This is a genomic window from Undibacterium sp. Tian12W (genome assembly GCF_049339405.1).
Taxonomy (GTDB): Bacteria; Pseudomonadota; Gammaproteobacteria; order Burkholderiales; family Burkholderiaceae_D; genus Undibacterium.
The window spans coordinates 173,014-230,375 of the sequence record NZ_JBMPPK010000009.1 but is presented as its reverse complement, the minus strand read 5'-3'; the positions used below and the strand labels follow the sequence as shown (position 1 = coordinate 230,375).

The window sequence follows — 57,362 nt, the reverse complement described above, 5'->3', positions numbered from 1 at the left end:
CAAAAATGACGATGCAACTCCTGCCAGGGCAATAACAAATACCAGCAGCACCAGTTTGACCGACACTATATTCTCATGCGTAATCCACCACTATTCTTTATTGAAAATCAGTTAAACGCCGATGCTGACGAGCGCGCAGTCAAGCGTGCCTATGCACGAAAACTGAAACAGATAGACCAGGAAAAAGACCTCCAGGGTTTTCAGGATTTGCGTGATTCATATGAAGCTGCACTGTCCTGGTTGCGCTACAGGGATCAGTTTCAAGGGCAATTCCAGTTGCACGCAATGTCGCAGGTACTGTCGCAGGCGGAAGACGATGGCATTGCAAGTGTGGCCGATAATAAGGAAACTACTCCTGCATTACAGGATACGCCAGTCGCTGATGAGATGTCGTCGCAAGAGAACGCTGATGTCGCTCAGGACGCTCAGGACGCTCAGGTCGCTGGCGGTCAAGATGAAAATCCTGCCCCTGATGCCGCCATAGCGGGTCAGGCAGAAGATGCAATTCTTGCTGCACAAATGCAGCAAGAAACCGTCGTCGTTGGAAAAACAGAAATTGTCAGCCCGGAAGCAGCCGCAAAGAAAATCTTCAATGAAATGCTGGAGGCAATGCGCCTCCATTGCGAGAGTGGAAATGATGGTGCTAATAGTGAGGCAAGTGAAACCAGTGATGACAGTGAAGATGATTTCGCCGGACAAAACCTGACAGCCTTGCTGGACGATATGCGCCTGTTTCACATGGAAACACGCTTGATCTTTGAAGGCTTGCTGGCAGATTATTTGTTACAGGGCTGGCAACCCGGCAATGGTGAATTGTTTGATGTAGCGGTAGAAAATTTTGGCTGGCAAAAAGACCGTCAGCGTTTGCTGCAACTCGGCAGGCCAGGCCGTGTCATTGACCGCGCGCTGACCGATGCCGCTGAGTTTTATCGCAAAGATAAAAGGACCCGTGCAAAACTATGGGCCCTGGTCACAAAAATCAGAAAAGAAAAATTCCCTCATCTGAATTACCTGAAAGCGAATCTAAGCCTGTTGCGCCATATGCAGGCTAGCTATCTTTCCTGGTTGCTGCTGGTGACAAGCAGAGAAAATCTTGCACAATGGTCCGCAGTAGCCGAAGAGATTGATTCCCAGGAACCCATCGGTGACCAACGGGTATATGTTCCAAAAGAGGACAACACCGGGCATCCAGCTTATTGGATATTCATTGCTGTTTTTGTGTTTTTTGGCATGTTTTCTGGCAGGGACAGACCAACACCAAAGTATGACCCTGGTCAATTTACTTCAGCAGGCCGGATGCCGTTCGATCTCGATAAGCCTGATTCCAGGTTGACGCTGGAGCAGCGAATTGAGAAAGCAGAAGTCTTGCTGGCGCTGAGCAAGGAAGACAAGAGCAATCTCAAGACGGCTGTACGGTCTCTGGAAACTCTGGCGGGAGAAGATAGCAGCAAAGCTGCTTATCGCCTGGGCTGGCTATACCGTGACGGCAAATTTGCGCCTGCCGACAAGCAGCGGCAATATGCGTGGTTTTTGAGAGCAGCTGAACTCGGCAATACGCAAGCCAGCATCATCGTCGGCGATCTTTTGATGGATGGCATGGGTGACAAACCCAATCACCAGGAAGCCTTTTCACATTACAAAAAAGCCGCAGACCAGGGCGATGCACTCGGCCAGTTCAAGCTGGCTTATATGATAGATCATGGATATGGAATAAAGCCAGACAGGGCAGTAGCTGCGCGCCTTATCAAGTCGTCCGCCGAGAAGGGCTTTGCCTATTCCGAATCCCTGATGGGGCAGTTTCATTTGCGTGGGGAGTATGGGTTTCCCAGGGATGAAGTCAAGTCCGCCAACTGGTTTTCATTAAGCGCCACACATGGTGACGCCAGCGGTGAACGCTACTTTGGTCTGGTACATGAGCAGGGACTGGGGGCCTACAAGATCAATCTTGCTGAAGCTGCCAAGTGGTATGGCAAGGCCAGGGATCATGGTGATAAGGAAGCTGAAAAAAGTTTGCAGCGCTTATGCAAAAAACAGGAGTTTTCAGAGTGCAAACCTGCGTCAGTAAGCGTCAGTACCGTATCTGTTGTGACCAAGGCACAATAAGTATCCATGAATAAGCTGCCTGATTTCTTTGTTCAATATGATTTGCCTGCAGATGCGGATGAACGTGCCATTAAACGCGTCTACGCACGCCAATTGAAACTCATCAATCTGGAAACTGATCTTGAAGGATTTCAGGCTCTGCGTCTTGCGTTTGAAGCGGCACTGACATGGATGCAGAACCAGGCGCAACAAACTGAGCCTGTTCCTGTTGATATGCAGGTCAATTGTGATAGCACTCTGGCAGTGGCAGTGCCAGTAGGAACGCTTGATTTCAGCAACCAGCAACCGGTAATCCAGGATGCCGGAGCCGCACTTGCTGACGCTAGCGATCCTACTATGATTGCTGGCCAGCTTATCGCCGACATGTTGGAAGACATGCGCAAACATAGTCACGAGCACGCATATGTCGACAGGCGTTTTTTACAGGCACTTGATGATCCACGCCTTATCCATATGGAAACAAGCCTCGCATTTGAACTAGCACTGGCGCAATATCTTGTACAAGGCTGGCAACCTGGAAATGGTGAACTGTTTGAAATTGTGAGCGAGCATTTTGGATGGGATAGTGACAAGAAGCGTTTACTGAATTTTGGTGAGCTTGGTCATATATTGAGTGTCGCACTGCTTGAGCAGTCTGAATTCAATAAAAATGACCATGGCGTCCGTTCCCGCTATTGGTCCTTGTTATTGAAGGCAAGGTATGAGCGTGAGCCAGGTCATGAATACTTGACAGATTATCTTCCGACGATATCGCGCATACATGAGATGTATCCGGTGTGGACTATGATGGTCAGCAGCAGGGAAAATATAAAAGCTTGGTATGCCAGCCATGAAGCTGCACAAAGGGAAGCAGTTTCTGCGCAAGAAACTGTTTCGGCAAACGCAGCGATCAATAAGAAGGAATCTCCTTATTTGAGGTTTATGTTCTTCCTGTATGTTTTATTCTGTCTATTCATCGTATTCTCAATTGCGATGATGATCAAGCGTGAGCCCTTACATACTGCTCATCATAATCAGGAGGATACGCGCCTTAGCGTCATTGAATTGATGAAGGCTGGAGATGGGTATTTCAGCGGGAAAGGAAGTTATACCAGGGACGTGAATGAAGCTATCTACTACTGGGGCCTGGCATCAAATAAAGGTAGTGGAGAGGCATCTTATCAACTGGCATGGATTTTTGATCCTGCTAATGGCGTTAATGCCAACCTGATGCGTGCGTTGGAGATGTATGCCAAAGCAGCCGATCAAGGACATCTTAAATCACAATTAATGATGGGGAATTACTATGCCAGCGGTGATGCTGCGAATATCAGTAAAGCCCTATATTTTTATGAATTAGCAGCCCGGCAAGGGAATCATGAAGCACAGCTCAAGCTTGCGCGACTATATGAAAAAGCGCAAGGCATCCTTGATAGCGAAAAAAAGTCAGTCGATTGGTTGCAGGCAGCTGCTGACGGTAAAGAGCCTGGTGCAGAAAGCAGTCTGGCTGACCTGTATTTGCACGGCGGGCGGGACATTCGTAAAGATGAAGAAAAGGCTTATTATTGGGCCGCCAGAAGCGCTGCTCAAAATGATCCTGCCGGACTGAGTTTGTTGGCGCAAATCTATGAGCAAGGTTTGGCACAACAAGCAGTGGATCTGGATCGGGCCAGCAAGCTATATGCTGCAGCCAGTGATACCGTCAAGTTTGCACGTGAACGGCTTGCTGTCATTTGCAAGACGACAAAGTATGCTGGATGCCGGGCATGAGCTCAGGGGGGCTGCGAAAGTCAACCAGACCAGTCAACGCTCAGCCCTGATACCCTGTTGTTCACGCCATTCTTTCAACAAAGCCTGGCGTGAACGTGGGTAAGTTTGATTTGCCACCTGCAAGGCCTGTATGCGGTCAGTGCGAAAGTGTCGGAAGTCATTGCGTAATTCGCACCAGGCGACGATGATGCGCAGATTATCAAAGAAGGACAGGGCGCAGGGCCAGATGATGCGTTCACTGGCCTTGCCTGTTTCATCCTGATATTCAAGTACCAGTTTGTGTTGCTTGCGTATGGCCAGGCGTATCTCGCGCAACTGCTCATCATTGCCCGCGTTCTTGCTGCTGGGGCCTATCAACAGGCCGCTGGTCTCCAGTTCCAGCCTGGCTTCTGCTGGCAAGACTGAGGCAATTTTTGCCAGCGCATCGCGTGCTGCCAGTGCCAGTTTATGGTCTGCCTGCTGCGCCACCCAGCGCGAACCCAAGGCGATCGCGGCAATCTCTTCTTCAGTGAACATCAAGGGTGGCAGGGTAAAGCCGGGCTGCAAGACATAGCCTACGCCAGCTTCACCGGCAATTTTTGCGCCCTGATTTTGCAGGGTAGCGATATCGCGGTACAGGCTACGTAAACTAATCCCCAACTCTTGAGACAGCGCCGCTCCGCTGACAGGGTAGCGATGCCGGCGCAGTATTTGCATCAGTTGTAGCAGGCGTTCAGTGCGCGACATGTGTATATCCGTGAGAGTGGTCAGACACGATGGTCAGTGTCTATAAATCATGCAATTTTAACCTGATCGACAGCAGCAGGCAGCATGGAAAATTATTCACACTGCATTACAGCAACTTCGTCAGCATAGTCTTACGCAACTATCGTCTTAGTCCGATTTTGTTCTTGACAGCGGGGGACTATTATTTAACTCATTAATGCAGGGCGAATAAAGCGGCTTAATTAAGGAAATAAAGTAAAAAAATAAAGGAGCGATCATGCCAAGAACTACATGGAGCGCAAAAAGAGAGCGTCAGTTCAAGCATATCAAAGACAACTTAATTAACAGTGGCCGCAAGCCCGGCCTGGCTACAGAAATTGCTGCACGCACCGTTAACAAAGAGAGAGCACAGCATGGCGAGAGTCAGCAAGCGAGCAAGACCTCCCTGCAGGATATGCCCGCAGGGAGGCGCGGCGGGCTTCATTCACATAGTGGTGTAGCTGGTCGTACCTTCGCGCAGTTATATCAGGAAGCGCGCAGGAAAAATATCCGGGGCCGCTCGGGCATGAACAAGGCTGAACTGGAGCAGGCAGTCGATAGGCCAAGGGGACACAGGCAGGCGAATACAAGTGCAGGATAAATCGCAAAAAGAAGTACAGAAATAAGTGCGGAATAGATAATGAATCAGAAATCAGAAATAAGAAATAAGAAATAATAGATAAGAAAATAATTAAAACTAGATAAATCATTCTTTGCATGGGTGAAATCATGATTGTCATCGGCATCAATAAGGCACCGGCACAACAATGGCTGCTCGTTGCATTACGGACCGCGAAGGCTGCGGCAGAAGCGAATGAAGTTGAATGGGAATATGCCCACATCAGAATAGAATTACCGCAAGGTCGTTCTTACTCCAAGTTGCCAGGTCATTTGAACCTGGTGGAAAATTAACCACAGCAGTCACGCAGGCATAGGGGAAGATCATGAATACGCCGCAACTCGTTTTGTATGGAGTCCTGGCCATGGTCTTGCTGACTTCATTGTTTGTGAAGAGATAATCATGAGCGCTCATTATTTAAGCCTGACCTTATGCAGCCTCTTGATGTACGCACAATATGCCTGCGCTCAAGAGACAAGGATGTCGGTCAGCAGAGAAAGCGCAGGGCAACAAATGAGCCGCGCCACAGGAGCGGTTAAAGGACAGGCTAAAGAACAGGCTGTTACCAAAGAGCAGGCAATTGCTGAGCGCGATGCTGGTGCAGTGCAAGAGCTTGCAGCATCACGGACAGCAGTGCCCGAATCTGGACAATCCGGACAGCCCGACTTGAATGGCCCACCTGTTCCTCCCGTCGCGGACGCACAGCTTGCTGGCAGAAGTGGCAATGCGGGCAACGCGCAACCGGCGAATGGATCTGACTTATATACCCGTGTGACAAGAGAGTATTACAGCCAGTCTGCAACTCCTGCCAGACAAGAAAAGCCAGGCACTTTGTCCAAGTTTGGTTTGCGCTATTCTCAGGCTGGCAGTGATCATCTATGGCTGGAATACCGGTTCAGTGATAAAGGCGCATTGCGCTTGCGCGGTGCAGCCCACAGAGGCGTCAGAGTGCTGGCAGTGTTTGAATATTGGTAGATCAGTGGGCATATCACTAACTGTATGCACTAATTTGTCAGGCAATTTCTGCATTATTCTTGCACCACAAATCCACCGCTAATTCATCATTAATGCACCACTGCAAGCGAATAAACATCCTTGCCCGCATGCAGTGTCCGACCCAGTTGCCTGGTTCAATCAAACGCGGTTTCCCTTTTTTCAGGCACAGGGCACACTATCAGGAGCAATCTCATGAACAGCAGACTTCATACCACCCTAGAGCGAACGCCAAGCATGCATTACAAAAATTATGATATTTTTGTGATCGCTTTCCCCCGGCCTGACGGCCACTGGTCCGCCAGCGGCGAAGTACAAAAGTATGGTGCGCAAGGGCTCGAAATCGCCCAGCAGTTCAGCGGGCCCTTCAAGGCAAACAGTGAAACCGAAGCCAGGCTTGCCGTTATCCGCGATGCCAAAATGAAGATAGATGCAATACTGGCTGAGCTGGATTAAGGCCGAATTCATTTTTTTATTATCCGTGCTACCAGCACAAAGTATGGCTGCTGGCCTGCAGAGTACTACAAGCTGCATGCCCCAATCCTGAGCCAGTCACAACTGCTCAGGCACAAATGCACGCTGTGAGACAATCTACGAAGATGGCCAGCACATCACCGCCCCCGGTTAGCTGAACTTTGTTATGATCTTTAACCAATATTGATCATCCATCAAATCCATGTCAAACATACTGCTGGAAGGCTACACCACCGACGAAATCCTGAACCTTCCTGCTGAACTGATGCAATCCATCATACTCAGTGACGAAGCTCTGGTCTTCAAGGCTGGGTCTGCCAATATGCTGGGCCGCTTTTGCGTGTCTGGCGACACCCTCATTTTAGAATTGGCGCATGTCGATGGCGGCGGCGAAGGTGCCTTACCCGCGCTGGCATCATTGGCCAGCCGCTATGCGCAACGCGAAGGTTTACAGTTTCTGGAATGGCGTGTGCACGCCGTACACTGTGCCAGACCCAACCTGAAATTACGCCGCGTACTGGAAAGACGCGGCTTTGTTGTTCGTGAAGTACCAGACGTGGGGGAATGTTTTTGGTTGAGGAGTGCAGTCGATACCTAGCCCGCGTAGTGGTCATTAAGGGCGCGTAATCGCTTGCTGGATTGGAAATGTATGGATGTCAGACCTTATCCTACTTTCTGGAAACTACTACATCAAAATTCTTTCTCTAATCTCTTCATAAGTAAGTATATCTTCGCCAACGTCTTGAAATACCGATGGCCAATTTTTGCAAAAATCAGAAGCTATTCGATAGTATTCTGACGGTTCAGCGTCTCCAGATACATCAATTTCAAGAAGCATTTTAGCCACTGCACCCAGCTTTTTTGTAATCAGATCCCATTCATTTTGATCAAATTCGTCAAATATTTTGGGGACATAATTAGGTTCTGCATATATGATTAAATATCCCTCTTTAAGTGGTACAAAGAATTCATAAACATCTTTAGCTATTGCTCGAACCTCCTCTCCTCCACGCTCAAGCATAAACGCTCTTAGCTCTTCATATGGAACAGACTCAGCTACTATTAAGTATGCAGTTGAACTCATAGAAATTCCTTAATCGCCAGCTAATCGTAATTGCGCACAGGAAAGGATGAGCAGAACATAATCGCTCGCCAAGTTGGCAATGCATCAATATCAGACCTGTGAAGCAGCAATTGCTGTAATTCAAGCAATTTTTCCAATCCTTCCTTTTTGCTTTTACACCCTTTTGCCTTATGCATTTCCAGCGCTCGAATATGACGGGCATTAAAGCCGATATCCGCTTTTTTCAACATCTCCTTTCTCAACAGCGAAACAAATCCAGTCATCGGATACCGGGCAAGTATGGCTGCATACCAAAGCCGTAATTCAGAAAATCTTTCAACAGAAAAACAAAGAGCAATTACTTTTTGTAGCAACTCTTTGTCTTTTACGCCTCTTCGAACTACTCGCAAGCCTAATGCCCACGTTGTTGCTCGCGGGCTAATAAGTAATGCATTGATGAGTTCCCATGCATCCCCCATTTCCAATTTGGACAAAAAACTGACCACCGAATTTTCGAAAGAAGAGTCCATCCTACCAGAAGGTATCTGTGCCAATATATCGGGCAAGAACGTAAAAGAATTAATGGATGTAGCCATGATCTGCTAGCTTAAATTTTGGTACGATTAGAAGAGCGTATTTTCCCGTGGGATTGATAATGTATGAATGCCAGATTTAACCTCACCCTTTCAGAAATAATTCATCTCTCTTGCTTTTTAAATGAGGTTATTGTAGTCATAAAAGTATTCCTCCATCTCCTCAGCAGTCCAAATGTGACCATCAAGGCGATCGACTGTTATGCTGCCACCAGTTGAATCACTCTGGTTCGACTCGTTGTTTAGATAGTAACTAAGAAACATTGGATAATGAATATCCCCAATACGCTGCCTGGAGGTTACATTCATACCCAAAGGAGTTGCGTACTGCTGTGCGAGCGCATTCACTTCCTCAAAGCTCAGTAAATCCTGGTCCCGATATTTAACAGGTATATTCCAAGAACGAACTCTATTGTTTCTTAAATGAGTAACAATTGCCACTCCGGTTAATCGTCGAATATTCATATGTAAATACCCAACGTATGTTGAATTTACATCGAAGACTAAGTCGCTTTGGAAAATTTTTAACTGGTTTAAATAGAATGAATCTCCAGCAATTTTATCCAGCAAATAAATATCACAATTTTTCATATGACTAGCTTCTTAAGTCGTTCAAATCAACATACTTTGACTCATGGAGAATCAATGCCCTCTTAATCCCGTGGCATCAAGTTTAAGGTAAATTCGAGTTGTTGTACTGCCTGTGACCCAACCAGCGTCTTCTTTGAAAATGTATGAGTGAAGACTGAAAAGATTTACTGAATTTCCCTCTGAATTGACACTGTCGCAGAGGGATAAGCCGGGCGCTGTCGTTACCCGCGCAGCTCTTCTATCAACTCAATAATCTCTTTGCCATAACTCTCTAGCTTCTTGTCACCGACACCGGAGATGGCCCGCAAAGCGGGCAGGGTGGCGGGTTGCTGGCGGGCGATTTCGCGCAGGGTGGCGTCGGGGAAGATGACATAGGCGGGCACATTGTGGGTGCGAGCAGTTTCTACGCGCCACCAGCGCAGTTTGTCAAAGACGGTCTGTGCTGTGCTGTCTAGGTCAGACTCAGCAAAGTCCTTGGCGGACTGGCGTTTGTGTTTGACGGCTTTTTCAGCTTTTTTGTACTGGCGTAGCTGGACCTTGATCTCGCCGCGTAATACGGCGCGGGATGCTTCGGTCAGTTTTAGCGAGCTATAGTTTTCATAATCGACGGCAACCAGGCCGAGGGCGATCAACTGGCGCAACAAGGCACGCCATTCAGCTTCGCTCTTGTCCGAGCCTATGCCGTAGGTAGAGAGTTTTTCATGCCGCCATTGCTGCACACGCTCGGTATCAATGCCGCGCAGGATGTCGATGACATGGCCAGCGGCGAAACGCTGATCTACACGATAGACTGTGGACAGGATTTTTTGCGCAGCCACACTGCCATCAAATGAACTGGGCGGGCTGATGCAGGTATCGCAATTGCCGCAAGGCTGTGCGGCCTGGCCGAAATATTCCAGTATATGGGTGCGGCGGCAGTTCAGGGTTTCGCACAGGGCCAGCATGGCTTCGAGCTTGACGCTTTGCACACGCTTGAAGGTTTCATTGGCTTCTGACTCGTCGATCATGCGGCGCTGCTGTACCACATCCTGCAAGCCATACGCCATCCAGGCATTGGCGCTGGCACCATCGCGGCCAGCACGGCCAGTTTCCTGGTAATAGCCTTCTATGCTTTTTGGTAAATCCAGATGGGCGACAAAGCGCACGTCGGGTTTGTCTATGCCCATGCCAAAGGCAATGGTGGCGCACATGACGATGCCATCTTCGCGCAGGAAGCGCGCCTGGTTGCGGCTGCGGTCAGTCAACTCCATACCGGCATGATAGGGCAGGGAAGTGATGCCGTTTTCGTTCAGGAATTCAGCCGTTTCTTCGACCTTTTTGCGCGACAGGCAATACACGATGCCAGCATCACCACTGTGCTGGGCCGTGATGAAGTCCAGCAATTGCTTGCGGCCATTGGCTTTTTCAACGATCTGGTAGCGGATATTCGGGCGGTCAAAAGACGACACGAACTGCATCGCGTTTTCGAGTTGCAACCTGTGGATGATTTCATCGCGGGTTTGCTGGTCAGCCGTGGCTGTCAGGGCAATGCGAGGGACGTTAGGGAAGCGCTCATGCAGTGCTGACAGCTTGATGTATTCAGGGCGGAAATCATGGCCCCATTGTGAGACGCAATGCGCCTCATCAATCGCAAACAGGGCGATGTTGACAACTTGCAGTAGTTCCAGGCAGCGCTGGGTCAGCAGACGTTCCGGCGCGATATACACGAGGTCGATATCGCCTTCGCGCATTTTCTTTTCTACTGCGAGGATTTCATCAAAGCTCTGAGTGGAATTCAAAAAGGCAGCACGTACACCTACCTCGGCCAGAGCATCAACCTGGTCTTGCATGAGAGCGATCAGGGGCGACACGACGATGCCCACGCCACTGCGCAACAGGGCCGGTATCTGGTAGCACAGAGATTTACCGCCACCCGTGGGCATCAGTACCAGGGCATCGCCGCCATTGACGACATGCTCAACGATTTGCCCTTGCTGGGAGCGGAAAGCCGGGTAGCCAAATACGGTCTGCAATACGTGCAGGGCCTGATCTACCGTATTACTGCCGGTATTTGTATGCGTATAGCCCGCGGTCACTGCTGTAGTTACTGCTGTCGTCACTGCTGTACTTACCTCTGTCGTCACTTCAGTTGTCACCAATCAGTCTGCCCAGGTAATCACGCCAGTGTAGGCGGTAATCAGGATCATGATACCAAAGGCGATACGGTACCAGGCAAACACATTGAAATTATGCGAGCTGATATAACGCAGCAACCAGCGCACGCAAAAGAATGCCGAGATAAAGGCGGCAACCGTACCCAGGCTGAACATGGGCAAGTCTGCCATCGACAAATCTTCACGCGCCTTGTACAGCGAATACACGGTGGCACCCAGCAGCGTAGGTATCGCCAGGAAGAACGAAAATTCAGTGGCCGCCTTGCGCGACAGGCCAAACAGCATGCCGCCTATGATGGTCGCACCAGAACGGCTGGTCCCGGGGATCAGGGCCAGCGATTGCGCCAGGCCTATCTTCAAAGCATCGAGCAGGCTCATGTCATCAACAGTTTGTATGCGCGCATGGCTGCTGTCGTGAGCGTCAGCACCTGCCTGCTTGCGTTCCACCAGCAGGATGATGACGCCGCCTATGATAAACGCAAGAGCAACCGGCACCGGTGCAAACAGGACAGCCTTGATTTTTTTGGAGAACAGCAAGCCCAGTACGGCTGCTGGCAAGAAGGCGACGATGAGGTTTAGCGCAAACTTGCGGGCTTTGGGATCATTGCCCAGGCCGCCTACGACACTGGCTATCTTGGCACGGTATTCCCAGCACACTGCAAAAATTGCACCGGCCTGTATGACGATCTCAAATACTTTTTGTTTCTCGCCGGTGAAATTCAGCAAACTGCCTGTCAGTATCAGGTGGCCGGTGGAGGAGATGGGCAAGAATTCCGTCAAGCCTTCGACGATACCCATGATGATGACTTTGACGGCGAGTAGTAGATCCATAAAAACACAAAAATAAGGAAGTTTTAGTCGGGACGAAGCTTAGCATGTCGCCTGTCACACCTGCTTGAAAATTTACTCCTGAGTGTCAATGCTCAAGTGCAATTGTTTGCAGTATGACTATGCCTGAACATTTGCCAGATGGCAGCAGTCTGCACCAAAAGTACCGTATTTTAGTACTTTACCTAATTTCATTGTCACTAAAATGAAGCATCGCGATACTTCAGCATGTTTAATGATGATGGCTTGATATCGCATGTCCCTGCAACCCAAACGATATACCGCATTTTGCCAGCATGGCCGCGCTGCCAGCCTGCACGCGCTTGTGGTGTTGAGTTTGATTCTTGGCCTGAGTGCCTGCAGCACAACTACCATGCCAGCACCACCCGCACAGGCTGGGACCAGTATGGACGGCGGCGTGGATACCATCCTGACCGAATACCGCAGCAACCAGGTTGAAGTCACGCTGGTGCGGCAACAGTATGTCTGGCGCTTGCCAGACGCCAACCAGCATCTGGCGCAGTTTGCTCACCACATTCAGGTAGATGGCACTGTGCCCGCCCGCTTGCAGGAATTTGTCGTCACCTATAGCAAAGCCCAGCAACTGCCGCGCAATACGCCTGCGGACAGTGCCCTGATGAGCGCGAGCCTGCGTGACCAGGTGCAGATCAGCAGGAATGGCAGCTTCATGGTGAGCGAAAGCATATCGCCGGTGTTTACTGGTGAGCAAAGTTACCGCCGCCTGGAAGCGGCCAGTCTCAAGGTTGGTAATGAAACCTATGTGCTGACCGTGGCCAATGGCTTTTTACACAAGCCCATGTGGCTGGCGATATTCGCGGCAGATGGCAACCCCGTCTATCGCATAGGTCTGCCTCACGGGCACTGGCAATTGACGGAGCATGCCGACGGTATTTCCATTGTCGATACCTCGGGTTCTGGCAGGCGTTTGCTGATCAGGCCTGAGCATTAATGAAGAGCAAGCCAGGTGCGGCACGCATGCGTTTTGCCCTGTTTGTTTGCTTATGTATGAATTTGAGTGGCTGTTTTATTGCGCTACCTGTCGTTGGCGGAGGAATTGCCGGGGCTGGACAGGACAGGGCAGGACAGCGATGCAGTCAAGGCAGAAGCCTGGAATTACCCTGAATTTAAGGAGAAAGATGTGCAAACCGAAATCACCCAGCAAGTAAATAACAAGACACGCACTGACCGCAATAATTATTTTGCCGACTTTGCCGACTATGTGCATGTGCGCCGCAATACACCTACCAGAATGGGTTCGTTTGAATTCAATTTTGTACGCTCTGGCACTGACAATGGCGTACTGATACAGGTTTATCATGATGGCCTGCGCATTATGCTGGAACGCATACCCTCTGCCTTTTACATGGGCGAGTTGCAAGCCAGCGAAGTACAGATAGGCGGGCGCGACTACCTTTTGCTGGCGGCTAATTCCCGCACCAGTACCCAACGCATGTGGTTTGGCATCTACCGCCCGGATGGCAGCAAGTTGTATGCGGCCAGCCTGGAACAGTCAGTCGTGCGCGTCAATCAAAACGATGACGGCATCTCACTGTTCTTTTTGAGTGGGGACTCCATGCGCATCAAGATTTGATCGCAAGGATAGAGGGGTTTGCAAAAAAACCGGTAGCAGGAAATTCAATTTCCCAGACCAGTTCAGCAAATTTGCTGAAGTCGCAATTTGCTGGACTGGATATTCTGTAATTAAAACTCTTCCCAATCCTGCTCAGCGGCTTTTGTTTTTCTTTGCGGTATCTGACGTATTTGTGCTCTGGCAGTATTGGCTGCGTTGCCTGGTCTGCCAGCAGCTCTGGCAATGACTGGCTGGCGTCCGGCATTCACGGGGCGGCCAGTTTGCACGGCAGGATTTTGCGCCTGCTCCATGATGTGGAACTGTGACACCAGCTCAGACAATTTGCCTGACTGCTCGCGCATGCTTTCTGCTGCGGCGGCGGCTTCTTCCACCAGGGCGGCATTTTGCTGGGTCATCTCGTCCATCTGCGTGACGGCCAGGTTCACTTGTTCGATACCGGCACTTTGTTCCTGGCTGGCTGCGGTGATTTCACTCATGATGTCGGCCACATGCTGGACACTGGAGACGATGTCTGTCATGGTCTGGCCCGCGGTATCAACCAGCCTGCTGCCATGCTCGACTTTGCCCACCGAGTCATCAATAAGGTGCTTGATTTCTTTAGCGGCAGATGCGCTGCGTTGCGCCAGGTTACGCACCTCGGTCGCCACCACCGCAAAACCACGGCCTTGTTCACCGGCGCGGGCTGCTTCAACGGCGGCGTTCAGGGCCAGGATATTGGTCTGGAAGGCGATGCCGTCAATGACAGAAATAATATCGACAATCTTGCGTGAGCTTTCTTTGATCGAGCCCATGGTCTCTACCACCTGACCAACCACTTCGCCACCCTTGACGGCCACGCCAGACGCCGAAATCACCAGTTGATTGGCCTGGCGCGCATTGTCGGCATTTTGCCTGACGGTGGAGGTCAGCTCTTCCATCGATGACGCGGTTTCTTCGAGTGAGCTGGCTTGTGATTCTGTGCGGGATGACAGGTCAGCATTGCCAGAGGCAATTTCTGCCGCTGCCACATTGATGGTCTCGGTGCCATGGCGCACATTACCAATAACACTGCTGAGGCCAGTGTTGATGCCATTGATGGCATGCATCATCTTGCCGATTTCATCATTCAGTTTGATCTCCAGGGTTTCACTCAAATCACCCTGAGCCATTTTCTCGGCAACTGCCGTGGCCCTGGACAGTGGCCTGGTAATCGAGATCGTCATCAGCCAGGCGCAGGCGACTGACAGCATCGCGGCAACCACAGAAAGCACGATCAGCAGTATGCTGCTGGTTTGATAGGTTTGCTGGATTTCAGCCGACATTTCATCTATCTGCTTGCGTTGCAGGCTCAGCATTTCTTCTATTTTTTTGACATACAGTGCGGCCGCAGGAATGAAACCTTTTTCCAGCGCCTCATTGGCTTCATCGACCTTGCCGTCTTTTTTGAGGGTCACCACGGTATTGCGGGTACTCAGGTAAGCCTGGCGTTGTTCGCCGATTTCTTTGAAGAGGGCGACTTCGTCAGCGCTTTTCATATGCTCGGCAATACCTTTTTGCAGCAGGCCAGAGACACGGGTAGATTCTTCCTGTTCTGCTGCAAAGAAGGTCGCCAGTGAGGGGTCGCTGCTCCTTGCAATGGCAGTCGTGCGGCGCACGCCCGTGTGGATATTACGGTACCAGTCACTGACCAGACGCTCGGTTGCCAGCGGGTCTTTCAATAAATCGTCTGCCGCCGCGGCCACGGTATTTAGCTTGATGATGGCAACCAGGGTCGTTACAAAGAACAGGGCGAGTATGAGGGTAAAGCCGATACCTAAGCGCTTGCCCACCGAGAGGTGTTTAAAAAGAGAGATCATAGATTTTCAATTTGTTGTCGTAAGACAAATGGAAAATGCAGACCTCTATGCGAACGCATATTGCGATGCCTGGCCTGCATCAGGAAGACAGGAAATTGACTTTCCATATGGCAATTATACTTGGAAGTAATAAGCTAATTGTATAAAGCTTGTACAATTTTAATGCAAATTTCTATAACAATTGTTGCATCTGCCATAGCCAAATCTTATGTCCGGGCATTGGCAAGTATGTAGATGGCAGCGCATTTGTTAAGTGCAGTCTAGATCAAAATTTACAAATAAGCATCCCGGATTTTGCTTACTGTGGCTTTTTATGACTTAGCAAATAAACCAGTATGGCCTTTTGTACTGGCAGGAGCAGGTTCTTTTGCCGGTAGCCAGTAAAGCCTGCATAACTGACGGGGTCAAAGGCAATTTCCCTGCCTATGGAAAATGGTGGCGTTGGCAACAAATGCGGCATGCCCATCTGTTCAAGATGCCCGGTAGTTAATGACCAGTCTGCATTTGCATAGCTCTCAGGCCAGCCATCGGTGATGACGATATCAAAGCTGGATTCAATTGATGAGGCATAGCGGACGTTTGGTTTAGCTTCATGAAAGGCAGCCTCACACAGCTGTGTGACTTGAAAGCCCATGACCATCGCCAACTCATGCCAGGACCGCATGACATTGGTAGGCGGGCCCCACAGGCATATTCTCGCTTGCCGTATCGGCGCGATTGCCTGATTCACATAATAAGCATCTGTCAATACCTCGCATGGGTGACCCTGGCTGGACAGCGCATTGATAACAGGGCGGCAGCTATTACCGGCAAATTCCGCCAGGCGCTCATGATTGCGTTCGCGTATGACATAGATGTCGTAAAAGTCATCGAGATAGGCGGCCAGATCGGTGGTTCTCTCTGCTGTCTTCAGCACATTGGGCAATTCAACAAAGCGCAGGCCCAGTTCCTGGAAAGCCTGTATGAAGCTGGTGCGGGTGCGTATGCCATTGCCCTCAAACGACCATGCAACCCGCCCCTGGATATGCATGTCCTGGCGTTCTGCCAGCTCCCAGATGCTGGCAATCTCTTTAGCAGTTAAGTCAGATATGTGAATGATGCTCATACTTCTTTGTTTTATGAAATGGACGGAGCAGTTGCAAGTTCAAGCTGTGTCAGAAAAAACATGGCTTGTTCACGTCTGTCCCCACACATTTCCACCGAAGCCCGCAAGCCTGAGCAAACTGCAGGGCGGCTGGCCAGACCAAAAATTTTGCATCCCCAATTTTCATCCAGTTGTATGCAGGGCACGCCCGCGGGTTTGCCGTCCGGCATGCCAGGTATAGGGCTGGTGATGGATGGCGCGATACAGCAGGCGGCGCAATGGGGGCGGCAGGAAAAAGAAGTACTCATGCGCGCATTGTAAAGTATGCGGGCAGTTACTCGCGATAAGTATGTAATTTCAGTATTTCTGCCACACGCGGTCTGGTGTGTTTTTCTATTGGACTTTCATGAGGAAGGTCATGCGGATGATGGTATTCACCTGAATCGAAAGCAAGAAAAATAGAAAATGCAGGCTCTGGGGTATTGATTTCAGTATCGAAAAAAGGCGCAGTTGTCATGATGTTGAACAGATGATTCATCACGGCATCGCAGTCTTCATAAGTATAGCGCTGCTCATGAAATCCCCGGGCTACCTCGAGAGAAAACTGATTAAAAAACAATTCATGACTGATTTGAGCTGTAGCGCAATATAAAAGTATTTCATCCGCTGTTGGCTTATCTTCTTGTGTGGTCGAAGATTCGACCAAAGCTTTGATACTCATATCGATTTGGTGTTAAAAAATTGCCTGATTTGGAATTGACAGGTGCTGCCAATGGTCGGTAATTGAGGTGCTGATTATGTTCCACTATATGTTGTTATCTGAATCACAGTCAAAATATGTTCCTGTAGTTTTCCTTGAACCGTGTTGAGTTCTAGACTGGGGTGCGTTCCCTGCACCCCCCAGTCAATTTACTACATCAGTGTTTTAAATCAGTATTTTAAACATCACCCACTGATATTCACGCGCTGCGTATGCGTCCATTGATGATCATAGTCGGACACGGCAGAGCCATAAGTCCGGTAGGTTTTGCCTTCGCCTGGCCATGGGTTCATGATGTAGATATAGTTGGTGCCGTTATACACCTCATAGCCAGTACCGACCATGATATGGCCGCCGCCATTGGTCCAGCCATAGCGGATCACGAAAGGGCGGTTGGCATTGATGTCGTTGACTACCGTGTTCCATGACGATGCATAGTTATAGGCAGTATTTGGTACACCCCAATGTGCCAGAATGTTTTGCACGCTGCCGCCGCTGCCATACATGGAGTTGGGCTGGTTGGCGTTGCTGTTCCAGTTAAAGTTGGTATTGCCGCAGGCATAGTTCAGGCCATAAGCCCAGTTCACGATCTGACACTGGCTGGGGTTTTGATTATAGAAACTCAGCAAGGCCTTGCTGCTGCTTGCCCAGCACCACTGGCTATGCTCTTGCGTGACCAGCGGCACATTCAATGCGCGGTATTGCGCGTAAGCGCTGGGTATGCCCAGCATTGCTCCCAAGACGAATATGAGCTTTAACATATTTTTTTTCATGATATCTCCGTATTTATTGTAGGTATATTCAGTTGGATTCTGGCTTAGCGAAAGCTGTCAATATTGCGCTTGACGCTGATGCGCAAAGGCTCAAGGATGTCGCTTTGCTCCAGCAAACCATTGTTGGCAGATTGTGTGCCGAGTTTTTCGCTGCGCTGTTGCAGCAGCAAATTCTGGCGGGCGGCTTGCAAGGGTGCAAAGCGGGCACGGGCATCGGTAGGCGAGACTACTTCCAGGAAGTCTGACATGGCCTGATACACGCGGATAAAGCGCAGGTTGGAACGTGTGCTGTTGCCATGCACTGCAATCGCTGCATCGACATCCTTGGCCAGCACTGCACCGCCATACGAAATCACGCCCCAGCGCCCGTTGTTTTGCCGCAGGGTTGCCAGGCCTATCGGTGTGTCATTGAGGGTGATCACAAAGCGCCATTCACCGGTTGCTTTTGCCATGCTGCGCAAATCACCGCGACCGGTCATGACGTCTTGCGGCGGCAGGCTGTAGACTGGAAATCCATAGCCTATCTTCGCGTCCTTGAGGTCTTGCACATCATTGACTTCGAGCGGGAATTCAGACGGCAGGGTACCGCCGCGACGCTGCACATTGAATTGCACAAACTCGGCAAAGTCGCGTTGTGCAGCAGCGCTGACCAGGCGCGCCTGATCGCTTGTTCCGCCAATATCGCTGGCCAGATTTTGTGCCAATAATGCAGGGCTGGCGACAGCGCAACTGATGCTGACAATCAAAGCAGCCAGGGTGGATTTTTTGAATCTTGAAACAGGGTGAAAATGCATGATGATTTACTCCTCGGTTGGTTTTAGACTTGCTTGAGACAATAGCTCGCCCATTCAAGCGGATTGGGCAGCTTGAAACATGGCATGGCTGGGCATGCCGGACAACATTCCCGCGCAAACGGGAATAGGGAATCCGCTTATAGAGCGGTTCAGAACTCTATAATCAGAATTTTTATGAAAAAGAAATTGCGCTGGTCAGCGTCAACAATGGATGTGACTACACTGCGGTCGTAGATCGTGAGAGTGCAAAAGGCCTGTGGTGATTGAGGTGATTGTGATGATACTGAGATCATCTTTGTAGCTAGGGACATCAATGCTGGCGGCTTGCTGAGTGTCGTTCATATTGTTAAACTCAGCTTTGCAATCAGTGTAAAACCCGGTTTTATAGATGGACAGCGAGCAGGCGGCCGCCATCGCGGTGACAGTGTCACCGTTTAAATGGATGAATTTCATGGTAAGCAGACTCCAGACGTCAAAGGGATGTCCGTGCGCAGTTACGCAACGGATACCCCCTCTGTCCTGGACCTGAGAGATTTCGCCTGCGGCCATTGGTAAGGCTGCAATGCTTGCTCCTTCGGTGTGCTGGGTGACGCAATCCAGCCGCTCTTCAGAGTTTGACAACAATAACGGTCCTTTTGCCTGAGAGTTTCCGGGGTGGTTGCTCCTTCGGCGCTGTCACTATCTTTCTTTGACAGTCTCTCCCGATATTGTTTTGAGTGTTGTGCTCAACCTGTTGTACAAGTTGTAGAAATGAGCATAGTGCACACCTTACTCTTTTGCAAATTGTTTTGATGAAATTCAAGTATTTATTTTCTGATGTTGCGCAATTCAAAAAAGGCGGTGTTTAGCACGCAAAAAAATCTCTGTTCATGACAGCACCACGCTGGCGGCAGTGATCAGTTAAAATCTGTATTGCTCCTTCAAGAAAAATTTCCACAGTGCAATTGCCCCGGTATCTGATTCAAATTATTGTTCCTTACTCACTCATGGTCAGTCTGTGCATGATGGGAGCCTGCGCCCGTAATGAGTCAGTGCAAACGCTGGAGCAGCGCGACCTCATGCGCCTGGTTTTTAAAGGATGGGACATCAATGACGACAAAGACATCATCAGGACACCGCAGTTAAAGGCCGAGTTGCCAGCATCTGTTCCCACGACGAATCAACTGGCATTGCGCATGCATGCCCTGCATGTACAAAAACTCGATGCAGATACGGCTGTCCTGCTGGTCAAGGGTGAGCCTCTGGCATCGGGTTTGCCCAACCTGATTTCCGCCTACTGGTTCAAACGCCGTGGCGAAGCCTGGTCACTGACCAACCGTCAGGACGTGGTTGAATGGCTGGCTGCCAACGGTCGCATCAGCAAGACCAGTGTGGTGGAATTATTCCCCGGTGACTTTGCCATGGCAATAGAACATAGTCATGTAGAGAAAAACGAAGTGCATGTGTGGCTGCGTTTGTTGCGCATAGAAGCAGACAAGATCACCCCATTGTTTGATAAAGACCAGGATGTCGATCTGGTCAAGCATGTAGAGAGTGGCCCTGAATGTGAAAGCATGATGCGCCCCGGCAAGGGCAAGCACCCACGCCTGCACCTGCATGAAAATGAACAAGACCCTCCACATTGCTATGACTATCTTGCGAAGTGGGAACTAGCCCCCGGCATCGCCGCACCCGGCCCGCTCATCGTCGAATTTGCAGGTAAAACTTACGGTTACCGCCAGATCAGCCGCATGACCGACAGTGCGGGCGAACGCACCAACACCTATGACTTCGTCATCACCGCACAAAAGGGTAAGAAGAAGCTGGTGTTTGAGACTGATACGCAGAAGTATGTCGTGGCAAATGACAAGCCGGCTAAAGCCAAATAGTGATGGTTAATTTTAAGGACGGCCTGCCGCTACCCATGTGATTAACTCATCAAGCGCAGCCTTCGCCTTGACGGCTTCATCATGATTGATCATCGCCGCTACTATCCATTGCTGGTCATTGATATCTCTCACATAACCGGCAATCGCCACCACATCTTTCAAGGTACCGGTCTTGATGCGCGCGCGCAATTCTGCTGGCCCACCTTTGAGGCGACGGCGCATGGTGCCATCCATGGAGGCAACCGGCAGGCTGCTGGCAAATTCGGCATACCAGTTGCTGCGAGCAGCCGCCTGCAATAAACCAGCCATTTGTTGTGGGCTGATACGTTCAATTCGTGAAAGGCCGGAACCATTTTCCAGCACCAGCCCGGCATCATTGATACCCTGCCTGAACAACCATTGCCTGATACGTGCGTCTGCTGCCTGCAGGTTAGTCATGCCCTGCTTGTTGGCGGATTCTGCGCCCAGAGTCAGGTACAGCATACGCGCCATGACATTGTCAGACTGCTTGTTGATAATGCGCAGGATGTCTGCCAGTGGTTCGGACTGGCGCTCTGCCAGCACCGTGGCCGAGGCGGGTGTCTTGCCATCGCGCACTTCACCCTGCCAGGTACCACCCATTTCCTGCCACAGCGCACGTATCAGGTGCGCAAGATACTGGTTACGGTCAAGGATGTTGATATTGTTCGTGATCTTGCAGCGCTTGGGGAAGCCGCCACTGAGCGTGATCTCCAGGCCCGCTTTGGTGGTTTGACGGAGTGGTTTTTTACTGGCTGGCGCGTTTGGATTATCTACCTCTGGATCATCCGCCATATTATTGACAGTCTCTATCACAGGCGGCTGCCATTCAGTCTCCCAGGCAGAGCAGGGCAGCTCATTGAAGTGCAGGTGATTGACAAGTTTGACCTTGTCCAGCGGCGTGTTCAGGCGTGCCTCTATTTTGTCCGTTGTTGATTCCAGGGAGATGCTGCTGAGGTTGCTGTTGACCAGCAGTGCATCAGGTATGACATTGTAATAAGCATCGGGAAATTCATCGAATTGCGCTGCGCCTATGTCTGGCCGCTCAGGCTGGAAATAACTGCGGTCAAGAATGATGTCACCACGCAGGCGGCGCAAGCCCTGATTGCGCAGGCTACGCAACATGCTGCCCAGTTTTTCTATCGTCAAGTTGGGCTCGCCGCCACCACGCAGGTAGAGGTTGCCAGTGTAGATATCTTTCTTGTTACTCTTGTCGGCCAGTATCTGCGTCTTCCAGCGAAAGGTCGGCCCCAGTTCTTCCAGCCCTACGATAGTCGTCACCAGCTTCATCGCCGATGCCGGGTTCATGGGCCGGTCTGCCGCTTGCATCAACACTGGTTGGCCGCCACTGGCAGGCATGACAATTGCGCTGAATGCCTGGATTGGCACATTGGTCCTGTTGATTGCAGCCTCTACCGAGGGAGGCAGTATGGCCTGTGCGAAAGCAAAAGCAGGTAGCAGGGGCAAAACTAAGAACAGACTGGCAGGAGATAGGCGCATAAATACGGTAGTGGTGACATTAAGCCATATTGTAGAGCAGGCAAGAAAGGGAAACAGGAAAGCGTTCTTTTTGCGCAATGAAATTTTGTCTGCGCCGCATATCTTCTGGTTATTTGCCGACCTTGATCTACACTGCTAAAGACAAAAACCAGGCATTAATGTTGATTGAAACCCAAGAAAGCAGCTTTGCCAGCGTAAATATTGCTTAATCAACATTCAATTAATACTGGGTTACAGCAGCAAATACGACATAAGCCCTTGATTTCCTTTATAATTTCGCCCTTCCCCTGTCACCGGCCATCACCATGAGCTTGCTTGTCAACCAGACCGAACTGTTATCGCCCGCCAAAACTGTAGAGATAGGCCGCGAAGCGATCTTGCATGGTGCTGATGCTGTGTATATCGGTGGTCCTTCGTTCGGTGCGCGCCACAATGCCAGTAATGAGATCAGCGAGATCGCCAGCCTGGTCGAATTTGCCCACCGCTATCATGCGCGCATCTTCGTGACCATGAATACCATCCTGCATGACTCAGAACTGGAACCTGCACGCAAGCAAATACGCCAACTGTACGATGCAGGTGTCGATGCCCTCATCGTGCAAGACATGGGCATACTCGAACTTGATATCCCGCCTATCCAGCTGCATGCCAGCACACAGTGCGATATCCGTGGTGTGGAAAAAGCTAAATTCCTGGGTGATGTCGGTTTCTCGCAATTGGTGCTGGCGCGTGAACTGACGATCAAACAGATACAGGCCATCAAGGCACAGGTTGCCACGCCGCTTGAATACTTTGTCCATGGCGCATTGTGCGTGGCTTTCTCTGGCCAGTGCTATATCTCGCATGCCGACAATGGCCGCAGCGCCAACCGTGGCGATTGCTCGCAAGCCTGCCGCCTGCCTTATACCCTCAGCGATGGCGAGGGCAGGGTAGTCGCTTATGAAAAACATTTGCTGTCAATGAAAGACAATGACCAGAGCCGCAATCTTGAAGCCTTGCTTGATGCAGGCGTACAGTCATTGAAGATAGAAGGCCGCTATAAGGACATGGGCTATGTCAAAAACATCACAGCCCATTACCGCTTGCTGCTGGATGAAATTCTGGAGCGCAGGCCAGAATTCACGCGTGCTTCCAGCGGCCATAGTCAGGTTGCCTTCACACCCAATGTCGATAAAAACTTCCACCGTGGCCATACCGATTATTTCGCCAATGGCCGTCTTGAAGACATAGGCGCATTCGACTCACCCAAATATGTAGGCCTGCATCTCGGTTATGTGACCCGCCTGGCCGCCAACTTCTTTGAGATAGAAGCCAATGAACCCATGTCGAATGGCGACGGCCTCAACTACATGGTCAAGCGCGAAGTCGCAGGCATACAGGCCAATACGGTAGAGCGCGTAGGTGCATCAGAAAACGGTGAAATCTGGCGCGTCTTCCCGAATGAAAAAATGGCCGAGCTGGTCAGCCTCAAAGTCGGCACCCTGATTAACCGCAACCGTGACCATCGCTGGGAACACGCGTTGACCAAAAAATCTGCTGAGCGTCGTATTCCTGTCTATATGACTCTGACAGAACAGGCTGGTGGTTTGAGCCTGAAGATCACCGACGAAGACGGCGTGACTTCTGAAGTCAGCACCCAACTCGCACTGGAGCCCGCACAAAACCGTGAAAAGGCAGAAGCAGGCCTGCGCGACAATCTCGCCAAGCTCGGCAACACCATGTTTGAAGCTGCCCAGGTCAATCTCGATTTGCAACAGCCCTGGTTCGTACCATCCTCCGTCATCAACGCCCTGCGTCGTGATGCCGTCACTGCGCACGAAGCGGCACGCCTGTCTGCATGGCAGCGCCCTGAGCGCACACCGGCAGTTGAGCCGCCAGTCGCGTATCCAGAAACAACTCTGAGCTATTTAGCCAATGTGTACAACCACAAGGCCCGCAGCTTCTATGAAAAACACGCCGTACAACTGATCGCCGCCGCCTACGAGTCGCATGAAGAGCCGGGCGAAGTTTCGCTGATGATCACCAAGCACTGCCTGCGCTTCTCCTTCAACCTCTGCCCCAAACAGGCCAAGGGCGTGCAAGGCGTACAAGGCCAGGTCAAGGCCGAACCCATGACCCTGGTTACAGGTGAAGAAAAATACACCCTCAAATTTGATTGCAAGCCGTGTGAGATGCACATCATAGGCGCAATGAAAAAGCACATCCTGCAGGCACCACCGCCATCATCGGTGCAATACAATACGGTGACGTTTCATAAGAACAGACCGCAGACTGTGTGATGGTTTAATGAATGGAAATTGCAGGCCCAAAAAGTGAAAATGCTTTTTGGGCCTTTCTTGTATTGTAAGTCAGGGTTTGTGAAAATTCTGGCGAGTGGCACGTCGCATCGATGTGATAAGCTGGAGCAAGCTTTTTGCCACTTTTTTGTTACTTAAGATGGAGATACTGTGCGTATTAATTTCAAGTTGAAAAGCCTCGTTTGCGCATGTCTGACACTCAGCATGCTACAGCCAGCATTTTCTGCAGAGATTTGCCCACGTCGGGACGCGTCAATTCCGGTCTCGGTTACCGTCTTCGACGGTACACCAGAAGAGCTTGCCAGTCTGGTACCAGAAGAGAGCGGCAAGAATTCAGGTTATTGGTTATTGGATTCTGTCTATGATCAAAAACGTTCTGTTACGGTGGTATGCAAATACGCTGACGGACATGTTGAGCGGGTTGATCTCAAACAAAGGGTCAGCAAATGCAACTATCAAATCAATAAAAAAAATCAGTTTAGTATTCAATGTAAGTAAATGCTGTCATCACTGGTGATTTTTCGCAAGATCAGGCAACAGGCTGTGTGATGATTTAGTGTACGTAAATTGAAGGCCCAAAAAAGTGGAAATACTTTTTTAGGTTTTTAATTGAACTGAGAAATATATTCTTTATATGCAAAAACTGCATATCTATCCAATGACAAAAAAGATTTTCAACGCATGCTGCATTTTGTTAATTTCACTTAACTTTGTAAGCGCGCCAAGTTACGCCGATATTAACAAAGGTGCTAGTGCGTATGCCCGCGGGAATTATGCTGGAGCATATGCAGAGTGGCTGAGTTCGGCAAATAAAGGCGAAATGATTGCCCAATATAATATGGGGACATTGTATTTGAGCGGCAAAGGGGTTGCGAAAGATATGAGCAAAGCGCGTGAATGGTTTACTAAAGCAGCAAAGCAAGGTCACGCAAAATCTCAATACAATCTTGCAGAGGCGCTCAGGATAGGCGTAGGCGGTCCCGCACTTCCAGGAGAAGCATTCTCATGGTACCTGAAAGCTGCGCAGCAGGGACTGGGCATCGCACAGTGTTATGTCGGTATTGGCTATGAAGCTGGTGAGTTAATAAAAGCCGATATGGCTGAGGCTGTGGCGTGGTACCAGAAGTCAGCAGCGCAAAATGATGCTTGTGGTGAATATCACTTGAGCAGTTTACATTTTTCCGGCAAGGGAATAGAAAAATCAGAAGAAAAAGCCATCGTATTATTAACGGATGCCGCTAGTAAAGAATGGCCCGCGGCGCAGTCTGATCTGGGATATTTGTACATGTCTGGGAAAACTGTGAAACAGGATTTCTCCCAAGCTTTAAGCTGGCTTGAAAAAGCAGCCCTGCGAGGCGATGCCGTCGCTTTCGCAAATTTATCGACCATGTATGCAAATGGCACTGGGGTTGAGAGAAATTTTGTTACCGCATACGTCAATATTTTGATTGCATACAGACTGGCCGCGCAAGACAAAGAACGCAAGGCCTATGCTGCGGGACGTGACGATCTTGCCAGTAGTATGTCAACAAAAATGATAGCGCAAGCAGATAGTCTGGCAAATAACTGGCATGAAGGCGACCAGTTGCCAAAGGCTGCAGCCGTGATTCCGTTGGATAAATAGTTGTCTGGTAAATATAAAAAATCAATACTGAAACAGGAAAAGACCGTACTGCCACATAGTCAAAAAAGATGACCATGTCCGCTTACTTGCCATTCGTCCTTTCATCATAAAACGGCTGGCTGGCTTTGAGTTAGTCGATGTAAATTGTGTGTTATCGTACAACATAGATTTTTGTAAATAAGGCAAATAATTATCCCCTCAAGTTCAAGGCGGCGATTTTTTACTATGAATCGTGCAAGTAATTCCAGCTGCAAGTGTTGAATTTTTGAGAACAATATTCGTTACAATCCATAGTTGTAGGACGTCCTATAACAATGTATAGTTTTAGATATATTTAATCCGGCATTGGCATGGCTCCATTTCTATGGCAGCAAACGATATCGAAAAACTATATAAATGGGGACAGGATGGACGCGCAAGCATTAGCAGCAGGCAGGCAGAACAGCCAGACACGCACAGGAACCCGCTGGGGTATCTTGTTGATTTTATTTATCGTAACGACCATCAACTATGCTGACCGCGCATCCATCTCCATCGCCGGGCCGGAATTAAGCAAGAGCCTGGGTCTGTCATCTGTGCAGATGGGCTTTATTTTTTCAGCGTTTGCCTGGTCTTATGTGCTGGCGCAAATCCCTGGTGGGTGGCTGCTCGACAGATATGGTTCCAAGGGGACTTATTTTTGCAGTATCTTCCTGTGGTCATTGTTTACGATGCTCATGGGTCTGGTGGGCTTTTTGTCTGGCGCGGCGGCGATTGCCGTGCTGTTTGCGCTGCGCCTGCTGGTTGGTGCGGCAGAGGCGCCATCGTTTCCTGGTAACAGCCGTATTGCTTCTGCCTGGTTCCCTGTCAGTGAGCGCGGGCTGGCGGCAGCGATATTTAATTCTGCCCAATATTTTGCGACAGTGATTTTTGCGCCCTTCATGGGCTGGATCGTTCATCAATGGGGATGGCCCAGTGTGTTTTATGTCATGGGTTCGCTGGGCATCATGATGTCTGTGGTCTGGAAGTTCAAACTGCACGACCCGCAAACGCACCCGCGCATCAATGCCGCAGAACTCCAGTACTTAAAAGATGGCGGGGCCTTGATTGATCTTGAGACTGCGCACCAGACTAAAAAAACAGAGCAGCTTGATACTGCTTCTATCATCAAACAATTGCTGTCCAACCGCATGCTGCTGGGGGTGTATATCGGCCAGTATTGCATCAATACGCTGACGTATTTTTTCCTGACCTGGTTCCCTGTCTATCTGGTAACAGAGCGGCACATGACTATTCTCAAAGCAGGTTTTGTCGCAGCCATACCCGCCATCGCAGGTTTTATTGGCGGGGTACTTGGCGGTATTATTTCTGACCGCATGATCAAGGCCGGTGTGTCTTTGTCGAAGGCCAGAAAAACACCTATCGTCATCGGCCTGCTATTGGCGATGAGCATGATCTTCTGCAATTACATCAGCACAGATGCAATCGTCATTGCGACCATGTCGCTGGCATTCTTTGGTAAAGGAATAGGCGCTCTCGGTTGGGCGGTAGTTTCTGATACCGCGCCAAAAGAAGCGGGTGGCCTCAGTGGTGCATTGTTCAATACTTTTGGTAACGTTGCCGGTATTACTACGCCCATCGTGATTGGTTATATCCTGCAAGCGACGGGTTCATTTGCCGGTGCCCTGGTTTTTGTCGCTGCCAATGCTGCCATTGCCATTTTTTGCTATGTGTTTATTGTCGGTGATATCAAGCGCATGGAATTCAAGCCAGCCTAAGGATAAAAAAGAGGGTAGCGAATTCGCCAGAAGCTGCCCTCAAAATTCCTTGTAAGGCTCGCGCTTTTTGAGCGGCATATAGTTGTGCTTGTGTTCAAAGGCGAAGAGCTTGTCCTCGGACATCTTCTTCATTTTCCTTGCCAGATATTCCTGTACGGACTTTGGCAAGGAAAAGAAATTCTCGCTCGCCGTGGTGAATGCATCACCATGATATGGCCCGGTGCTTGCCCTTATCACGACTTTTTCTCCCTTGTACAGCATGATGATTTTCAGGTGACCAAAGTAGGGGTCGTAATTTATCTTGGCATCGTCATCAAGATAGAAGCGATAAACCAGGATGGGCTCTATGCGGCCATCGCCATCTATGTCGGCAAATTCGATCAGCTTTTGCCTGAATGCGACCCCGGTATCATTCCTGGCGGCCTTGTCGCGGATGATGATGGGATTTGTAAGAGACTGGTCATCTTCTATCCTGAACTGATATGCGGCAATGTTGTTTGACAGGTTTTCACTTTGGTATTCGACATCCTGTTCTTCCGCCAGGTACAGCACATAATTACCAGTTTGATCGCTGTAGCAATAGTGCTGGCTCACCGGTAATTGTATGTTCAGTTTTTTGAGGGTGGCCGGGTGCATGAGCATGGCGTCGTTTTTGCAAATGGTATTGGCACCTTTGCTCTGTGCCCAGGCGAAAGGGCTGGAACATGCCAGCAAGAGCAGGAATAAACCTGGTTTCATAAAAATTTTATGGATGGCCATTATTTTATTTTTGCTTTTATGGATTTGCTCACAGGCTTGAATTGATAGCTGTTATCAAAGCCGTACTGATCATCCCTGTACATCGCCGCCATCTTTTGCACCAGGTGTTTTTGCAATGTAGCAGGCAAGGCAAAGAAATTATCTGTCGACGTGGTTTCACGTTCGCCATCAAGGTCGCCAGTGACTGCGCGTATGACGACCTTGCTGCCCTTGTATAGCATCACGATCTTGATGCGGCCAGAGTAGGCGCTACGATCTGCCAGTCCGTCATCGCCCTTGTTATAAAAGCGATAGACGATGATGGATTCGATGTTGCCATCTTTGTCTATGTCGCCGATTTCTGTCAGCTTGCTCCAGAATTCCATGCCCGCTTCATCAGCATTCGCCTTGTCGCGTATGCTTGCAATACTGCTCAGGGATTTGCCGGCTTCTATCTTCAGCAGGTGCGCTTCTACGGCGCGGGACAGTTTTTCTTCGCCTTGCTTTATATTCTGCTTTATATCCTGCCTTACATCCTGCTTTTCAGTCAGATAAAGCACGTAGTTGCCAGACTGGTCGCTATAGCAGTAATGCTTGAACACCGGCAGGACGATGCCGGATTTTTTCAATGTCTCAGCCTGTAGCAGGCGCTCATCAGTGCAGGTGATTTTGCTGTCCTTGCCCTGGCCAAAAGCGAGCACAGGTAACAGGAAAAACAGAGGGAGCAGATATTTCATGGCAGCAGTTGACGCTATTCGCGCCTTATTGATTCTTTGATCAGGGCGATTAGCTTAGCAAGAAAACTCTGTAACACCTGTATTACTTTGTTGCAGCGACAGTTTTTGCGGGTGCTTTGCTTCCCGGCATTGCTGTTCACCAGAGCAGGGTGTGGGCATGACAAATGTCATGCAATACTGCTTACAGCCGCTACTTATGCACCTGACTTTACTTCCCTATACTGGAGTCTCCATCAACCAAGCAAGGAAAAACATCATGTCCGATATACTGTCTTATTCCCAAATCGTTCCCCTCGGTGCATTTGCTGTTGCCATCGCTTACTCGGTCTGCCATGCCTGGATCAAGACCAGCCAGCACGAAACTGACTTGCAACAGCGTACTATGGAACATCAGGAAAAGATGAAAGCCATGGAACTCGAAATCGCCCGCAACCAGGCCGTAGCGGCAGACAGAAAAAATCAGTTGGCCTGAACCAGTTTTTCATGGAAGCGATCAAGCGCGTGCGATATGGACGTAAACACAAGCATCAGCGTCGCACGCTATTTGAAATTCAAATTCACCTTTGCAGCCTTATCTTGTTCATTATTCACTATTCTGTATGCAGTTTACTGTTTGGATAACCACGCCAAAACCCGGTTCAATTTGAGGAACTGAATTCTGGTCATTCCCCAGCCAGACCAAGCTGCATGCCAGCCTCCATTTCCCCCTAGCCAAGCAATGATGTAGTTTCTGCATCTCCATTTCCGGTGGTCATCTTTTCAATTTTGAAAAATGATTAAAAGTGACTATTAGCCGCGAATGCCGGAACAGTTCACCAACTCTCAGAGCCCTTTATTGCTCAAGCGTGAAATCTTGTGTCGTGAGATTGCATGATGGCAATTGTCCGCTACTATAGTTTCAACTTTGCCTGATGACTCCATTTTTCACGTCAGCATGAGTCTGTTGTGCAGGCCAGATTCAACTCGAAATCAATGTTGTACTGAGGTATTCAATGAAAAATTTCTCGATCTCTTCCCGCCTGATTGCCACTTTTGGTTTGGTGCTGGCTTTGCTCCTGCTTATCTCTGGGGTATCTTATTTCAAGATGTCTTCAATGAGCGAGGCGACAAATGAAATCACCACCGACTGGTTACCCAGTGTTGAAGTAGCCAATCGCATTGACACTCAAATCGCTAATTTCCGCATGCTTGAATTCAGGCACGTCCTCAATACGGACGATGCTGCTCTTGATGCTCTGGACAAGCGCATGGCTGCGATGTTGGCAGTACTGGACAAAGAGAATCAGTCTTACGTAAAACTGATCAGCAGTGAAGCAGAAAAAAAGTTATACACCGGTTTTGCAGAAAATTGGGCTAGATACGCGAAAGTTCACGAGCAAGTAGTTGCCCATTCAAGAAAAAAAGAAAATGATGAAGCTAAGGTATTGCTGGAAGGTGAGGGCAAGAAATTTTTTGATGCCGCCAGCGAATCACTCGATAAATTAGTTGAGCTTAATCACGTTGGCGCAATGGAGTCTGGCAAATTAGCAGAGGCATCATTTTCTGCCGCAAAATTGACACTGTCAGTCGTCACTTTGTTCGCTATTTTACTCACTGTAATTAGTGGCTACATGATCATCCGTGCTATTACTCAACCCTTGTTGGTTGCAAGACGGGCGGCAGAAAGACTCGCTATTGGGGATTTGAGCGAGAAGATCATTGTCGATTCCAATAATGAAATTGGCCGGGTTTTGCAAGCCATGCAAAGCATGCAGGACAGCCTGGCCACCATCGTCAGTCAGGTGCGTACTGGTGCCGACACCATTGCCGGTGCCTCGACAGAAATCGCCACCGGTAATCTTGATTTGTCTTCGCGTACCGAGCAACAGGCAGGTTCGCTGGAAGAAACCGCATCGTCCATGGAAGAACTCACTTCCACCGTCAAGCACAATGGCGACAATGCCCGCCAGGCTAATCAACTCGCTGTGTCAGCAGCAGATGTTGCCACCAAAGGTGGGCAGGTGGTGTCGCAAGTGGTGGACACCATGGGTAAGATCAATGAGTCATCCAAAAAGATCGTGGACATCATCAGCGTCATTGATGGCATCGCCTTTCAAACCAATATCCTGGCGCTGAACGCAGCTGTTGAAGCAGCCCGTGCAGGCGAACAGGGGCGTGGGTTTGCGGTGGTCGCATCAGAGGTGCGCAACCTTGCACAACGTTCTGCCAGCGCCGCCAAAGAAATTAAGGATCTGATCAATGACTCGGTAGAAAAAGTCGGTATCGGCAGCCGCCTGGTTGATGAGGCTGGAGCGACCATGGCCCAGGTCGTTTCCAGCATCAACAGCGTGACCGACATTATGGGTGAGTTGACTGCAGCAGGGCGCGAACAGGAAGCCGGCATTGAGCAAATCAACCGGGCCGTAACCGAGATGGACGCCGTCACCCAACAAAATGCAGCGCTGGTTGAAGAGGCGGCAGCAGCAGCAGAATCACTACGCGATCAGGCAGGTGGCCTGGTGCAACTCGTCAGCACCTTCAAGCTCGATAGTGCACATACAGGCGCCGTGACCACAGTGCGTAAAGCGGTTGGCAATGCAATGTCCGCCAGCACCAACAAAAGCGCACGTGCCTTGCCTAACGCTAAAAACCAGATGGCTGTAAAAAGGGCTGACCCAGCACCAGTGAAACAGAAAGCATCTTCAGCGAGCAAAGATGATTGGGAAGAATTCTGATTCACTGATCTTCTGAATTGCACTTTTCTTTTATTGCAGCAAATCTTGCAATGTGCGTGCAATCACCTTGGTTGCACGTCTCAAATCTTCGAGATTCAAACGCTCATCTGCCCGTTTCGCATGGGACTCGAGCACGGTACGCGGACCTGCACCATAGATAACGCCAGGTATGCCTGCTTCCGAGAACAAACGCACATCGGTATACAAAGGCGTACCCAGCGCAGGAATCGCTTCACCAAACACAGTTTCGCCGTGTTTTTGTATCGCCTCTACCAGCGGCGTATTACCCGGCAATGGCCGCATGGAATTTGCCAGCAAGATGCGTTTGACATCCACGCTGATACCTGGCAGTTCAGATGCTGTGTCGCTGATGACTTTGCGTAATGTCGCTTCGACTTCTGCCGGATTTTCTTCCGGTATCATACGGCGGTCCAGCTTGAATGTGACGCGGCCAGGGATGACATTGGTATTGGTGCCGCCTTCTATCGTGCCCACATTCAAATAAGGGTGGGTAATGCCTTCGACTTTCGATGTGACTTGTTTGTACAAGGTGTTTTGCGCATACAGCGCATTCAGTATCTTTACAGCGGCCTGCAAGGCATCAACGCCAGAATCAGGGATCGCTGCATGGGCCATCTTGCCATGTACCGTCACCTCCATCTGCAGGCAACCATTATGCGCAGTGATAACCTGGTAAGAGAAACCGGCGGCTATCATCAGGTCAGGTTTGATCAGTTTATGCTTGAGCATCCAGCCCGGGCCGACTTCGCCGCCGAATTCTTCGTCATAAGTGAACAGCAACTCCAGTGTGCCCGCCTTTGGTTTTGCAACCGCTTCGAGGGCACGCAGGGCAAAGGTGTAAGTCGAGAAATCACATTTGCTGACAGCCGTAGCGCGGCCATAGATATTGCCGTTTTCTATTTCACCGCCGTAAGGGTTCTTGGTCCAGCCTTCGCCTGGTGGCACCACATCACCATGGGCATTCAGCAATACCGTCTTGCCGGGACCGTATTGGCGGCGTACCAGTAGGTTGGTGATGCTTTGCAGGCCAGCGTCTTTGACTTCACTATCCGGTACTGCATGTTTTTCTGCGCTGATACCCATGTCTTGCAGCAGATCAGCAGTGCGTTCTGCATGCGGTGCATTATTGCCGGGTGGGGTGTCGGTAGGAACACGTACCAGTTCTTGCAGGAATTTGACCTGTTCGTCAAAGTGAGTGTCTATCCAGGCATCAAGTTGTTCGTAGTTATTCATGGTGGAGAGCTTTCATGGTGAGTGTGACTGGGCGTCTTATGTTTGACGCCTCGATTGAAAATGTTCAACAAAATGAGCAAAGGCTTGGGCAGCGAGTGCGGCATCTTCTGCCGTCATGATTTCATCGGGATGATGGCTGATGCCGCCGTTGCCGCAGCGTACAAACAGCATGGCAACATCGCAGATGGCTGCCATTGCCATCGCATCATGTCCTGCGCCTGAGGGCAGGTGGCGTAAAGCTACATCGCATTCAGTAATAGACTTGGCCAGTTGCTGTTGCAGCCATGGCGCACAAGGCACGCTGGCAGCTTCATGGGTTTTGCGCAGATTGAATTGCACCTTGCGGCGTGCGGCGATGCGCTCGATCTGTGCCAGCACATCGGCCACGGCTTGCTCGCGTACTGCATCCTGCTCTGCTCGCATGTCTATCGAAAATACCGCCTTGCCAGGCACGACATTGGCCGCACCATTTGGCACATTGAATTGCCCGACCGTGCCAACCAGGCCAGGTATGCCCTGGCAGCGCTGTTCTATATACAGACCGGTTTCTGCTGCGGCCATGGCGGCATCACGGCGCATGCCCATGGGGGCAGTGCCTGCATGCCCTGCAAGGCCTTCCACCTCGACCATATAGCGGGTGGCCCCGGATATGGCTGTGACCACGCCCAGCGCCAGACCTTCATTGAGCAAGACCGGTCCTTGTTCTATATGTACTTCGACAAAGCCCAGTACGCTGTCCGGGTCGTAAGCGGCCTTGGCCAGCCCGGCTGGATGAAAGCCTGAAGCCGTCATCACTTCGCGCATGCTCGCGCCACTGTCATCCAGATTATCCAGCACGGCCATATCAAACGTGCCTGCTGCAGCGCGGCTGCCCAAGAGCGTGGCTTTGAAGCGCACACCTTCTTCTTCTGCGAAACCGATGACCTCTATCGCGAACGGGAAACGCTTGCCCGCCGCATGCCATTGCTCTACACAGGCCAGCGGCAGCAAGATACCCAGGTTGCCGTCATATTTACCGGCATTGCGCACCGTATCAAAATGCGAGCCGGTCAGCAGGGCGGGGGCGTTGGGTTCGGCGCCTTCATAGCGGCCTATGACATTGCCTGCCATATCGCGCCGCACGTTCATGCCGGCAGCGCACATCCATTCAGCCAGTTGGGCGGCGGCATTGTGGTGCTCGGGGGTCAGGTAAGTGCGCGTCAACATGCCCGGTGTTTCGGTATGTTGCGCCAATACGTCAGCCCTGCTCATGATTTGCGAGCCACAACTCGCGTAGGAATGCATCTTGCTCGACATGCTGGTCTCCTCCTTTGTTAGGTATCTTGTACAGGCTTCATAGTGAGCTGTGGCTGTCCCGGCTTGTCTTGTTATGTATGCCGCATTTACCTGGTCGTGAGAGCTGCCGTTTTACCTGTTTTTTTTGGATTCTACTATTGAATTCATTTATTGCATACAAAAATTGGATGCAGTATATTTGATTTCAGCTCGCTTCCTGAAAAGCTGGCTTGATGGTGAGGTCTGCAAGAATTTTCGTATATATATCAATGAGTTGGAGTTGAATTTCAGTAAGTAATAATAACCAGTCAATCAGGAGGTAATCGTGCAGCGTATCTACAAATCACTTTTTGGTCAGGTGCTTATCGCCCTGGCAGCCGGGATACTGATAGGGGTCTTGTACCCCAGCTTTGGCGTCAGCCTCAAACCCATAGGCGATGGCTTCATCAAACTGATCAAGATGATCATCCCCATGATCGTTTTTTGTGTTGTTGTCCATGGCATTTATGGTGCAGGTGAACTCAAGAAAGTAGGGCGCGTCGGCCTCAAGGCCCTGATTTACTTTGAAGTGGTGACCACGATTGCACTGGTATTGGGCCTGGCACTGGCTTTCATCTTCCACCCCGGTGAGGGCATGAACATAGTCCCCGCCTCGCTTGATGCCAGCACCCTAGGCACTTATGTCGATAATGCCAACAAGGTCAAAAGCGCTGGCTTTGCCGAATTTGTCATGAAGATTATCCCGACTACGGTTGTCAGCGCCTTTACCTCGGGTGACGTTCTGCAGGTCTTGCTGTTTTCGTTGATCTTTGGCTGCGCCCTGTCACTGGTCGGTGAAAAAGCCCGCCCCATCGCCAATATGATCAGCAGCCTGTCTGAAGTATTTTTCAAGTGCATGTCCTTCATCATCAAGCTCGCGCCCCTGGGCGTGTTTGGTGCAATTGCCTTTACCGTGGGCAAATATGGGGTGGGCTCATTGAAGCAACTGGGTTTGCTGGTGATCTTGTTTTACGCTGCCGTCATCATTTTTGTGTTTGGCATACTCGGTGCGATATTGAAAGTTGCAGGCTTCAATATCTTCAAATTCATCAAATACCTGCGTGAAGAATTGCTGGTCGTGCTGGCAACAGCATCGTCTGACTCTGTCCTGCCACAGGTAATGAAAAAACTGGAATACATGGGCATCAAGGACACCACGGTGGGTTTGGTGATACCAACCGGTTATTCCTTCAACCTAGACGCGTTTTCCATCTACCTGACATTGGCCGCCGTATTTATCGCCCAGGCCACCAATACCTCGCTGGCGTTCTCAGATTTGCTGGCGATACTGGCGATTGCCCTGGTCACTTCCAAAGGCGCGCATGGTGTGCCTGGCTCCGCCATAGTCATCCTGGCCGCCACCTTGTCTGCCATACCAGCTATACCGGTAGTGGGCCTGGTGCTGGTGTTGTCCGTCGATTGGTTCATCGGCATCGCCCGTGCTCTCGGTAACCTGATCGGCAACTGCGTTGCTACCGTTGTCGTCGCCGCATGGGAGAAAGACATAGACAGAAGCCGCGCCCATGCAGTGTTGAATGGCGATACTGCCGCGATTGCCAGTTATGATCTGGCGAATAGCAAGGCAGAACTGGCGGCGGGATGATGCTGGTTTTCATACACTGACTGCGCCAGGTCAATATAAGTTGAATAAAAATAACGCCCAAGGATGGAAATCTTTGGGCGTTATCCTTATCAGGTTACAATTTCGCCTTAGCTCATCATGCAGCACGCTAGCTCCACAGGTAAATAAGAATATGACCGCCACCACCAATCCAGCCCAGGCAGATCAGGCAGACAGCTCAGAAGCCATCGCCCTAGACATCACCACGGCCATCGCCGAGCAAAGGCTGCCGCCCGGCACCAAGCTCAGGGAAGAGGCACTGGCGCGCATGTATTCCGTCAGCCGTACCAAGATCCGCGCTGCCCTGGTCATGCTGGCCAAGGACAAGCTCATTGACCTCGTGCCAGAAAAAGGTGCCTTCGTCAGCAAGCCCAGTGAGCAGGAAGCGCACGAGATATTCTTTGTCCGCCGCATACTCGAAGCTGCGCTGGTACGCGAATTCATCGCCAAGGCAACAGCAGAAGATTACGCCCGCATAGAACAACACCTGATCCAGGAACGCCAGGCCATCAGCGACAACAACGTACAAGAACGCTCAACCCTGCTCAGCGACTTTCACATCCTGCTCGCCAAAACCGCTGGCAATCAGGTATTGACCGACATCCTCATGAAGCTCGCAGGCCGCAGCTCCCTCATCACCATGCTCTACCAGTCCAGCCGCGACGCCAGTTGCTCTTCGGACGAACACGTAGAATTCATCAAGGCCGCAAAAGCCGGGGACGTAGAAAAAGCCGTAGAACTGATGTCCCATCACTTGCACCATGTTGAATCGGCGCTGCAATTCAAGGAAGTGGCGAAGAGTGACAAGAAGGATTTTATTTCGGCACTGCTGGCTTGAGTGAATTGGGTGGCTTGGGTTTTAGTGTGAAAAAGCGATTCTGGAAAACCAGGGTAACAAGCAATGTTCACGCGTTCTTAAGCGTATTTGCGATTATTTAGAGCTCATCGTTGGCTGGAGTCATTGAATGACGATTGACTGGGAATCATTTGGAATAGAGAAGAAATCATCTGTCGATTCACGGATTGTGTCTGCAGTACAGAAAAAACTAAATGTTATTTTCCCTGACTCGTATGTAGATTTAGTGATGCATTCTGACAGTGCGTGTCCGGAGATTTCTACATTTGAATACCAGAAAGAAGAGACATGCATTAGTGAATTTTTTGAGTTCACTGATGAAGTCAGGCAGTTTACTATTTCATGGTATGCACGACCCCACGGAGTTTTTAATCTACCGGAAAGATTTGTTCCCATAGCGAGAGATGCCGGAGATTATTTGATTTGTTTGAATTTTAATAAAAGTTCGCCTACGGTTGAGGTATTCGATCCAGCTTCGGGACAATCATTTTTCGTAGCCAATAGTTTCAGTGAATTTGTGAGCTTGTGGCATGAATAACGGTATCTACACGACCCGAGCAACTCTGATCATTGAACAACATGCGCAAAACAAAAATATTATCCAAACTCAACACCGAAAAAGAAAACCGCATCAAACAGCAATTCCCATTTTTGCAGAATATAGAAGATAGCATCGATCACGGCAATATGGGGCGCGTTGGCATGCTACAGAAAGAAATCAAGATGAATAGGCATAAGGTGGTGAGGCTTTTGAGCCCTGTTTTACTAATGACGGTATTCGCTACTGCTCAGGCTCAGTCCGGCGGATGCGCAATGACATATTCTCCACGAATGGGGGTTGAGGCTTTAGATGAATGTGCAGCGACGGTTCTGGCAACTGATACGCAACAATTGACCGCGTTAGGGGATATATTTTTAAATCGCAGGTCTTCAAGCTCAGATCGACAAAGAGCCATTTCTTATTACACATTAGCTGCTCAAGCAGGAGATGCAATAGCTCAGGTGAAACTGGGGCGAGTGCTTAAGGAAGAAAACGCACCTTCAGAAATATGGCTGCCTTGGATCGAGAAATCGGTGATGGCTGGTAACCGTGACGCGCTTGAGATGTTAACCAGTCATGGCTGGCTCAACGTCAACAATGAGGATCCCAATGATAAAGCCAATAAACAATTCTATTTGCAGACAATAATCAGGCTCATGGCGCAAAGGAATTTTGACGACCAGAGCTATTGCGATCTTGCTATCCGCATAGGGTATATGTATTACCACGGAATCGGTACTACAGAGAATCACCGGGAGACAATAGTGTGGTACGAGCGAGCAGGAAAAAGGGGGGCTTATAAGCCACGGTGGTCTGTTATTAAAATGTACCAAATCGGTGATGGCGTACCTGGTAATCCAAGAAAAGCAGAGCAGTTGCTGAAATTATTCCTCGAAGATCAAAAAAGTTTTTTTGTTGACCATCCTGCAGAATATGTAAACTGGTTGACTTCAGCCGCAAACATAGGAATTTCATCAGCAGCATTTCGCCTTGCGAATATATACGAAAAAGGAACTTATGGTGTAACGGCGAATAGTGCCACTGCCAAGCGCTGGAGGAGGCAGGGTCAGAAAATAGATGAATAATCACGATGGAAATTCCGTGCTGGCTTTGAGAGCATTGCTCAAGTTTTGATAATTTGCATGCAATAGCCATGACATGATCTGATCGTTTTCCGACTTTAAGACCGCGATTGTTAGATCAATCCTGTAGATACGATCAGCTTTGCGTAATCGTACACATGTTTACTCAGTCGGGGCTCTTGGTTGGACGCACAGTACAAATTACGCAGGCATCAAGCTTGAGATCGTTATGGCTGTTTCAGCGGTTGATATGTGTACGATTACGTTTCACTAATCGTATCTACACGACCTACATTTCATAGAAATTGACGACGTAATCGTGCACATTTATGCACCCCCGATCATCGAACAACATGCGCAAAACAAAAATATTATCCAAAGTTAGCATCGACAAAGAACACAGCATCAAGCTGCAATTCCCATTTTTGCAGAACATAAAAGAAAATATTGATCACGGCAATATGGGGCGCGTTGCCACCTCTGTGTTTGACCACTGGATCACTTGCGAGAGCGAGTATCCTCTATTGGATAATATAGACGCCGCTGAACAAGAAAACCGGAATAAGAAATTTCTGTCACACTGGGCTGCGATATTTGAAGCTACCGAGGTGTTCACGGTTCGTTACCGTGGTCAATGGCCACAAAAAGAGAAACTGGTCATCAAACAATATACCGACAAGGCTTGCTATCTGACGCAATGCAAGCAGAAAATGCTCAGCACGCCATTCCAGTTTCTCATCTTGCCGGAGTTTGATAGTCTCTACGTAGCATCGTGGGACGACACCCATGTGCTTTATTTTAATGACCGTCTGAGGGCTGAACCAGTTTTACGGCTTGCAGAAAAATCTGGATTGCATGTCCTGGAATACGATTAAATCAGGCTCAGCCTGTGTAGATACGATTAGCTTTGCGTAATCGTACGCATGTTGATTAACTCAAGATGCGTACAAAGAAATTCTATTCACAATTTCTAATTGAATCAGGAGTGATGAACCCGACAATCGCTGAAGCGCCCTTCACAAATCTCGCAGGCGCCAAGCTTGAGAGCGCTATGGCTGTTTCAACGATTTACATGCGTACGATTACGTTTCACTAATCGTACCTACACGAGTTAATCATTGGATTGATTTTCTCAAATCACTTACTCCCTATTCAAAGAATCAACACCAGCATGTGGTTGCCCTTGGGGGATCAGGCCAAATCTGTCACTCATGCGATGTTTCACTTTGAAGGCCGGTACATATAAGAAAATGCCAAAATAAGAAAACCAAAAATTGTCATGACGAGCCCCATTTTCACGTCTCTTTTTTCCCAAGGCCATCTGTTTTTTGTATAGTCATTCGCTAGATAAATGATCCTCATACTTCGTCCACCATGCAGGGTTTGCGAGGTAGCTTGATCAATGCTTTTCGTCACAGTATACTTTTCGCCTCGTTCTGTGACGAGTGTCAGGCGAACGTTGTTTTGATTGCTAGCTGGCCCAGAAATTTTCTCCAGTGGTTCAACCTGAGCGTTTCTTCCGAGGAGCTCGAAGTCGCGATTTTCGAGATAACCTCCCACTCCCTCATATAAACCCAGTGCAGAAAAACAGAAACCTAAAACACGAATTCTTCCAGCGAGTGACATGATTACTACATCCTTTTAAATATTTTTGAAATTTTATGAAGCTGCAAACCACCATGAGATGCGCAGGTTTGCATGCGTGCGATTACGTTTCACTAATCGCACCTAAGTCTGCTTAAGGCTTTGCGTTGTTGAAATTCCTAAGGGATGCAAAATTTTTTCAGCAACCCGCAAGTGTTTATCACATTCCAGAGCATTCATTTTTAAACCACCGCAAGCTTCCACATAACTGTTGTCATCCAGAAGGTCGGCTGACAACGCATATCGAACTGCCGCATACAGCACCGCATCTGCCTGTCTTAGCTTTCGCGCAGACAGTGCCAGAGCTTGTATAATAAATTGGACGTCAGAGACCATTTCAGCAATAGTGAGAATTGATAAGCAGCCAGCCATGATAGCGTCATCATTGGCAACAAGCATTCGTTGCTGAAGTGCTTTTTCAAATGCTATGAAGTCTGGACTATTCTTTACTGCACTCCAACTATGTTTGCTTTTTTCTTGCTCAATGAGTGAGTGAATTTCTGGAAATAAATTTTGTAACTCAATATCTGTACATGCTGGCATTAGTTTTGCAGTAGCTAAAAAATTTAGATTATCCATTAATAGTCACTGTAATAGAGAGTCAAAAACAGAGCTGCGCTGAAGCGCAACGGCTTCTGTTTTTTAGTGAGAGGCCTGTAATATGGTCAGCTTGATGTCACAGGCGCAGCAGGTGGTAATGCCGCCATGAGCTTCTGCATTTTCTCCAGATAAGCACTGGCTTCTGCTGCCACGTCTGCATCCGGGTAGCGTTGCAAGATCACCTTCACGATGGAAATTGCCTGCGCATATTTGCGGAAATGGTCGCCAGACAGGCGGGCGGCCAGCATGTATACGGCGGGGATATCTGCATGCTTGGGGTTCTTTTTGTCAAAGCCCTGTATCAAATTCATCGCGCCCTTGAAATCATTGCTCGCAAAAGCACTGCTGGCAACTTGCAGGATATCGTCAGGCTGCACTTCAAAAGCCTGGTCGCGGTTTTTGAGTTCGCTCAGCATGTGCATAGCTTTTTCGTGATAACCGGCTTTGCCCAACACCAGCATATAGCGTCGTGCCTGTTCGCAGATGCGCTTTTCATCGCCTTTGCGCAGCAATAACTGATACAGCTTTTCATTCAGGGTCAGGTTGCCACGCTCGTAGCGCATTTCATCTTCCAGTATGCGCAAGGCAGCATCCAGTTCACCTCTCATCAAGAGTGCGTCGATACGCTGTATGAACGGGTCAGAAGACGCAGGCGCTGGATTATCCTGCGCCTTGGACTGCTCCCTGTGCGTATCAAAATCCACTGCCACAGGCAAACCGAGTTGTTGATGGTATTGATACAGCACATAGCCCATCATCGAATAGGTTGCCAGGATCAAGTAAAAATTCAAAAAAGTCATCAGCGGCACGCTCACGAAGGGCGACCAGGTAGCCGGTATCAGATGACGCAAGCCTTCTATGCTCAACAAAACTGCACCAAAGATTGCCCATACCACGAAATAGGAAGCACCCATACCACGTATGAAGAACAGCGCCGTCGCAGGGTTGAGGGCACGCCAGGCATTGTCTTCAATCGCCAGCACCATCACCGCAGCGGGTATGGGCAGGGCAAACAGGATGGCAAGCACATAAAACCATTTGGCGAAATGCACATCCGGCGCCATGAATTTATCCATCCTGCTGCGCGGCTGGTTGCTGCTTTCTTCTACACTATTATCTTGCGCACCGGCTTGCTTACCATAGGTCAGCTCCGCCTCACGCATGGCAATGCGCCGGGCTGCTTCATCACTGCCATCGCTGCTGGCCTTGGGCGCAGCCATATCATACTGACTGAGGGCTTTAGGTTCATCCGGGTCGGCGCTGTCGTCATCCTCATCTGTTGGCGCAGGCCTACGGGCAGGGGAGGCCTCATTGCCCGCTATTGCCGCCAGCGATGCTGCCGCAGGCATTTGCACACTTGCGGCACTGGTTTTGGATGAGATCGCAGGTGCATTCGCATCCGGCTTCATGGCATAAGTGCCAACCACGACCATCAAGAGAAAATATAGCAAGAACACCAGGTTCTGCTTATAGGGGCGTTTGTCTTTATTACCCCAGACAGTAATGTCATCCCATTTTGGATTCAGTTGCCCCATCGACGCCATTTCCATGACCGCATAGGCATAGCGCAAAAAGAACAGCATCAGCAAGCCGCGAAACATGCCAAACGCAAACACCGTCACGACACTCAGGGCCGACAGGCCCGCAATCATGATCAGCGGTGCAGGCTTGAAAGGAAACAGCAAAAACGCAGGCAGGCGCTGCAAAAATGGCGTGATATCGTCTTGGTAAATCTTGATCTGGGGTTCTGTGGACATGGTTTGAATTATTGTTATGCGCTGTAAAAGCGTTGTATAGGTGCGGGAGGTGCGGGCAACCCGGCAATATAAACGTAGTCAGGGTTGTGTGCAAGGTGGTTGCTGGAGGGAATGATTTTGTGGGGGAATATTAGTTGCTATGGGCAAATTCATTGCCATCCGCGATGGCTTTGGCATATCTAGTTGATTAAAGCACAGTTGACATAGGACTTATGTACGACTACGTGTCACTAATCGTACCTATGCGTACTAGATATTTATGTCACGCCATTGGGTTTTAGTTTGCTAATGATTAGTAATTAATTGCAATTTATAATAAGTAAATATTAATAAGTAGATGAGGGTGTAATGATTGATCGTGACCAAGAGACAATGGACTTTAAGGTAACTGCGTTAAATCCAGATGGTCTGAAATGTAATAAAAGCATTTCTAGTGTATGGGTGAGGGAAGAAGCATATCTTATTAGCAGGTCTGATTATTCTAGAACTTTGATACGTGATGTTGAAATTGGACAGGAAATTCTGGGTCGTTGTGAAAAAACTGGTGAAGTAGGGTATCGCAAAGTCAAGAATGTATTTGTCGCAGAAAATGTGCCGACTTATCTACTTTATTTTCAAAGTGCGGATGAGAAAAATGACGATATATTTACAATGGAAACATCTGCGAACACAAATTTATGGGTAAGTGAGCAGGGATGGGTAAGCTTAATAAATTTGCGAGCTGGCGATAAAGTCGAATCCTTGGATCACGCTACCTTTTTGGACTTATTTAAAGCCAATCGAAAGTCTATAACTGTAGAAAATAAAAAAAATACAGTTTTTGCAGTAAAGGCCACCGGTATGTTGAGAAAAATGTACAGTCTCGAATTGGAAGATTTTTATACCTATAGCATATATGGGTCTAATTTATGGTTACGCGATGCCTTGGAAATGGAAGGTTTCTCTCCAAGTAGGGAAACTAAATCACCACTAGATGCATTAAGAATTTGTGGTTGTAGCGGAATGGGAGAACAGCAATATGTTTTGAATGAAGAACATTTGCAGTTAGAACTTAGTATTGTACGAACCACCACGAGGCTAGTATCGCGTTGTGATAAGACTGGCGAGCAGACCTTTAGTCAAGTTCGCCACATCTTACATCACCAGGGAATTGAAATTTGTGATGTTTTTTATACGCATAATGGACAAAAAAGATGCGCCGGGATGTCCTATGCGCAGGAGTTACTTGTTAAAGGGCGCGGTTGGGTCCGGGCAACTGATCTTATTCCTGGTGATGTGTTCGAATCTGGACCCGGTAATGTTACAGTTGTAGATTACGTGCAAACTGAATGGGGTGGAGAACCAGATGATTCCAGTTTTTTTTCGTTTATTTTGAACGGCAATAACAATTTTTGCTTGGGCTGGGACGGCGAATTGTGCGCACGCGGATTTAGATTTGATGTCTGAATTCCGTGTGAGGTGGCTTTTAATTAATATCCACTTAACTTAATAGCCTATTCCAGGCGCACATCAAAAAAGGACTGATGTGGCAAGTTTAAAAGACCTGTTGTTGTTTCAACGCTTTGCTTGCGTACGATTACGTTTCACTAATCGTACCTTGCTGTTGTTCTTGCGATGTCTTGACTTTTAGCGCTTTGAGCTCAAGCAAAAATTCCTCACCAGCGCGGATACAATTATCAAGCATCCAGTTCAAGGTTTTTGCATCCCAAATGCCTGCCGATGCACCAATTCGTATCGCGATGACATCACTCTCAGACATGCCCGCCATCGCCAGTTGATTGAGTTCCGCCTTGAGCGCATGGATGTGTTCCGGGGCCAGTCTTTCGACGACATAATCGAGGACGAATTCTATCCATGGCTGATCGTTAGAGCGTAATATTTTCTTGATATGAGGGATAAGTGGATCTCCAACCGTGACGAGGAAGTCCGCAATAGGTATCGCAATCGGATAATTGATATCCTGCAGCCAAATAAACAGACCTTCGAGTATGGGCTCTGCGGCTACTGGCCCCGCAGCAATCACTGCTTTTACTCTTTCGTGATCATGCTTGTTTCTTGGGCACAGATTTTCGGATGACATGGGGGAGACTTTCTTAAGATTTGAGCAACGATTTTTATTTTGCATCACAACGCGCGTAGGATTACGGAAATCTAATCACATCTACGCGGGCGACTCGGCTAATTGCACCTCAGCGGGCTCAAAAACCAACAGCAGTGCTAATCACAGGCGAGAAATCCATTATGGACAGGTCATCGTCGTGAATCATGAAGTACAGGATGCCGCTATCCGTACCCCACATGAAATTGTCGTCAGAGTTCAGTTGCAATAGCAGTCGCCATTTTTTCGCTGCTTTCCAGCCATTTCGATCTGGTTTGGGGTAATGTCCATTGCGCCTGTATTCTGCATCAGCTTCCCTGTCATTGTTTTGCAGAATATCGGGGTAGCCACCAAGGCGGTGCGTGTTGCCGCAGGCAGATTCTGGCTGATGCTTTTCCAGAAAACTCCTGTACTCTTCCAGCTCCATATCGGAAAATAACTGTCCTTCTACAATTGCAGCGTCTGTTTGTGGCCAGGTAGCAGCACCTTTTATCAGTGTAACGGGTTGACTATCCAAATACGGCATATCGGTATACTCGTTGCTTGCCATGCCAGCAGTTTGGTTTATCCACAGAACGCGTGTTGCAACTGGATTAAATTCTTCATCAAGAAGAACTTCATAATCTTTATCAACACTTACGAAAAAAAGCAGAAACCCCTTATCAGGGAATGGATTTTCGGGAAGCAATAAAGCAGCTTCCCGTAGATCAAGCTGGCAAAGCAAGAGCATGGGCTGCCCAGCATGTATAGGCCATGCCTGCTGGTCGAGCAGAGAGGGCAAACCATACATGAATGAATTTGTATGTACATTGGCATCACCTGCCTTTATGGGTGTCAATTCCAGCGAGGGTTTATGAAAAATTTTTAAAGCGGTAGTTAACGATGATTGCTGTTGAGTGCCTGTGGTTCCTCTGGCAGACTTTCCTGGCTGTATGATTGGTCTCCATATCAATTCCCTGATGCTGAAATGCATAATCTCTTTTTGCGACAAAATAAAAACACCCTCATCGCCAATGATCAGATCAGGGAAGTAGTTTATTTCGGGAGTAAAAGTTGCGGGTGAATATTCATTGACAATCTTGGGGAAATCGAAATTTGCTATCAGGCCCTGTTTCAGGTCAATCATGGCGCTTGTATCTGACTCTTGCGCTAGTAAAAACTTACCTGTGTGAGATAGGGCAATATGTAGTTGAGTCGTATTGGATGCACGTGGGAAGGGGCGTAGCAATTGCAGTAAATTGCCACCATCATCAATAATCTCTACCATGCCACCCTGATGCGCCATGGCGAATCGCTCTGTGCCACTGGCGGCAGCGATAGGGCGGTATGCATTCTTGTTGTATTTGGGTTGATAGATGGCGATATCCATCCCTGAGTCCAGCGACCTGATTTTACAGGTAGGATCATGATAATTTGTCTGCAATAACCTGGTTTGCGAAAATACGAAGTCACCTGATGTGGGTATGAGTTTATTCGCCATCACCAACTGACTAGTCTCAAACTTCAGCACCAGCAATTGGGTGGCCAGGGCGACATGAATATGGTTGGAGCCACTTGCCATCACGACTACTTCGTTAATACTGTCCTTTGCATAGGCAGGTACAATCAACTGCAAGCGTTCACATAAACTGGTGGCTGTTTCTTCATAGATGATGGAATTTGCGCTTACGTTAATGACACGAAATAAAGTATTGGCTGTGGCATCAGCAAATACTAACAACACCAGACCGTTGCCAAGTGAACAGGCTTTTGTCGGCGCGACGAAATATTCATCATTCGCTTGTGCTAAGCACCATTCCAATTGTTTTGTCACCGCAAATGTGGCACATCGCAATTTGTCACGCTGGGAATTTGCTGCCGCAAGTAACGTGGCAAGAGGCACATGGCGTGTGCAAATCAAAAAACGATCATGTTCTATTTTGTTTTCATCATACCAGCGGGCATAACCAAATTGCTTGGCTGGCAAAGGCATGTAGGCAGTGCTGGCTTCTGTCAATGCCAACATGCCATATGGAGCAAGATCGATTAAACGTTCGCTATAGATCAAGCTCGAACCCGGCTCCATTCTGTTTGTAGGATTAGCCCGTACAAGGTGCGATTAGCAGAGAGTGATAGCACGTTTGTATTGCGTCAAAATAACTGCAGCGGCCAAAAAATATTCTACCTGAAAACTAGCTTTAAGGCATAACGAATGATCTACTTCGTCACAATCCCAAACGTCCCCTGAGCCTTATCGATGAGGCCAAAGAAGCGTACCAAATCTATCTTGCTGCCATCCACCTTCAAGTCGTCACTGAACAGCGTATCTTTGACACCCGCTGTCCCTGCCATCATCTTGATGAAGATGGGTTTGGTCAGTGTCAGCGTGGCGTTCGCATCTTTTACCGGTTCTGCTTTTTTGTGATGCAGTACCGCGTTTTCTATCCATAGCACGTAAGACTCTTTGGTGTCGGTCAGTACCAGGTTGAGCTTGTAGTCTTTGCCTTCGGCGTCAGGACCATTCAGGCCGGCGGCCATGGCTTCGAGGAATCGTTCTATCGGGGTTTGGCTGAGCATGTCTATCATGGCCGCGCGGTTAACGCCTTTGGCGGGTGGGCCGTTGCGTAGTTCGTTGGCGGCGGTGAGGTAGCTGTTGCGCCAGGTGGATGCTTCTGCTGCATAGCCCATTTGTTCGTAGGTGCGTGCCAGCAGTTCTTTGGCGTTTTTGTTGTTGCTGTCGGCAAAGACGACATGGTTCAGCAGCTCGGCTGTCCAGCGGTATTCTCCCTTGTCGAATGATGTTTGTGCAGCGGTGATGGCTTTGTCTGCGCCGCCGAGCAACTCGACATAGTGTTTGGCTGATTCCTGTGGTGGCAGGCGGTTCAGGTTGGCGGGGTTGCCGTCATAGGCGCCTATGTAGAACTGATACACGGCTTTGACATTGTGGCGCAGATCGCCGTAGTAGCCGCGTGCGCCGAAATAATTTTCCAGTGATTTGGGCAGTTTGATTTTGTCGGCGATTTCGTAAGGTGTGTAGCCGGCATTGATGAGGCGCACAGTCTGGTCGTGGGTGTATTTATAGACATCGCGCTGCCTGGTGATGAATTCTGCGATGCGTGGCTTGCCCCAGATGGGCCAGTTGTGCTGGCCAAAGTAGACGTCTGCATCGGCGCTTTGCGCGAGTGCCTGTTCGAGGTAGGTACTCCAGCGTTGTGCATCGCGGGCTTTGGCACCGCGCACGGGCAAGAGATTGTGCATGGTTTGCGCGAGTATCTCGGCACCGGCATAGGCTTTTTTATCGGGGATGCTGAAGGTCAGTTCTGACGGTGCTTCTGCACCTGGCACATTGTGGAAGACAAAGTTCACACCATCGAGTGTCAGCTCTTGCGTTTCTTTGGTGATGAGCTGGTTGGGTGCCAGCACGCCTATGCTGCCGTAGGCGACAGCTTTACCCAGGCCGGTATCGACCAGACCCTTGGGTGAGCGTTCAAGGTCTTTGCCAAACTGGTAGCCAGAGCGCCTGGCCATGGCGGTGCCGACGAGGATGTTTTCGCTGGTGGCTTCTTCCATGAAACCATCTGGCGCGATGACGGGGATGTTTTTGCTTTTGACTTCTTCTGGCGTGATGACACCGAGTGCACCACCAAAATGGTCGGCATGGCTGTGGGTGAAGACGATGGCAGTCACGGGCTTGTCACCAAGGTGCTTGCGTGCAAAGGCAAGGGCAGCAGCAGCGCTTTCTTTTGAAGTCAGCGGGTCGACAATGATCCAGCCTGTCTTGCCTTCTATGATGCTCATATTGGCGATATCAAAACCGCGCAACTGGTAAATGCCATCAGTGACTTTGAACAGGCCGATTTGGGCATTGAGTTTGGCATGCCGCCACAGGCTGGGGTTGACGGTGGCGGGGGCTGCGCCATCAATGAATTTCCATGCATCGAAATCGATGAGCACTTCACCTGCGGGGCCGAGGATTTTGCCTTCTGGCTTGGCGATCAGACCACGTTTGGCATCTTCAAAGTCTTGCTGATCATCTAGCGGCAGGCTTTGCGCCATGTCGGCATTGGCATTGACAGTGGTGGTCGTGGCGTCACCCATGGGGGCGTTGCTGGCCTTTTGTCCGCAGGCGCTGAGGATGAGTCCGCTGGCAAGGCTGCCGATGAGCAGGGCGGCGAGAGGTGTTAACTTTAAGTGAGGCATGACAGTCTCCAATATTTATTTTATGAAAGAGCGTAGGGCAGCGAATTGTAGTTGTCCAATGCATTCTTAAGCTAAAATCAATGCGCTGCATGCATGGATGTGTTGAAATGATAATGCTCAAGAACTGCGCGCATTGCTGACTTTTTATGCTGTTTCTTCAGGTAAGGGCTATGGGACATAATGGAACTGAAGCGGCTCAAACATGTAGTTGCCCTGGCAGATGAAAAGAATTTTGCCCGCGCTGCAGAGCGCGTGCATCTGTCGCAATCGGCCCTTAGCCGTAGCATACAGGCGGCCGAGGCTGAGTTGCAGGTGCAATTGTTTGACCGGGGCACGACCGAAGTGTTGCCTACTCCTGCAGGCAGCTTTTTTATAGACAGGGCGCGCAAGCTGGTGTTTGACAGCAATTGCCTGCAAAGGGATATTGAGTTATATCGCAGCAAGCAGATAGGTGAACCGGCGATAGGCGTGGGGCCATTTCCGGCGGCGACCTTGCTGCCCATGCTGATGCCAGAATTGCGACAGAATTTTGCCGGCGTCCGCTTGCGGGTAGAAGTCAATAACTGGGAATACCTGGCCCAGCATCTGCGGGCTGAAGAGCTGGATTTTTTTGTCGCAGATACGCGTGATCTGCCGCCAGACCAGGACCTGGATATTGATTTGCTGGCGCGCCAGCGTGGCGGTTTTTTTGTGCATGCCGGGCACCCGTTATTGAGCAAGGCAGAAAGGCTGCCTGCGGATATCCTTGATTATGGCCTGGCATCCGTGCGTTTGCCGCAGGCGATACGCAAGGCACTGGCGCAATTGCTGGGTTTGCCAGCAGGCGCCGCCTTGCCAATTGCGCTTGAGTGCGATGACGTGCTGACGCTGAAGCGTGCGGCCCTGGAGTCTGACACCATACTGGCGGCCATCAATGCTGCGGTGGCAGATGAAATCCAGCGTGGCCTGATGCTGCCGCTGGTGATTGCGGGTATACCGAATATGCATTCTGAGGTAGGCATAGTTTCGCTGCGGGGCCGCAGTCATTCACCAGTGGCGCAGCATGTCATAGCACGCTTCAAGGAATTGGCTGAACTGCATGCAAGGCAGTAAGGGACTGCTCAATGCTTATGCTGCTTCAATCTATCAATGTCTTTACCAGCGTGCGGCCATCCGGCATTGTGGCTTCTTGCCGCAACATGATTTGGCTTTGCTTGGCAAACCAGAATTTGGTGACCGTACCTGGCCGGTTGTAATCGGTGGTCACCAGCCAGCAATCGACATTGCCTGCTGGCCCGGCGATGCTCTCTTCACCTGCTACCTTGAAGCTGTAATAGGCTGGGGCACTGGTGCTGCCAGGGTGGTAGAAGTTGACCCTGGCTTCATAGCCTGCTGCGAGGGGCAGGGTTTGCAGGAATTCGATGTCGGTTTCAAAATTGTAGGTGGCTACGGCAGATGGCATGACAAAATCTTTCTGGCTATTGTCGGCGAGATCTTTCATGCCAGTGATCTTGTCGGCGCTGAAGGTGAAGCCTTCTACCAGATGTTTGCCGTCTTTGTCGGTAATGCGCTCATGGCTGATGGGGGTAAAACTGGGGAATTGTGCCCATGAATCGAGGAGCTTGGTAGCCGCTGTTGTGTTGGCTTGGGTGGCCTGGGTGGACACTGGTGCGCTGGGCGGTATGGCTGCGCCATCCCAGCGCTGGCGTATGCGTATGCGCTTTTCGCCATTCTGCTCTGTGATCTGTACTTCGCGCGACCAGATATCAACAGGGACATTGCTGTCGCCACTCTTGAAATAGCGCAGATAGTGATGCGTGCCATCTTTCAGCAGGGCGATACGCGACAGGGTTTTGCCGGGGGACAGGGTCTCAGTGGCAGCCTGTGCATGGTTGAAGCTGGCAAATAGCAGGGCCAGGGCAGGGAACACAATTGATCGCATTATTGTCTCGCGGTATGAGGATAGAGAAGATTTGAAATTTGCAATACTGAATTCTGGAATCAGACTGATGCTTTGCCACTAAGTTCCTGCATAGATACAGGTGCGGGTATTTAAAAGTAAAAACTGCTGCACATACCGGACAAGAAAGTCGCTAAAATCTTGCTCTGAACAAATTTACCGGAGCCAGCCTTGTCCCTGCATCACCGCCATCGCAGCCACCATAGTCACCATAGCAAACTCGACAGTAGCGTTCTTTCCAGCGTACCCGGCATCAGCTATGGCTTTGGCAATGCACGTGACTTTGTCCCCGCCAGCCTGAGCGGGTATTGGGACACCGTGCCCAACAAGCTGCAGGTACATGGCATACGCGTGGTGGAGGTAACGGAAAACCATCAGCAATGTGGTGATGCAGATGCTTTTTTCACGCGTCTGCCGGGCATACCCGTGACCGTGATCACTGCGGACTGCGTGCCGGTGTTAATGGCCAGGCGTGACGGCAAGATGATAGCAGTCGCCCATGCGGGTTGGCGTGGCATCGTCGGCGGCGTGGTGCAAACCTTGTGGCAGGAACTGGCTGCGCAGGGTGAACAGCCGCAAGACTGGGTGGCGGCTATAGGCGCGCACATAGGCCCATGCTGTTTTGAAGTCAGCGAAGAGCTGGCGGCCGATTTTGTGCGGCAGTTCCCGGACCTGGATGCCACAGCGATTAACCCGCGTTACCGCCATGTAGATTTGAATGTACTGGTCAGGCGAGCCTTGCAGCAAATCGGTATCAGCGAGATAGACCATGCCGTGCCTTGCACGATGTGCAGCAAGACAGCAGAAGGCAAATATGTTTATCGCAGTTATCGCCGTGGTGACCGTAATTCTTTTCAACATTCAGGGCTGGTGATTTTGCCTTGATCTGATTTCTAAACCTTGTCTTGCGCGTGTTGGCTCAGGTAGCCAAGAAAATTGCTGGCAATGGGGGACGGGCGTTTGCCTTGCAGGTGAACGATATACCAGTTCGACATGATGGGAAAGTCCTGTACGTCCAGAACGCTCAGATTTTGATCTGTCAAATGATCACCCAGCGCATGGCGTGACAGAATGGTGATGCCCATGTCGGCAGCAACTGCCTGTTTGATCGCCTCGTTGCTGCCGAGTTCCAGTCTGACCACGGGTGTGATCTTATTCTCACTAAAGTAGTGCTCACACGCCAGCCTGGTGCCAGAGCCCCGCTCACGCAGGATAAAGCGTTCATTTAATAACTGGGCAAATTGCAGCCGTTTTTTTCCTGCCAGAGGATGCTGCAAGGGCGCAACCACGACCAGTGGATTTGGCAAGAATACTTGTTTGACGACGTCGATGTCCTTAGGGGGGGTGGACATGATGTAGATATCGTCCAAATTGTTTCTCAGGCGCTCGACGACGCCGTCACGGTTTTGCACTTCAAGTGCGATATCAATTTCTGGATATTCCCTGCAAAAATCACCCAGCATACGTGGGATAAAGTATTTCGCGGTACTGACCACGGCCACGCGCAGGCTGCCCTCGGTCAAACCTTTCATGGCTGCGATTTGCTGTTCAAAGCTGCCCCATTCATGCGCCAGACTGCGGGCGGTACTCGCCAACTCTTCGCCTGCCTTGGTCAGGTACAGTTTTTTGCCTATCACTTCATACAAGGGCATACCTATGGTGTCCGTCATTTCTTTCAGTTGCATGGACACCGTGGGTTGTGTCACATGACAGGCGCGTGCAACAGCACTAATGCTGCGCAGCTCTGCCAGGCGTATGAATATCTGCAATTGTCTAAATGTGATGTTCATAGGTTTTTATCTATGATTGTACTTAAAAAAATTGATTTTACCTTATGATAACCTGCGCTTACCATGCCTGCCATCGATATACTTAAGGCAGATATGCAGAGCTTACTTGACCCCGCCATCCTCTTTTTTATCTTTGGCATCCTGGCTGGTTTGATGAAATCAAATCTGGAGATTCCCTCGCAGATTGCCAAATTTCTGTCTTTGTATTTACTCATGGCCCTGGGGCTGAAGGGTGGTTTTGCGCTGGCGCATTCTGGCCTTAACTTGCAACTGGTAACCAGCCTGGGCTGCGCGGTTGCATTGGCGCTGATTGTTCCCGCATTGTCTTATCTGGCCTTGAAGCGAATTCTGCCAGCCCTTGATGCCGTTGCTGTGGCGGCGACTTATGGTTCTGTCAGTGCAGTCACGTTTATTACGGCGGTGCAGTACATGGATACACGTGCTTTGCATTACGGTGGTCACATGGCGGCTGCGATGGCGCTGATGGAGTCGCCAGCGATATTGTTTGCCGTGATCGTGGCAAACACAGTGCGCAAGCGCCACGCGAATGCTGGTGAGCCCGGCGCTGTACCTACACTGAGCAAGATACTGCACGAGTCCTTGACGGATGGTGCGCAATTGCTGTTATTGGGCGCCATGCTGGTGGGCATACTTTCCGGTGAGGCAGGCAAGGCATCGATGCAGCCATTTTCTGGCGACCTGTTCAAAGGCATGCTGGCGTTCTTTCTGCTTGATATGGGCTTAAAGGCTGCACGCAACCTGGGACAATTGCGTGGAAAGTCTCCCTTGCTGATTGCCTATTCCTTGCTGGCACCGCTGGCCCATGCCGGAATTGCGCTGATCCTTGCGGCCCTGTTCAGCGTGCCTGCAGGGGATGCTGCGCTGTTGATGGTCCTTGCTGCCAGCGCCTCCTATATTGCAGTACCGGCGGTTTTGCGCTTTGCTATTCCTGAGGCTTCACCAGCACTGTATTTGGGCATGTCACTGGGTATGACCTTCCCATTCAATATCTTGCTCGGTATCCCTTTGTACATGACAATCGCTCATCATGTATTGATTTGAAACTGCCTCACCTGATTTGCCTAAAAAGCATACAATCTTGCATGCCTGATTGGACTTGTTCAACTTTAGCGGACTCAGCATGAGCAAACATACCCTGAATATTAATGGCCAGTTGCAGGCCGTAGATGTCGCCCCCGATACCCCCTTATTATGGGCGCTGCGCGACAGCCTGAACCTGGTTGGCACCAAATATGGCTGTGGTGTGGGGCAGTGCGGTGCCTGTACCGTGCATATCAATGGCTCACCCACCCGCTCTTGCCTGGTGCCGGTATCTTCGCTAGGCAAACAAAAAATCACTACCATAGAAGGCCTGGACGCCAAGGCCACGCACCCGCTGCAAACTGCCTGGCAAGAGCTGGACGTGCCGCAATGCGGCTATTGCCAGGCTGGCCAGATCATGTCGGCTGCTGCCTTGCTCAAAGACAAGCCCCATCCTACTGATGCTGATATCGATGCGGCCATGGGCGGCAACCTGTGCCGCTGCGCGACCTATATACGCATACGGGCAGGCATACACAGGGTGGCAGAGCTGGCTAATGGCAATATTGGCAAGAGCGGCAAGAGTGGCAAGAAGAAGGTGGCGAAATGAATAAACCTGCAAATATTTCTGCTGAGCCAAAAGTCAATTCTCCGGCACGCCGTGACTTTTTACGCATGTCAGCATTTACTGGCGGTGGCCTGGTATTGGCCTACCTCGGTGCTGGCGACAGTGCGCTGGCGCAGATCAGCAAGCCTGCGGCTAATGCAACAGGTGGCGCAACAGACTTTGTCCCGCATGCCCTGATACGTATAGGCAGTGACGGCACGGTGACCCTGGTGTCCAAACAACCAGAGATAGGCCAGGGCATCAAGACTTCGCTGCCCATGGTGATAGCCGAAGAGCTGGAAGTGAACTGGAAAGATGTGCGCATCATCCAGGGTGATCTTAATCCCGCCTATGGCAGCCAGGGCGCTGGTGGTTCAACTTCCACACCGACAAACTACAATGAATTCCACAGGCTGGGCGCCACTGCACGCACCATGCTCGTCAGTGCCGCTGCACAGACCTGGAATGTGCCAGCCTCTGAATGCCATGCGGCGGACAGTGCCGTGCACCATGCAGCCAGCCAGCGGAAACTGACGTATGCGGCACTGGCCGCCAAGGCCGCTAGCCTGCCTGTGCCAGATGCCAAGGATGTCAAACTCAAGGACCCGGCGCAATTCAAGCTGCTGGGCACACGCATAGGTGGCGTTGATAATGCCGCCATCGTCACCGGCAAACCGCTGTTTGGCATAGACGTGAAATTACCCGGCATGCTGTATGCCGTGTATGAAAAATGCCCGGTATTCGGTGGCAAGGTCGTCAGTGCCAATCTGGACCATATCAAGGCACAGCCTGGCATTAAAGATGCTTTTGTCATTGAAGGCACGGACAATCTGCGTGGTCTCATGCCCGGCATTGCCATTATCGCCGAGACTACCTGGGCAGCCTTCAGCGCCCGCAAGCTGCTGGAAGTTAAATGGGACGAAGGCAAGGGTGCAACTGAAAGCTGGGCTGCCTTTGCCGAGCAAGCCAAAAAACTGTCTAGCCAGCCAGGCACTGCCACTTTGCGCAAGGATGGCGATGTTGCCGCAGCCATGGGTAAAGCCGCCAAAACGGTGGAGGCTGCCTACACTTACGCCTTCATCTCGCATGCGAGCATGGAACCACAAAATTGCACGGCAGCCTACAATGCAAAAGAGAGTAGCCTGGAAATCTGGGCGCCAACCCAATTACCAGAATCTGGCCAGGCGCTGGTGGCCGATGTACTTGCCATGCCCAAGGAAAAAATCAAGCTGCACATTACCCGCAGCGGTGGTGGCTTTGGCCGTCGCCTGAGTTCTGATTTTATCGTCGAAGCCGCCGCGATTGCCAAACGTGTCAATGCACCCGTCAAGCTGACCTGGTCACGCGAAGATGATATGCGGCATGATCATTTCCGGGCAGGTGGCTTTCACTTCTTGCGTGGTGCTGTGGATGACAAGGGCAAGCTCACTGCCTGGCACAATCATTTCGTCAGCTTTGGCAATAAAGTCATGCGCGATGGCAAGCAGCAATTGCAGGCGGGCAGCGGTGCCGGTTTGTCGGGGGATGAATTCCCTGGCCGCTGGCTCGACAATTGCCTGCTTGAACAGACGCTGATGGAATGCAATATCCCCATGGGCCCATGGCGTGCGCCGGGCAGCAATGTGTTTGCCTGGGTATTCCATAGTTTTATTGATGAGCTGGCGCATGCAGCAGGGCGCGACCCCGTGCAGTTCCGCCTCGATATCCTGGGTGATAAAGAAATCGTGCCAGGCACGGGGGAGCGCGGCCAGCCCTACCATGTGGGCCGCATGAAGCGTGTCTTGCAGGAAGTGGCAACCAGGGCAGACTGGGGTAAAAAGAAATTCCCGCGCGGCCAGGGGCAGGGCATCGCCTTCCATTTCAGCCATCGCGGCTATATTGCCGAGGTGGCCGAGGTTACCGTCAGCAAACAGGGAGAGCTCAAGGTTGACAGGGTGGTCGTGGTGACCGATATCGGCTCGCAGATCGTTAACCTCAGCGGTGCCGAGCATCAGGTATATGGCTCAGTCCTCGATGGTATCAGCACCCTGATGTACCCCGAGCTAGATATCCAACGTGGCCGTGTCGTGCAGGGCAATTTCAATGAATACCCGCTGTTGCGCATCAAGGACAGTTATACCAAGATAGAGGCGCATTTTCTGAAGACGGATTTTCCTGTGACGGGTTTGGGTGAGCCAGCCTTCCCGCCACTGGCACCGGCTGTGTGTAATGCGATTTTTGCAGCGACGGGCAAGCGGGTCAGGCAGTTGCCTTTGACGCATACGGATTTGAGCTGGAGTTGACGCTGGCAAAAATCTTGATGCATTGATGCGCTAATGAATTGATGCGTCAGTCGATTATTGTTTGCGGTTTTCGCAATACTCAATGAACAAAGATAGTGCGTCCTTGAATGACGCATTATCTTGTAGTGTCTGAACTTGTTTTTCAGTGTTTTTTTCTGAGTATTTTAGGGATGTTGGTTTTTGTTTTGCCAGCGCGATCAAATGTTTTTCATCATATTGCCTGAGTAAAAATTCCCATTGCCGGGCACTGCTGTTATCCGGTGTTTGCAATAAGCTGACCCTCGATACCGCATCCACACTGAACACCAGTTTGCGTGCGTCTGCCGACAAGCCTTCACCAGTGGCTTTAAGATAAGCTTCTTTTAACACCCAGAATTCATAAAATTTTTGTGCCCTGGTTTTGTCGTCAGCCAGGTTGATTTCTGCAATTTCTTCCTTGCTACAAACCACACCCATCAAATCATCCAGATTGACATCATGGTTAAATAATTCGACATCCACGCCCAGCTCTGCGCCGTATTGCAAGGCCACCACGACCAGTTGACCAGCGTGAGAAATGCTGATGGCAGGGGCCACAATATTGTCATTGACGAAGCTGATTGATGGTTTACCCGTAGCAGCGGTGATGATAGATATTTCTTCAGGCGGGACGCCAGTCATTTTTCCTGCTGCCAGTTTCACTAATGCACGGCCACCGAGGTACCTGTCCCTGTCATCCTGTTGCAGATAGCGTTGG

General features: G+C 50.0%; 53 protein-coding genes and 1 riboswitch (1 of these 54 running past the window's edge). Of the genes, 27 read left to right on the top strand and 26 right to left on the bottom strand.

Annotation, left to right across the window (positions count from 1 at the left end; genetic code table 11):
• The first annotated feature begins 75 nt into the window (after window positions 1-75).
• Complete coding sequence (locus ACO0LI_RS13535) at window positions 76-2,103, top strand: tetratricopeptide repeat protein (RefSeq protein WP_423032975.1); 2,028 nt, start codon at window positions 76-78, stop codon at window positions 2,101-2,103.
• Window positions 2,104-2,109: 6 nt separating this feature from the next.
• Window positions 2,110-3,852: a tetratricopeptide repeat protein gene (locus ACO0LI_RS13530; RefSeq protein ID WP_423032974.1), complete on the top strand. Its 1,743-nt coding sequence runs from the start codon at window positions 2,110-2,112 to the stop codon at window positions 3,850-3,852.
• Window positions 3,853-3,885: 33 nt separating this feature from the next.
• On the opposite strand, the gene ACO0LI_RS13525 is transcribed toward ACO0LI_RS13530, so the two are convergent.
• On the bottom strand, window positions 3,886-4,578 hold the full coding sequence (locus ACO0LI_RS13525) for a helix-turn-helix transcriptional regulator (protein ID WP_422951494.1): 693 nt from the start codon (window positions 4,576-4,578) through the stop codon (window positions 3,886-3,888).
• A 256-nt stretch (window positions 4,579-4,834) separates the two neighbouring features.
• Between ACO0LI_RS13525 and ACO0LI_RS13520 the strand changes: the two genes are divergently transcribed.
• The 5 genes from ACO0LI_RS13520 to ACO0LI_RS13500 all read left to right on the top strand — a co-directional run bounded on the left by ACO0LI_RS13520 (window position 4,835) and on the right by ACO0LI_RS13500 (window position 7,280).
• Entirely contained in the window at window positions 4,835-5,197 is a 363-nt protein-coding gene (locus ACO0LI_RS13520; RefSeq protein ID WP_423032973.1) for a plasmid stabilization protein, read from the top strand.
• Window positions 5,198-5,313: 116 nt separating this feature from the next.
• The gene (locus ACO0LI_RS13515; protein ID WP_423032972.1) at window positions 5,314-5,508 is read left to right on the top strand and encodes a hypothetical protein; all 195 of its coding nucleotides are present in this window, start codon (window positions 5,314-5,316) and stop codon (window positions 5,506-5,508) included.
• A 109-nt stretch (window positions 5,509-5,617) separates the two neighbouring features.
• Window positions 5,618-6,190 carry a hypothetical protein gene (locus tag ACO0LI_RS13510; RefSeq protein ID WP_423032971.1) on the top strand — a complete coding sequence of 191 codons (573 nt, stop codon included), beginning with the start codon at window positions 5,618-5,620 and terminating at the stop codon, window positions 6,188-6,190.
• A 213-nt stretch (window positions 6,191-6,403) separates the two neighbouring features.
• Window positions 6,404-6,664: a hypothetical protein gene (locus ACO0LI_RS13505; protein ID WP_422951498.1), complete on the top strand. Its 261-nt coding sequence runs from the start codon at window positions 6,404-6,406 to the stop codon at window positions 6,662-6,664.
• Window positions 6,665-6,884: 220 nt separating this feature from the next.
• Complete coding sequence (locus ACO0LI_RS13500) at window positions 6,885-7,280, top strand: hypothetical protein (RefSeq protein WP_423032970.1); 396 nt, start codon at window positions 6,885-6,887, stop codon at window positions 7,278-7,280.
• An 87-nt stretch (window positions 7,281-7,367) separates the two neighbouring features.
• Here ACO0LI_RS13500 and ACO0LI_RS13495 read toward each other — a convergent pair whose 3' ends face one another.
• From ACO0LI_RS13495 to ACO0LI_RS13475, 5 genes are all read right to left on the bottom strand, one after another.
• On the bottom strand, window positions 7,368-7,766 hold the full coding sequence (locus tag ACO0LI_RS13495) for a hypothetical protein (protein WP_422951500.1): 399 nt from the start codon (window positions 7,764-7,766) through the stop codon (window positions 7,368-7,370).
• A gap of 20 nt (window positions 7,767-7,786) precedes the next feature.
• Window positions 7,787-8,341, bottom strand: coding sequence for a hypothetical protein (locus ACO0LI_RS13490; protein ID WP_422951501.1), 555 nt, complete (start codon window positions 8,339-8,341; stop codon window positions 7,787-7,789).
• 117 nt (window positions 8,342-8,458) lie between these two features.
• On the bottom strand, window positions 8,459-8,929 hold the full coding sequence (locus tag ACO0LI_RS13485; RefSeq protein ID WP_422951502.1) for a hypothetical protein: 471 nt from the start codon (window positions 8,927-8,929) through the stop codon (window positions 8,459-8,461).
• Window positions 8,930-9,150: 221 nt separating this feature from the next.
• A complete protein-coding gene (gene recQ, locus ACO0LI_RS13480) occupies window positions 9,151-11,004 on the bottom strand; it encodes a DNA helicase RecQ (protein ID WP_423033011.1) in 1,854 nt (617 codons plus the stop codon).
• A 63-nt stretch (window positions 11,005-11,067) separates the two neighbouring features.
• A complete protein-coding gene (locus ACO0LI_RS13475) occupies window positions 11,068-11,913 on the bottom strand; it encodes an undecaprenyl-diphosphate phosphatase (RefSeq protein ID WP_423032969.1) in 846 nt (281 codons plus the stop codon).
• Between the two features lie 253 nt (window positions 11,914-12,166).
• Here ACO0LI_RS13475 and ACO0LI_RS13470 point away from each other — a divergent pair, with 253 nt between their 5' ends.
• Entirely contained in the window at window positions 12,167-12,880 is a 714-nt protein-coding gene (locus ACO0LI_RS13470) for a hypothetical protein (RefSeq protein WP_423032968.1), read from the top strand.
• 66 nt (window positions 12,881-12,946) lie between these two features.
• Window positions 12,947-13,522 carry a hypothetical protein gene (locus tag ACO0LI_RS13465; protein ID WP_422951505.1) on the top strand — a complete coding sequence of 192 codons (576 nt, stop codon included), beginning with the start codon at window positions 12,947-12,949 and terminating at the stop codon, window positions 13,520-13,522.
• 110 nt (window positions 13,523-13,632) lie between these two features.
• Here the strand turns inward: ACO0LI_RS13465 and ACO0LI_RS13460 are convergent, their stop codons facing one another.
• From ACO0LI_RS13460 to ACO0LI_RS13435, 6 genes are all read right to left on the bottom strand, one after another.
• Complete coding sequence (locus tag ACO0LI_RS13460; protein ID WP_423032967.1) at window positions 13,633-15,357, bottom strand: methyl-accepting chemotaxis protein; 1,725 nt, start codon at window positions 15,355-15,357, stop codon at window positions 13,633-13,635.
• Between the two features lie 298 nt (window positions 15,358-15,655).
• Window positions 15,656-16,462 (bottom strand): ornithine carbamoyltransferase, encoded by an 807-nt coding sequence (locus ACO0LI_RS13455; protein WP_423032966.1) that lies wholly within the window; start codon window positions 16,460-16,462, stop codon window positions 15,656-15,658.
• An 11-nt stretch (window positions 16,463-16,473) separates the two neighbouring features.
• Window positions 16,474-16,749, bottom strand: coding sequence for a YkgJ family cysteine cluster protein (locus tag ACO0LI_RS13450; RefSeq protein ID WP_422951508.1), 276 nt, complete (start codon window positions 16,747-16,749; stop codon window positions 16,474-16,476).
• Window positions 16,750-16,775: 26 nt separating this feature from the next.
• Window positions 16,776-17,162: a hypothetical protein gene (locus ACO0LI_RS13445; RefSeq protein WP_423032965.1), complete on the bottom strand. Its 387-nt coding sequence runs from the start codon at window positions 17,160-17,162 to the stop codon at window positions 16,776-16,778.
• Between the two features lie 224 nt (window positions 17,163-17,386).
• Window positions 17,387-17,974, bottom strand: a complete 588-nt coding sequence (locus ACO0LI_RS13440; RefSeq protein WP_423032964.1) for a C39 family peptidase — start codon at window positions 17,972-17,974, stop codon at window positions 17,387-17,389.
• A 44-nt stretch (window positions 17,975-18,018) separates the two neighbouring features.
• Window positions 18,019-18,768 carry a hypothetical protein gene (locus ACO0LI_RS13435; protein ID WP_423032963.1) on the bottom strand — a complete coding sequence of 250 codons (750 nt, stop codon included), beginning with the start codon at window positions 18,766-18,768 and terminating at the stop codon, window positions 18,019-18,021.
• Between the two features lie 617 nt (window positions 18,769-19,385).
• Window positions 19,386-19,482, bottom strand: a riboswitch (glycine riboswitch).
• A gap of 224 nt (window positions 19,483-19,706) precedes the next feature.
• Between ACO0LI_RS13435 and ACO0LI_RS13430 the strand changes: the two genes are divergently transcribed.
• Window positions 19,707-20,636: a hypothetical protein gene (locus ACO0LI_RS13430; RefSeq protein WP_423032962.1), complete on the top strand. Its 930-nt coding sequence runs from the start codon at window positions 19,707-19,709 to the stop codon at window positions 20,634-20,636.
• A gap of 12 nt (window positions 20,637-20,648) precedes the next feature.
• On the opposite strand, the gene dacB is transcribed toward ACO0LI_RS13430, so the two are convergent.
• The gene (gene dacB, locus ACO0LI_RS13425) at window positions 20,649-22,154 is read right to left on the bottom strand and encodes a D-alanyl-D-alanine carboxypeptidase/D-alanyl-D-alanine endopeptidase (RefSeq protein WP_423032961.1); all 1,506 of its coding nucleotides are present in this window, start codon (window positions 22,152-22,154) and stop codon (window positions 20,649-20,651) included.
• Window positions 22,155-22,459: 305 nt separating this feature from the next.
• On the opposite strand from dacB, the gene ACO0LI_RS13420 reads away from it, so the two are divergent.
• The 4 genes from ACO0LI_RS13420 to ACO0LI_RS13405 all read left to right on the top strand — a co-directional run bounded on the left by ACO0LI_RS13420 (window position 22,460) and on the right by ACO0LI_RS13405 (window position 27,832).
• On the top strand, window positions 22,460-24,433 hold the full coding sequence (locus ACO0LI_RS13420; protein WP_423032960.1) for a peptidase U32 family protein: 1,974 nt from the start codon (window positions 22,460-22,462) through the stop codon (window positions 24,431-24,433).
• Window positions 24,434-24,601: 168 nt separating this feature from the next.
• Complete coding sequence (locus ACO0LI_RS13415) at window positions 24,602-24,949, top strand: STY0301 family protein (protein ID WP_423032959.1); 348 nt, start codon at window positions 24,602-24,604, stop codon at window positions 24,947-24,949.
• A 136-nt stretch (window positions 24,950-25,085) separates the two neighbouring features.
• Window positions 25,086-26,075, top strand: a complete 990-nt coding sequence (locus ACO0LI_RS13410) for a tetratricopeptide repeat protein (RefSeq protein ID WP_423032958.1) — start codon at window positions 25,086-25,088, stop codon at window positions 26,073-26,075.
• A gap of 407 nt (window positions 26,076-26,482) precedes the next feature.
• On the top strand, window positions 26,483-27,832 hold the full coding sequence (locus ACO0LI_RS13405; protein ID WP_423032957.1) for an MFS transporter: 1,350 nt from the start codon (window positions 26,483-26,485) through the stop codon (window positions 27,830-27,832).
• A gap of 39 nt (window positions 27,833-27,871) precedes the next feature.
• On the opposite strand, the gene ACO0LI_RS13400 is transcribed toward ACO0LI_RS13405, so the two are convergent.
• Window positions 27,872-28,570: a M949_RS01915 family surface polysaccharide biosynthesis protein gene (locus tag ACO0LI_RS13400; protein ID WP_422951519.1), complete on the bottom strand. Its 699-nt coding sequence runs from the start codon at window positions 28,568-28,570 to the stop codon at window positions 27,872-27,874.
• Window positions 28,571-28,590: 20 nt separating this feature from the next.
• A complete protein-coding gene (locus ACO0LI_RS13395) occupies window positions 28,591-29,307 on the bottom strand; it encodes a M949_RS01915 family surface polysaccharide biosynthesis protein (protein WP_423032956.1) in 717 nt (238 codons plus the stop codon).
• A gap of 256 nt (window positions 29,308-29,563) precedes the next feature.
• Here ACO0LI_RS13395 and ACO0LI_RS13390 point away from each other — a divergent pair, with 256 nt between their 5' ends.
• Both ACO0LI_RS13390 and ACO0LI_RS13385 read left to right on the top strand, forming a co-directional pair.
• Window positions 29,564-29,779, top strand: coding sequence for a hypothetical protein (locus tag ACO0LI_RS13390; RefSeq protein WP_422951521.1), 216 nt, complete (start codon window positions 29,564-29,566; stop codon window positions 29,777-29,779).
• Between the two features lie 520 nt (window positions 29,780-30,299).
• Complete coding sequence (locus ACO0LI_RS13385; RefSeq protein ID WP_423032955.1) at window positions 30,300-32,021, top strand: methyl-accepting chemotaxis protein; 1,722 nt, start codon at window positions 30,300-30,302, stop codon at window positions 32,019-32,021.
• A 30-nt stretch (window positions 32,022-32,051) separates the two neighbouring features.
• Here the strand turns inward: ACO0LI_RS13385 and ACO0LI_RS13380 are convergent, their stop codons facing one another.
• Together ACO0LI_RS13380 and ACO0LI_RS13375 are read right to left on the bottom strand one after the other, a co-directional pair.
• The gene (locus ACO0LI_RS13380) at window positions 32,052-33,275 is read right to left on the bottom strand and encodes a M20 family metallopeptidase (RefSeq protein ID WP_423032954.1); all 1,224 of its coding nucleotides are present in this window, start codon (window positions 33,273-33,275) and stop codon (window positions 32,052-32,054) included.
• 36 nt (window positions 33,276-33,311) lie between these two features.
• Window positions 33,312-34,571, bottom strand: coding sequence for an allantoate amidohydrolase (locus ACO0LI_RS13375; RefSeq protein WP_423032953.1), 1,260 nt, complete (start codon window positions 34,569-34,571; stop codon window positions 33,312-33,314).
• A gap of 304 nt (window positions 34,572-34,875) precedes the next feature.
• Here ACO0LI_RS13375 and ACO0LI_RS13370 point away from each other — a divergent pair, with 304 nt between their 5' ends.
• From ACO0LI_RS13370 to ACO0LI_RS13350, 5 genes are all read left to right on the top strand, one after another.
• The gene (locus tag ACO0LI_RS13370; protein ID WP_423032952.1) at window positions 34,876-36,192 is read left to right on the top strand and encodes a C4-dicarboxylate transporter DctA; all 1,317 of its coding nucleotides are present in this window, start codon (window positions 34,876-34,878) and stop codon (window positions 36,190-36,192) included.
• Between the two features lie 151 nt (window positions 36,193-36,343).
• On the top strand, window positions 36,344-37,048 hold the full coding sequence (locus ACO0LI_RS13365; protein ID WP_423032951.1) for a GntR family transcriptional regulator: 705 nt from the start codon (window positions 36,344-36,346) through the stop codon (window positions 37,046-37,048).
• Between the two features lie 127 nt (window positions 37,049-37,175).
• On the top strand, window positions 37,176-37,604 hold the full coding sequence (locus tag ACO0LI_RS13360; protein WP_423032950.1) for an SMI1/KNR4 family protein: 429 nt from the start codon (window positions 37,176-37,178) through the stop codon (window positions 37,602-37,604).
• Between the two features lie 41 nt (window positions 37,605-37,645).
• On the top strand, window positions 37,646-38,692 hold the full coding sequence (locus ACO0LI_RS13355) for a tetratricopeptide repeat protein (RefSeq protein WP_423032949.1): 1,047 nt from the start codon (window positions 37,646-37,648) through the stop codon (window positions 38,690-38,692).
• Window positions 38,693-39,042: 350 nt separating this feature from the next.
• Window positions 39,043-39,564: a hypothetical protein gene (locus tag ACO0LI_RS13350; RefSeq protein WP_423032948.1), complete on the top strand. Its 522-nt coding sequence runs from the start codon at window positions 39,043-39,045 to the stop codon at window positions 39,562-39,564.
• A 346-nt stretch (window positions 39,565-39,910) separates the two neighbouring features.
• Here the strand turns inward: ACO0LI_RS13350 and ACO0LI_RS13345 are convergent, their stop codons facing one another.
• The 3 genes from ACO0LI_RS13345 to ACO0LI_RS13335 form a co-directional block, all read right to left on the bottom strand.
• Entirely contained in the window at window positions 39,911-40,315 is a 405-nt protein-coding gene (locus tag ACO0LI_RS13345) for a hypothetical protein (RefSeq protein WP_422951529.1), read from the bottom strand.
• A 102-nt stretch (window positions 40,316-40,417) separates the two neighbouring features.
• On the bottom strand, window positions 40,418-40,912 hold the full coding sequence (locus tag ACO0LI_RS13340; RefSeq protein ID WP_423032947.1) for a hypothetical protein: 495 nt from the start codon (window positions 40,910-40,912) through the stop codon (window positions 40,418-40,420).
• Between the two features lie 86 nt (window positions 40,913-40,998).
• Window positions 40,999-42,690 (bottom strand): tetratricopeptide repeat protein, encoded by a 1,692-nt coding sequence (locus tag ACO0LI_RS13335; protein ID WP_423032946.1) that lies wholly within the window; start codon window positions 42,688-42,690, stop codon window positions 40,999-41,001.
• A gap of 348 nt (window positions 42,691-43,038) precedes the next feature.
• On the opposite strand from ACO0LI_RS13335, the gene ACO0LI_RS13330 reads away from it, so the two are divergent.
• A complete protein-coding gene (locus tag ACO0LI_RS13330) occupies window positions 43,039-44,136 on the top strand; it encodes a hypothetical protein (protein ID WP_423032945.1) in 1,098 nt (365 codons plus the stop codon).
• A 130-nt stretch (window positions 44,137-44,266) separates the two neighbouring features.
• Here ACO0LI_RS13330 and ACO0LI_RS13325 read toward each other — a convergent pair whose 3' ends face one another.
• From ACO0LI_RS13325 to ACO0LI_RS13315, 3 genes are all read right to left on the bottom strand, one after another.
• Window positions 44,267-44,770, bottom strand: coding sequence for a DUF5071 domain-containing protein (locus ACO0LI_RS13325; RefSeq protein ID WP_423032944.1), 504 nt, complete (start codon window positions 44,768-44,770; stop codon window positions 44,267-44,269).
• A 118-nt stretch (window positions 44,771-44,888) separates the two neighbouring features.
• A complete protein-coding gene (locus ACO0LI_RS13320; RefSeq protein WP_423032943.1) occupies window positions 44,889-46,760 on the bottom strand; it encodes a DUF1963 domain-containing protein in 1,872 nt (623 codons plus the stop codon).
• 224 nt (window positions 46,761-46,984) lie between these two features.
• Window positions 46,985-48,967, bottom strand: a complete 1,983-nt coding sequence (locus ACO0LI_RS13315) for an alkyl/aryl-sulfatase (RefSeq protein ID WP_423032942.1) — start codon at window positions 48,965-48,967, stop codon at window positions 46,985-46,987.
• 180 nt (window positions 48,968-49,147) lie between these two features.
• On the opposite strand from ACO0LI_RS13315, the gene ACO0LI_RS13310 reads away from it, so the two are divergent.
• On the top strand, window positions 49,148-50,059 hold the full coding sequence (locus ACO0LI_RS13310; protein ID WP_423032941.1) for a LysR family transcriptional regulator: 912 nt from the start codon (window positions 49,148-49,150) through the stop codon (window positions 50,057-50,059).
• Window positions 50,060-50,084: 25 nt separating this feature from the next.
• Here ACO0LI_RS13310 and ACO0LI_RS13305 read toward each other — a convergent pair whose 3' ends face one another.
• The gene (locus tag ACO0LI_RS13305) at window positions 50,085-50,888 is read right to left on the bottom strand and encodes a hypothetical protein (RefSeq protein WP_423032940.1); all 804 of its coding nucleotides are present in this window, start codon (window positions 50,886-50,888) and stop codon (window positions 50,085-50,087) included.
• A 189-nt stretch (window positions 50,889-51,077) separates the two neighbouring features.
• Here ACO0LI_RS13305 and pgeF point away from each other — a divergent pair, with 189 nt between their 5' ends.
• Window positions 51,078-51,791 carry a peptidoglycan editing factor PgeF gene (gene pgeF / locus ACO0LI_RS13300; protein ID WP_423032939.1) on the top strand — a complete coding sequence of 238 codons (714 nt, stop codon included), beginning with the start codon at window positions 51,078-51,080 and terminating at the stop codon, window positions 51,789-51,791.
• Window positions 51,792-51,799: 8 nt separating this feature from the next.
• Here the strand turns inward: pgeF and ACO0LI_RS13295 are convergent, their stop codons facing one another.
• A complete protein-coding gene (locus ACO0LI_RS13295) occupies window positions 51,800-52,696 on the bottom strand; it encodes a LysR family transcriptional regulator (protein ID WP_423032938.1) in 897 nt (298 codons plus the stop codon).
• 93 nt (window positions 52,697-52,789) lie between these two features.
• On the opposite strand from ACO0LI_RS13295, the gene ACO0LI_RS13290 reads away from it, so the two are divergent.
• The 3 genes from ACO0LI_RS13290 to ACO0LI_RS13280 all read left to right on the top strand — a co-directional run bounded on the left by ACO0LI_RS13290 (window position 52,790) and on the right by ACO0LI_RS13280 (window position 56,626).
• Window positions 52,790-53,758, top strand: coding sequence for a sodium-dependent bicarbonate transport family permease (locus tag ACO0LI_RS13290; protein ID WP_423032937.1), 969 nt, complete (start codon window positions 52,790-52,792; stop codon window positions 53,756-53,758).
• A gap of 79 nt (window positions 53,759-53,837) precedes the next feature.
• A complete protein-coding gene (locus tag ACO0LI_RS13285) occupies window positions 53,838-54,347 on the top strand; it encodes a (2Fe-2S)-binding protein (protein ID WP_422951541.1) in 510 nt (169 codons plus the stop codon).
• Complete coding sequence (locus tag ACO0LI_RS13280; protein ID WP_423032936.1) at window positions 54,344-56,626, top strand: molybdopterin cofactor-binding domain-containing protein; 2,283 nt, start codon at window positions 54,344-54,346, stop codon at window positions 56,624-56,626. Before ACO0LI_RS13285 ends, ACO0LI_RS13280 begins: the two co-directional genes overlap by 4 nt.
• Window positions 56,627-56,680: 54 nt before the next feature.
• Here ACO0LI_RS13280 and ACO0LI_RS13275 read toward each other — a convergent pair whose 3' ends face one another.
• Window positions 56,681-57,362, bottom strand: the 3' portion of a protein-coding gene (locus ACO0LI_RS13275; protein ID WP_423032935.1) for a 4'-phosphopantetheinyl transferase family protein. The gene runs 107 nt beyond the window's last position; only the last 682 of its 789 coding nucleotides appear in the window; its start codon lies off the right edge, out of view; it ends in the stop codon at window positions 56,681-56,683.

Excerpts from the sequence above, each read along its gene's own strand:
- ACO0LI_RS13535 (WP_423032975.1), top strand. The coding sequence starts at position 76 with ATGCGTAATCCACCACTATTCTTTATTGAAAATCAGTTAAACGCCGAT.
- ACO0LI_RS13530 (WP_423032974.1), top strand. The coding sequence starts at position 2,110 with ATGAATAAGCTGCCTGATTTCTTTGTTCAATATGATTTGCCTGCAGAT.
- ACO0LI_RS13525 (WP_422951494.1), bottom strand. The coding sequence starts at position 4,578 with ATGTCGCGCACTGAACGCCTGCTACAACTGATGCAAATACTGCGCCGG.
- ACO0LI_RS13520 (WP_423032973.1), top strand. The coding sequence starts at position 4,835 with ATGCCAAGAACTACATGGAGCGCAAAAAGAGAGCGTCAGTTCAAGCAT.
- ACO0LI_RS13515 (WP_423032972.1), top strand. The coding sequence starts at position 5,314 with ATGGGTGAAATCATGATTGTCATCGGCATCAATAAGGCACCGGCACAA.
- ACO0LI_RS13510 (WP_423032971.1), top strand. The coding sequence starts at position 5,618 with ATGAGCGCTCATTATTTAAGCCTGACCTTATGCAGCCTCTTGATGTAC.
- ACO0LI_RS13505 (WP_422951498.1), top strand. The coding sequence starts at position 6,404 with ATGAACAGCAGACTTCATACCACCCTAGAGCGAACGCCAAGCATGCAT.
- ACO0LI_RS13500 (WP_423032970.1), top strand. The coding sequence starts at position 6,885 with ATGTCAAACATACTGCTGGAAGGCTACACCACCGACGAAATCCTGAAC.
- ACO0LI_RS13495 (WP_422951500.1), bottom strand. The coding sequence starts at position 7,766 with ATGAGTTCAACTGCATACTTAATAGTAGCTGAGTCTGTTCCATATGAA.
- ACO0LI_RS13490 (WP_422951501.1), bottom strand. The coding sequence starts at position 8,341 with ATGGCTACATCCATTAATTCTTTTACGTTCTTGCCCGATATATTGGCA.
- ACO0LI_RS13485 (WP_422951502.1), bottom strand. The coding sequence starts at position 8,929 with ATGAAAAATTGTGATATTTATTTGCTGGATAAAATTGCTGGAGATTCA.
- ACO0LI_RS13475 (WP_423032969.1), bottom strand. The coding sequence starts at position 11,913 with ATGGATCTACTACTCGCCGTCAAAGTCATCATCATGGGTATCGTCGAA.
- ACO0LI_RS13470 (WP_423032968.1), top strand. The coding sequence starts at position 12,167 with ATGTCCCTGCAACCCAAACGATATACCGCATTTTGCCAGCATGGCCGC.
- ACO0LI_RS13460 (WP_423032967.1), bottom strand. The coding sequence starts at position 15,357 with ATGATCTCTCTTTTTAAACACCTCTCGGTGGGCAAGCGCTTAGGTATC.
- ACO0LI_RS13455 (WP_423032966.1), bottom strand. The coding sequence starts at position 16,462 with ATGAGCATCATTCACATATCTGACTTAACTGCTAAAGAGATTGCCAGC.
- ACO0LI_RS13450 (WP_422951508.1), bottom strand. The coding sequence starts at position 16,749 with ATGAGTACTTCTTTTTCCTGCCGCCCCCATTGCGCCGCCTGCTGTATC.
- ACO0LI_RS13445 (WP_423032965.1), bottom strand. The coding sequence starts at position 17,162 with ATGAGTATCAAAGCTTTGGTCGAATCTTCGACCACACAAGAAGATAAG.
- ACO0LI_RS13440 (WP_423032964.1), bottom strand. The coding sequence starts at position 17,974 with ATGAAAAAAAATATGTTAAAGCTCATATTCGTCTTGGGAGCAATGCTG.
- ACO0LI_RS13435 (WP_423032963.1), bottom strand. The coding sequence starts at position 18,768 with ATGCATTTTCACCCTGTTTCAAGATTCAAAAAATCCACCCTGGCTGCT.
- dacB (WP_423032961.1), bottom strand. The coding sequence starts at position 22,154 with ATGCGCCTATCTCCTGCCAGTCTGTTCTTAGTTTTGCCCCTGCTACCT.
- ACO0LI_RS13420 (WP_423032960.1), top strand. The coding sequence starts at position 22,460 with ATGAGCTTGCTTGTCAACCAGACCGAACTGTTATCGCCCGCCAAAACT.
- ACO0LI_RS13410 (WP_423032958.1), top strand. The coding sequence starts at position 25,086 with ATGCAAAAACTGCATATCTATCCAATGACAAAAAAGATTTTCAACGCA.
- ACO0LI_RS13405 (WP_423032957.1), top strand. The coding sequence starts at position 26,483 with ATGGACGCGCAAGCATTAGCAGCAGGCAGGCAGAACAGCCAGACACGC.
- ACO0LI_RS13400 (WP_422951519.1), bottom strand. The coding sequence starts at position 28,570 with ATGAAACCAGGTTTATTCCTGCTCTTGCTGGCATGTTCCAGCCCTTTC.
- ACO0LI_RS13395 (WP_423032956.1), bottom strand. The coding sequence starts at position 29,307 with ATGAAATATCTGCTCCCTCTGTTTTTCCTGTTACCTGTGCTCGCTTTT.
- ACO0LI_RS13390 (WP_422951521.1), top strand. The coding sequence starts at position 29,564 with ATGTCCGATATACTGTCTTATTCCCAAATCGTTCCCCTCGGTGCATTT.
- ACO0LI_RS13385 (WP_423032955.1), top strand. The coding sequence starts at position 30,300 with ATGAAAAATTTCTCGATCTCTTCCCGCCTGATTGCCACTTTTGGTTTG.
- ACO0LI_RS13380 (WP_423032954.1), bottom strand. The coding sequence starts at position 33,275 with ATGAATAACTACGAACAACTTGATGCCTGGATAGACACTCACTTTGAC.
- ACO0LI_RS13375 (WP_423032953.1), bottom strand. The coding sequence starts at position 34,571 with ATGTCGAGCAAGATGCATTCCTACGCGAGTTGTGGCTCGCAAATCATG.
- ACO0LI_RS13365 (WP_423032951.1), top strand. The coding sequence starts at position 36,344 with ATGACCGCCACCACCAATCCAGCCCAGGCAGATCAGGCAGACAGCTCA.
- ACO0LI_RS13360 (WP_423032950.1), top strand. The coding sequence starts at position 37,176 with ATGACGATTGACTGGGAATCATTTGGAATAGAGAAGAAATCATCTGTC.
- ACO0LI_RS13355 (WP_423032949.1), top strand. The coding sequence starts at position 37,646 with ATGCGCAAAACAAAAATATTATCCAAACTCAACACCGAAAAAGAAAAC.
- ACO0LI_RS13350 (WP_423032948.1), top strand. The coding sequence starts at position 39,043 with ATGCGCAAAACAAAAATATTATCCAAAGTTAGCATCGACAAAGAACAC.
- ACO0LI_RS13345 (WP_422951529.1), bottom strand. The coding sequence starts at position 40,315 with ATGTCACTCGCTGGAAGAATTCGTGTTTTAGGTTTCTGTTTTTCTGCA.
- ACO0LI_RS13340 (WP_423032947.1), bottom strand. The coding sequence starts at position 40,912 with ATGGATAATCTAAATTTTTTAGCTACTGCAAAACTAATGCCAGCATGT.
- ACO0LI_RS13335 (WP_423032946.1), bottom strand. The coding sequence starts at position 42,690 with ATGTCCACAGAACCCCAGATCAAGATTTACCAAGACGATATCACGCCA.
- ACO0LI_RS13330 (WP_423032945.1), top strand. The coding sequence starts at position 43,039 with ATGATTGATCGTGACCAAGAGACAATGGACTTTAAGGTAACTGCGTTA.
- ACO0LI_RS13325 (WP_423032944.1), bottom strand. The coding sequence starts at position 44,770 with ATGTCATCCGAAAATCTGTGCCCAAGAAACAAGCATGATCACGAAAGA.
- ACO0LI_RS13320 (WP_423032943.1), bottom strand. The coding sequence starts at position 46,760 with ATGCCTTTGCCAGCCAAGCAATTTGGTTATGCCCGCTGGTATGATGAA.
- ACO0LI_RS13315 (WP_423032942.1), bottom strand. The coding sequence starts at position 48,967 with ATGCCTCACTTAAAGTTAACACCTCTCGCCGCCCTGCTCATCGGCAGC.
- ACO0LI_RS13310 (WP_423032941.1), top strand. The coding sequence starts at position 49,148 with ATGGAACTGAAGCGGCTCAAACATGTAGTTGCCCTGGCAGATGAAAAG.
- ACO0LI_RS13305 (WP_423032940.1), bottom strand. The coding sequence starts at position 50,888 with ATGCGATCAATTGTGTTCCCTGCCCTGGCCCTGCTATTTGCCAGCTTC.
- ACO0LI_RS13295 (WP_423032938.1), bottom strand. The coding sequence starts at position 52,696 with ATGAACATCACATTTAGACAATTGCAGATATTCATACGCCTGGCAGAG.
- ACO0LI_RS13290 (WP_423032937.1), top strand. The coding sequence starts at position 52,790 with ATGCAGAGCTTACTTGACCCCGCCATCCTCTTTTTTATCTTTGGCATC.
- ACO0LI_RS13285 (WP_422951541.1), top strand. The coding sequence starts at position 53,838 with ATGAGCAAACATACCCTGAATATTAATGGCCAGTTGCAGGCCGTAGAT.
- ACO0LI_RS13280 (WP_423032936.1), top strand. The coding sequence starts at position 54,344 with ATGAATAAACCTGCAAATATTTCTGCTGAGCCAAAAGTCAATTCTCCG.